Raw genomic sequence first — 57671 nt, 5'->3', positions numbered from 1 at the left:
ATCGCCAGGCACCCGGAGTTGAAGCTCACCAAGGTGATGGTGTCGGAGGCGGGCGCCTCCGTGTACTCCGCCTCGGCGTTCGCCTCGCAGGAGCTGCCGGAGCTCGACGTGTCGCTGCGCGGCGCCGTGTCGATCGCGCGGCGCCTCCAGGACCCGCTGGCCGAGCTGGTGAAGATCGACCCGAAGTCCATCGGCGTCGGGCAGTACCAGCACGATCTGTCCGAGGTGAAGCTGTCCCGCTCGCTCGACGCGGTGGTCGAGGACTGTGTGAACGGCGTCGGCGTGGACGTGAACACCGCGTCGGCCCCGCTGCTCGCCCGCGTCTCCGGCATCGGCTCGGGCCTCGCGGAGAACATCGTGGCGCACCGCGACGCCAACGGCCCGTACCGGAACCGCAAGGGCCTCAAGGACGTGGCCCGGCTCGGCCCGAAGGCGTACGAGCAGTGCGCGGGCTTCCTGCGCATCCGCGGCGGGGACGATCCGCTTGACGCCTCCGCCGTGCACCCCGAGGCGTACCCGGTGGTGCGGCGGATGGTGAAGTCGGCGGGCGGCGAGGTCGCGTCCCTGATCGGCAACACCGGCGCGCTGCGGTCCCTGCGGCCCGCGGAGTACGTGGACGACACCTTCGGTTTGCCGACGGTCACGGACATCCTGCGCGAGCTGGAGAAGCCGGGGCGCGACCCGCGGCCGGCGTTCAAGACGGCCACCTTCAAGGAGGGCGTCGAGAAGATCGCGGACCTGTCGGCGGGCATGGTGCTCGAAGGGGTCGTGACGAACGTCGCGGCGTTCGGCGCGTTCGTGGACGTCGGTGTGCACCAGGACGGTCTCGTGCACGTCTCGGCGATGTCCAAGACCTTCGTCAAGGACCCGCGGGACGTGGTGAAGCCGGGCGACATCGTGAAGGTGAAGGTCCTCGATGTCGACATCCCGCGCAAGCGGATCTCGCTGACGCTGCGGTTGGAGGACGAGGCGAACTCCGGTTCCTCCGGCGGCGGTTCGGGCGCCGACAAGGCCCAGGGCCAGCGGCGCGAGCGCGGCGGGCGGGGCGGCGGCCAGGGCGGTCGGCCTCCGCAGCAGCGGGGCGGGCGTGAGCGGCGTGGTGGCGGCGGTGGAGGTCGGCAGGCGGCACCGCCTGCCAACAGTGCGATGGCGGATGCGTTGCGGAAGGCGGGGTTGCTGGACGAGGGGCGCGGGGGTCGGCGGTAGACCGGCCGGCTTCTTTCTCCCCGCCCCGCCCCTTCCCGGCTGTGTCGATATGCGGCTGGCGCCGCGTGGCTGCGGAGCCTGCGTTCGGCTGCAGCGCCGTCGTGGCTGGTCGCGCAGTTCCCCGCGCCCTTTTCGGGGCGCGGATCCTCAGCGGACCGGAGTCACCGCCACCGCCCCCGGCGCCCGAGCCACCAGGAACGCCTGGCCCCGTACCGCGCCGGGGGCCAGGGCGATGCGGTGGCTGCCGGGCTCCAGGACGCCCTCGTAGACCTCGTGGGTGCGGGCGCGGTGGAGGCGGTCCAGGCGGTATGCGGTGAGGCGGACGCGGCAGGTCGAGGTGACCTGGACGTCCGCCTCGCCCTCGATCACCGCGAGACCGGCAAGCCGGTGCCGGGTGAACTGGCCCTCGCCCAGGGCCTGTTCGATCTGGGCGACCAGCAGCGGGACGATCGGGGCGAGCCCGTCAACGTACTCCACTCGCACGCCCGCCCGCTCGAACTCCCCGCGTGTCACGGCGCGTTGAGCCTCCGTGACGGCCCGGCCGAAGGCGACAGCGCCGTAGGTGCGCAACTCATCGGGCGGGATGTCGAACGTGCCGTCGGCGGGCAGGATCTCCGCGCCGATGCCGATGATCCGGAGCGCGGCGGCGAGCTTCGCCAGGACGGCCGCGCGGGCGCCGACCAGGAGGACGCGGCGGCGGGCGGCGGAACCGTCGGAGGTCTCCTCGGCCTCAAGCAGGCGGCGTAAGGCACCCCGGTACTCTTCCGCACGGAAGCGGAACGGGCCGATGCCGTGGTAGCCGTTGAGCCCAAGGTCGGCGTGTTCGTCGGTCTGCCAGGCGAAGTCCCGCCACACATAGGCATCGTCTTCGGAGTGTTCGATGACCGCCGTCACCGCGCCGCAGGCCAGGGCCTCGCACTCGGGGCAGCCGTAGATCACGTACCGGCCGTCGGCGAGCGGGGCGTCCGCCTCCAGGAGGAGCCGGCGCACATGGTCGATGAAGATGGCGGGCGGCACGTCCGCGGCGAGCGGGGAGACCGCGTCGAGGTCGGCCAGCTGGAACAGCAGCGGGCGGCCGTCGATGATGAAGTCCAGGAAATCCCGGTGCACTTGATAGCCACCGTCCGCGAGGACTCCCCCGGCGCGGGTCGCCGGGGCCAGGCCGAAGGACGTGTATGACGCGTATTCGGCAGACATGGGTGGAGTATTCCCGTCGGGGCACGGAAGTGAGCAAGTCGGCCGGTGCGGATTGCGGATTAGGGTCCCGGTATGAGTGCTGAAGTGATCGTGGTGGGCGGCGGGATCATCGGCCTGACGACGGCCGTGGTCCTCGCCGAGCGGGGCGAGCGGGTACGGGTCTGGGCACGGGAGACGGCCGCGGAGTGCACGTCGGCCGTGGCGGGCGGGCTGTGCTGGCCGTACCGGATCGAGCCGCGGGCCCTGGTGGAGGAGTGGTCGCTGCGCTCCCTCGATGTGTACGTGCCGCTGGCGGACGAGCCGTCGACGACCGGCGTACGGCTGGTCGCGGGCACCATGGCCGACACCAGGGCAGCGGATCTCGGGCGGTGGGCGAAGGCCGTGCCGGGCCTGCGGGAGGTCGAGGGGCGGGGGTTGCGGGCGACGGTGCCGCTGATCGACATGCCGACGCATCTGTCGTACCTGGAGGATCGGCTGGCCGCCGCGGGCGGCAGGGTCGAGCGGCGCACCGTGGCGGACCTGCGCGAGGCGACGGCCGAGGCGGCCGTGGTGGTCAACTGCACCGGGCTCGGGGCGCGTTCACTGGCGGACGACCCCGCGGTGCATCCGGTGCGCGGGCAATTGGTCGTCGTGGAGAACCCGGGGGTCGAGGAGTGGTTCGTGGCTCCGGGTGCCGCGGCGGCGGCCGAGACGACCTATCTGCTGCCGCAGCCGTACGGGCTGGTGCTCGGGGGGACGGCCGAGGAGGGCGCGTGGGGTCGTGAGCCGGATCCGGCGACGGCCGCGGCCATCGTGGCGCGCTGCGCGCGGGTCCGTCCGGAGGTCGCCGGGGCCCGTGTTCTGGCCCATCGGGTCGGGCTGCGGCCCGCGCGGGCCGTGGTGCGCCTGGAGAGCCAACGGGTAGACGGAGGTGGGGTGTTGGTGCACAACTACGGTCACGGCGGGGCGGGGGTCACGGTGGCCTGGGGGTGTGCGGAGGCTGCGGCGGGGTTGGTGGGCTGAGGTGGTCCGAGAATCGAGCCCCTCCGGTGATTACTGAGCCCCTCCGGCGATTGCTGAGCCCCTCCGGCGGCTGAGGAGCGGGCTGGGAAACCCAGCGGCGGCGCCGCCCCCGATCTGGGGGCGGCGCCGCCGAGTGTGTGCCGGGAGAGCGGGAAGCGCTACGGCTTCGCCTCCGTCTTGTCCGCCGGAGCGGACGGCGGCTCCGTGTCCGCCGGGCCGATGCGGAGCTCGAAGTCTCCGTCGTACTTCTCGTGGCCCGCGATGACCGCCATCTCGACGGCCTCCTCGCCCTTCTCGCCGCGCACGATCAGCGGGTCGCGGCGCAGGTCGCGCATCAGGGCCCAGCACATGCCGACCATGACCACGGCGAACGGGGCCGCGACGAGGATCGTGAGGTTCTTCAGGCCCGTCAGGGCGTCGTCGCCACCGCCGCCGATGAGCAGCATGATGGCCGCGACGGCACCGGTGACCACACCCCAGAAGATGACGACGAACCGGGTCGGCTCGAACGTGCCCCTCTGGGAGAGCGTGCCCATCACGATGGACGCCGCGTCGGCGCCGGAGACGAAGAAGATGGCCACCAGGATCATCACGAGCAGGCTCATGACGGTGGCGATCGGGTACTCGTTCAGGACGCCGAAGAGCTGGCCCTCGACCGTCAGGTCGGTGCTGAGGCGGCCCTGCTCGCTCAGCTGCATCGCCGTACCGCCGAAGACCGCGAACCAGATGAGGCTCACGGTGGACGGGACCAGGATGACGCCGCCGATGAACTGGCGGATGGTGCGGCCGCGGCTGATGCGGGCGATGAACATGCCGACGAAGGGCGTCCAGGAGATCCACCAGGCCCAGTAGAAGACCGTGTTGCCGCCGAGCCAGGTGGCGATGTCCACCTCACTGCCCGCATCGCTGGCCGCTTCCGTACGGCCGGCCATCATCGGCAGGTCGCCGAGGAACGAGGCGACGGAGGTGGGCACCAGGTCGAGGACCAGGACCGTCGGGCCGACCACGAAGACGAAGGCCGCGAGGACACCCGCGAGCACCATGTTGATGTTGGACAGCCACTGGATGCCCTTCTCCACACCGGACACCGCGGAGGCCACGAAGGCGATCGTGAGGACGGCGATGATGGAGACGAGGACGGCGGTGCTGACGCGGCTGGCCCAGTCGAGCTCCCGCATGCCGTTGGCGATCTGCAGGGCGCCGAGGCCGAGGGAGGCGGCGGAGCCGAAGAGCGTCGCGAAGATCGCGAGGATGTCGATGGCCCGGCCGATGCCGCCGTTGGCGTTCTTCTCACCGATCAGCGGCGTGAAGACGGCGCTGATGGTCTGCCGCCTGCGGCGCCGGAAGCAGCTGTACGCGATGGCGAGACCGGCCACCGCGTAGATCGCCCACGGGTGCAGCGTCCAGTGGAAGAGGGTCGTCGCCATCGACACCTCCATCTGCGCGCCCGAGTCGGCCGGTGAGGTGCCGGGCGGCGGCGAGGTGTAGTGCGTCAGTGGCTCGCTGACGCCGTAGAACATCAGGCCGATACCCATGCCGGCGCTGAACATCATGGCGATCCAGGACACCGTACGGAACTCCGGCCCCTCGCCCTCCGCACCGAGGGTGATCTTCCCGTACCGGCTGATGGCCAGCCAGAGCGCGAAGACCACAAAGCCCGAGGCCGCGAGCACGAAGGCCCAGCCGCCGCTGTGGATGAGCCCGTTCAGCATGCTGGTGGAGACGCTCTCCAGCGTGTCCGTGGAGACCGCGCCCCAGACGACGAACGCGAGCGTGAGAACGGCGGTGACGCCGAACACCACTCTGTCCGTCTGGGGCGGCGGCCCCTCGTGCGGACTGCCCGGGAGCTCCTCCACCGATCCACTCGGTGGGTCTCCCCGGTCAGCCGTCTTGCCGAGATCTTGTGTCACTGGCACACCCTTCGAAGTACTGAATCGAGGTATGGAAATCGAGGTATGGAATTAAGTCACCGCTACCCCTTACCACATGGGCCTGTTCTATTACCCCAATCAGCAAGTTTCGAACGGACGTGCCTCAGTGAGGTGGTACGCGGCACGCTCGTCGAGGAGCAGCGGCACGAGTGCCCGCAGTGACTGCCGTACGGGGACGAAGGCGCCCTCGTCGGTGCGCTTGACCTTGATCCCGTGCAGCCGCAGCTCGTCGCCGACGTCCGCGTACTGGTCCGCGTCGAGCAGGTAGCCGCAAGGCGGGTCCTGGAGGGTCTCGGACGGTTCGGCGGGGTCGTTGTCGGCGCCGCCGGTGTAGACGGGGCCGTGGTCGGCGAGGCCCTCGGTGCGGGCGGCGGTGGTGGCGGCGCTGATCTGGGCGGCGCGCTCGTCCGCGTACGACAGGAGGCCGTCGAGAGCGTCGAGCTGGGAGGTGACGCGGCGGCGGTTGTTGAACGCCTCGTCGGCCTGCTCCTGCTCGGTGAGGGCGTCGACGCGGCTCTCGATCAGGAGGCCGACCGCGTGCTTGATGCCGGAGGCGTTGCGCAGGATGCGCTCCTGGCCGTCGCCCGCGGTCTGCTTGATCGGCTCGCCGGTGACGGGGTCGGTCCAGATGCCGTACGTGCCGGTGGAGTGGCCGTGGCCCTCGGCGGTGGGCCTGACGTACTTTCCGGAGAGGGTCTGCGCCTCGCCGTGCACGCTGTCGGCGACGTTGAGGTTGCGCGGCCAGAGGTCGAAGAGGTCCTTGTCGTAGTAGGGCGGGGTGGCGCCGTACTCGTGCAGGTCGTAGATGACGTCGGGGCGCTCGTCGCGGATCACGGCGGCCAGGGCGCGGCCCTCGGCGGTCTTCAGGGCCATGTGGTCGCGGTTGATGTCGACGCCGTCGGAGTTGCCTCGGGTGTTTGCGGCGCGGCCGTCGGGGTTGGCGGTCGGCACGATCAGGAACGTGGTGTTCCGGCGCAGGGCGCGGGTGCGGGCATCGCCGTGGTCGGCGGCGGCCGCGAGCTCGCGGGTGGTGGTGAGACAGGCCTCGCGGCCGGAGGGCTCGTCGCCGTGCTGGCTGCAGATGAGCAGCACGGTGTTGGTGGTGCGCCGCTCGCCGCCGATACGGACGAGCTGCACGGGGCGGTTCTGCTGGGTGGTGCCGATGCGGTCGATGCTGACGTCGCGGTGGGCGCGGTCGATCGCGGTGAGGAACCTCTGCTCCTCGGGCCCGTTGGTCCAGCGGGCGCCGTCGCTCAGCTCGAATCCGGTGCGGGGCCCGTCCCCCGCCGCCCGGACGTCGGCCGCGGTCGCCGGGACGGCGAGGAGGGGCGCGGCGAGCACGGTGGCGGCGGTGAGGGCGAGGGTGCGGACGCGGGTGCGCGCGTTGGTGCGGGTGCGGGTGCGCGCGTCGGTGCGGGTGCGGGCGCTGGTGCGGGGTCTCAAGGGTGGTGCCTCCCTGCTGTGTTCGTACGGGGGTTCAGCCGGTGGACGGTCCGGGGACCCGGTCGGCGGCGGGATCGCGGTGCAGCCCTTCGTAGCGGCTCTCGCGCGGCGAGGGGTGGTCCGCCGCGCCGCGGGTCGCGGCCGCGAAGGCACGGGCGCCGCCGACCAGGGGCAGCCGCGCCTGGGTGCGCGCGAGGTCGAGGCTCAGCTTCGGGGTGGCGGCGGGCGGTTCGATGAGGCCGGCGTCGGTGCCCGCGACGATCAGGGCGAGGCGGTGGCCCTTCGGTACGACGTGGTCGCTCGCGGCGATGTCGATGCTGATGGTGTGCCGCTTGCCCGGGGTGAGCGGGCGGCCCCGCTCCGGGTCGGCGTACGTGCCGAGGTCGGCCCAGCCGCGGGCGAAGACGGTGAAGTCGACGTCGGCGGTGTCGGCCTCGGTCTCCTTGTAGCAGGGGCTGTCGCCGGGGCGTGCGGCACCCCAACAGGTGCGCTCGGCCAGGGTGTTGATGCCTTCGCCGACGGCGGTGTAGTCGGGGCCGAGGTCGACGAGGACGGCCGACAGGTGGGCGCTCGTCGCGTTCGGGGTGGCCGTGACGGTGATCCGCGAGGAGCCGGAGAGCCGCAGGTCCTTGGTGAGCGGTCCGGTGACGAAGGAGGCCTTGTCCGGTGTCGACTTGTCCACCTGCGCCGCCCAGTCCGCCTCGCCGCGCTTCGGGTCGTCCGTGAAGCTCTCCACGGCGCCGACCGGGGCACGCTTCGGACCGAGGGTGCCGACGCCGGGCTGCTCGCCCTTGCCGGGGTGCAGGCGCACGGTGCCGGTGGCGCGCGGCGGCCAGTGCCGGTCGGTCGTCCACCGGCCGGGGGCGCGCTCGATGTCGGCCATCGGCTCCTCATCGATGCCGTTGTCGTAGCCGAGGAGTTCATGGTCGAACCAGCGGTGCAGGGTGCGCACCCAGTCCTCCCGGCGGAAGTCGAAGGGGTCGACGTGGCCGGTCTGGCTCAGCCAGATCTTCCGCTCGACCCCGGCCTCGCCGAGGGCGTCCCACCACTGCCCGAAGTGCTTGGCGCGGACGTTCAGGTCCTGCATGCCGTGGACGAGGAAGACACTGGCCTTCACCCGGTCCGCGTCGGGGACGTGGTCCCGCTCCTGCCACAGGCCGGTCCAGTCGCCGCTGCGGGGCGCCCCGTCGATGAGCCGCTGCTGCACGGCACCGCAGCGGGCGCGGGCCGCCGGGCTCTCCACGTAGTCCGAGAGCCACTCGGGCCCGGAGTCGTAGAGGGGCGCGCCCTGCTGGAAGTAGTAGTCGTACCAGGAGGAGATCGCGCCGATCGGGACGATGGTCTCCAGGCCCTCGACCCCGGTGGCGGCGACGCCGTTGGCGACCGTGCCGTCGTAGCTCTTGCCGATCATGCCGGTGCGGCCGTTGGACCAGTCGGCCCGCGCGCGTTCCCCGCCGGTGCGGGTGGTGTAGCCCTTGGCGCGGCCGTTCAGCCAGTCGACGACGGCCTTGGCGGACTGCACGTCGGAGCGGCCGCCGACGTCCACGCAGCCGTCGGAGCGGCTGGTTCCGGCGAGGTCGACGGCGACGAAGGCGTAGCCGCGCGGCACGAAGTAGTTGTCGAGGTACAGCGGGAACCGGACGACGTTCCCGTGTTCGTCGTACGTCTTCTTCTGGCTCTCGTTGCCGCGCCCGCAGCACTGGTAGTACGGGCTGGCGTCCATGATCACGGGGATCTCGCGGCCCTGCCGCGCGGGTTCGCGGGGCCGGATGATGTCGGCCGCGACCCGGTCGGTCCTGCCGTCGCCGTCCCCGTCGATCCGGGTGTCGACCCAGACGGACTCGCGTACGGCGTTCTCGTACGAGTGGACGGGCTTGCTCTCCCGGGCGGCGTGGCTGTCGGCGTAGGCCGGGGAGAGCGGTGTGAGCAGCGTCGCGAGGAGTGCTCCCGCGAGCAGCAGCGCACGTATCAGGCGAAGATCCCGCACACGTATCGGCAGAGGCATGTGCGGGAACGTACCTGGGTCAACTCCCGTACAAAAGAGGTCAGTCGTGGTCTTCCTGGGGCTCGATGTCAGGAGTGCGGGACGAAGTGGCACATGTCGGCCGGATGGCAGTCATGTGACGGAAGAGGCCATGGACATGACCGGGGCGTACGGGGCTGAATAGGCTCCGGGAGACGCGGACGGTCGCACACCCATCCGGCCGCCGCGCTCAACCGACCACCCCCCACCATGACTTGGAGCTACCGTGCACCGCAGACTGATCGTCCCCGGCGCGTCCGTGGCCGCCCTGATGCTGGCGATCCCGGCGTCGGCCGCCGCCGGGGGTCCGGGGGCGTCCCCCGGAAAACACAGCGAGCCGGGCGCACCGGGCATCGGCGACCCCTACTACCCGGCGAGCGGCAACGGCGGCTACGACGTCGCGCACTACGACCTGCGGCTCAAGTACCAGCCGAAGTCGGACCTGTTGGAGGGCACGGCGACGATCCTCGCCACCACGAAGCAGGACCTGTCCCGGTTCAACCTGGACTTCGGCCTGGACGTCAGCGAGGTGCGGGTCAACGGCAAGAAGGCCCGCGTGACCTTCTCCGGCGACCAGGAGGTGGAGATCACCCCAGCCGCACCGCTGCCGAAGGGCAGTGAGATCACGGTCGTCGTGAAGTACGCGGGCAAGCCGTCCGACCTTGAGATCAACGGCTGGACGGCCTGGCACCGCACCCCCGACGGCGGCGTCGCCGCGCAGGAGCCGGACTCCGCCGTGTGGTGGTTCCCGTCCAACGACCACCCGCTGGACAAGGCCACGTACGACGTCTCGGTCCAGGTGCCGAACGGCACACAGGCGATCAGCAACGGCGTGCTGCGGTCCACCCGGCCCGTCGGCCTCGACTGGACGCGCTACAGCTGGCGTTCGGACAAGCCGCAGGCCTCGTACCTGGCGACGCTCGCGGTCGGCAAGTTCGACATCACGACGGACAAGACGGCGGGCGGACTGCCGGTCCTCAACGCGTACAGCAAGGACCTGGGCGAGCACGAGGGCGCGGCGAAGGCGAGCATCGAGCGGACCGGGGAAGTCGCGGAGTGGCTGGAGGAGGTCTTCGGCCCGTACCCGTTCAACGCGCTCGGCGGCTACGTCCCGAACGTGACGAGCGGCTACGCCCTGGAGACCCAGACCCGGCCGTTCTACAGCCCGAAGCAGTTCGCGTCCGGCTCCAACGTCTCCGTCGTCGTACACGAGTTGGCGCACCAGTGGTACGGCGACAGCGTCTCGGTCGACGGCTGGAAGGACATCTGGGTCAACGAGGGCTTCGCCCGCTACAGCCAGTGGCTCTGGTCGGAGAAGGAGGGCGAGGGCACGGCCCAGGAGCTCGCCGACTACGTGTACGCCTCGCACCCGGCCGACGACCCGTTCTGGACGGTGAAGCCGGGCGACCCGGGCCCGGAGAACCAGTTCGACATCGCGGTGTACGACCGCGGCGCGCTCGCCGTGCAGGCGCTGCGCAACGAGGTCGGCGGCAAGGCGTTCTTCGAGATCCTCAAGGGCTGGCCGACCGAGCACGCCTACGGCAACGCCAAGGTCTCCGACTTCGTGAAGTACGCGGAGAAGGTCTCCGGCAAGCCCCTCGCCGCGCTGTTCGACACCTGGCTGTACGAGCCGGGCAAGCCGTCCGCCCCGGCCGCGGCGGGGGCGGGCGTCTCGCGTGCCGCCGAGGCGGAGCAGCCGAAGTCCTGGAAGAAGATCGCCCGGACGAACACGGTCCACGAGCACTGAGGTGTCAACTCGCGCCAGGACGACGTACCTTCGGGTGCGCCGTCCTGGCGCATGTGCACGGGGAGGAACCGGCCATGGGGCGCTACAGCAGGCTGCGGGCGATCCGCGGCATGGACCCGCAGCGCGACTACGAGCGGATACACAAGCTCATCTCGCAGTACGAGTTCCCCTGGGACTACATGCAGGGCATCGGCCTCGCCTTCATCCGCGACTATGGCGTGCCCCGCATCTCCCGACTCCTCGACGCCACGGGCGAGTTCGAGCACGCGGGCCAGAAGCGGTACGACGACACGATCCTGTTCGCCCACGAGATGGCGCAGGACGGCTTCGACTCGGAGCGCGGCCGTGCCGCCGCCCGCCACCTCAACCGCGTCCACGACCGGTACAACATCCGCAACGAGGACTTCCTGTACGTCCTCGCCACCACGGTCGTCGGCCCGGCGCGCTGGATCGACCGCTTCGGCTGGCGCGGGCTGTGCGCGAACGAGACCGAGTCCCTGGCCCTGGTCGGCCACAAGATGGCGCAGTTGATGAACATCGAGGACGCCCCGTCGACGTACGCGGGCTTCGAGCGGCTCCTCGACGCGTACGAGCACCGGCACTTCGCGTACGCCCCCGCCAACCACCGTGTCGCCCGGGCCACGTTCCGCACGAGCGCGTCCTGGTACCCGCGGCCCCTGCGTCCGCTGGTCACCCGCTTCACGCTGGCCCTCCTTGACGAGCCGCTGCTGCGCGCCCTCGGCTATCCCCCGCAGCCGTGTGGGGTGCGTCGTCTCGCCGCGGGGGCGCTGCGCCTGCGGGCCCATGTCGTACGGCTGCTCCCGGCGCGGCCCGAGCGATGGCCCCGCCTGCCCAAGCCCCGCTCGTATCCCTTCGGTTACACGCTCGACGACCTCGGTCCGGGGTGGACCCATACGCGCCCGTTGCGACCGCTGCCGGACGAGAGTTGACCGGGGCTGAAGGATCAGCCCCTCCGGCGTTTGAGGAGCGGGGTCCGGGGGCCGGCCCCGAAGCGCCGCAGCCACGCGGCGCCAGCCGCATATACAGCACCGCCTCAGCCGACGCACAACTCCCCTCCAGCTCCGCGTACGCGGCCGCAAGCAGCTCCGCGCGCTCGCGCTGCGCCCCCGCACGGGCCGTGACGCTGGTACTCGTCGTATCCGGTGGCCAGCGGGGATATGTGTGATGGGCCGGCATGCGGGGTGACACGGATCCCTTGCGGCAGGGGGCGTTGGTGTGAACCGACGGCAGTGAGCAGGCCTCATGGCTGTGCCAACATCCGTGATCTTTTACCTCAGGTGCGACTCGTCCCGAACGTCATGTGAAGGAGTTGAGTCAACCGACTGCCCTTCCGGCATATGCCGAACATGAGCGCCGGCCAGAGCTAGGTTCGATGGCGTGGAACACCGATTCCATACAACGGAAACAGCTACCGGCGCGAAGGGCGGACCGAAGTGATCCCCAGTGAGTACCGAGGCAATGAGAAGCTCGATGCCGTCGCAAAGGGCGCCATCAGCCAAGGGGCCGAACTCGTGCCGTGTGACGTGCACTTACGCTTCAGCGCCAATAATCCGTACGTGGTCACCGTCAGCACATCAGCACCCGACACGGACAGCAGCAAGTGGCGCCTCTCGCGCGACCTACTGTCCGCCGGCCTGACCGGTGCGGCCGGAATCGGGGCAGTGGCAGTGGAGCCCGAAGCCTTCGACGGACTGGACTTACAGGTCCGGATCCGGGTCCGCGAGCTGGATGGCGAAACGTTGCTGCACGTTGATCACAGGGCTCTGCTCCAGTACCTCGAATACACCCATGCTCTGGTCCCGTTCGGCTCTGAGGCAATCCTGGGCGGGATCGACGATGCCCTCGACAACGCCCTCGACAGGATCCTCGACGAGGACTGACCGCCGTGACAGCCGAAGAGGCAAGGGCGATACGGCCCGGCTTGAGCCACACATGACCTCGCCGCGCCCGAACTCGGGGCGGCCCACCCGAAGTCGGGAGACTCAGGCCGTGCGCGGTCGCGATGCCCGGAGCGCGCTCAGGGCGAGCAGATGAGTCGAGGAAGGGTGAGGAAGAGTTACGAGTGGCACGGATACTGGAAGAGCGCGTGCACCAGTCGACCATGGACCACCGCCTGCTGGGCCTTGAAGATGTGCAGGCTGGTCGCGAGGCGCCGCCGCTGCCACAGGGAGGGGACGAGTGGTTCACCACCACCCCGGGAAAGGTCCTCTTCCAGTGCGAGGAGGAGGTCATCAGGCTGGAGTTGCGGCTGCAGGTCTGGGATGGCGAGGCTCCCCTCGACGGGGGCGCCTGGGACCGCGGTGGTGACTTCGTCCTGGATGCCCCGAGCGGTCACCTGGGGCAGAACCTGATCGCTGCGGGCGGCGCCGAGGCGATCGACCTCCCGTGGCCAGGCCGGTGGCGGGCGAGGGCCTCCTGGAAGCTGAGCGATGTGCCCTTCGCGTACGACGAAGAGGCCGACGACCTCGACGATGACGCGGTCAGTGAGCCGGAAGCGTGGCTTCTGGTGCAGTTCTGGCCGACCGCAGCCACCTGATGCGTAGCCCGAAGCCGTCGCCAGTGACTGATGGAGCTCTAGTAGTCGTCCCCCTCGCCATCGCCGTCGAACAGCGGAGACACGCCAGCCCCGCCGAGCGCGCCTTCGTTCTCGCCCATCGGTACCAGACCTGTCTCACCTGGCGCCCCGTCGCTCTCACTCATAGGCGCAGGGCCGCCCACGGGTGAACCGTTACCGGCTTCCATAGTGCCGACGTCCCACTCGCTGACGGGGGGTGACATCCCGGCGCCTGGGGCTCCGTCCCCGTCACCGGTCAGCGCCATGCTCCCGCCACCGGGCGAGCCGGATTCGTCACCCATGAGCGCGACGCCGCTGGTCGGCGAGCCGTGGTCATCACCCAGCGGAGCCAACCCGGCTCCAGGGGCGCCGTGCCCGTCACCCGACGGCGCGACGCCCGTGCCGTCGGCGGAGCCACCATCCACAGGCTTCAGTGCGGTTGAATAGCCGCCGCCGTAGTCATCCGCCACCGGAGCGAATGTCCCGCCGGGCGAGCCGTCGCCATCCCCGGCCACGGCCAAGCCAGTCCCCACCACGACTCCGCTCGCCGTCAGAAGGGCGACTATCGACGTACGCGCGAGCACCTTCTTGATCGCCATTTTTCCCCCTGCGTGTGTTGTTCGGGGCATCCTCACACCGCCGTGGGCAGAGCGCAGCGTTCTTCGGCAGGGACCGAAACATTCAGACATCGGGATTCTCATCCCGCTCCCAGAGTGCCGACCGGACGTGCTCGGGTAGTGCCCCGACTCGCCGGGGTTGAGCGTCAACACACGCCCTCAGCAAGCTCGTTGTAGCGACCGATCAGCGAGCGCTGGACGAGCGCCGCCGTCCTTGCGGACGGAAACGAACCGAAGAAGGCGTACCTGGGCCCGGGGAGCGGGTCCAACTTCTATGAGACGCGCGAGTGGTGGGCCTACCGAGGCCAGTTGAACAGGCCCATGGCCGCGAGGGCCCGTGCCGCGTGCTCGTGCGGGTAGCGGGGTGAGACGGAGTATCCGATCGACTGGGACCAGGTCGACTCCTTCGTGCCAGGACTTCCCCTCACCCGAGCCCTTGGCCGACTGGGAGAAGCACCTGAACGAGGTGGAGGCGCGAACTGTCCCACTGCCCGACGAGGTGACCACCCTGCTGGAGCAGATCGAGGGGCAGTTGGACCGTCTCGTGCAGGACTCCCCGGTTGCCGCCCTCAAGGCCGTGGCCGCACTGGAGCGGACGGCCAAGCGCTTCGGAAGCGGGGCCGCCGCCTACACGGACGCGGACGAGCTGTCGGACGAGACCCTCGCGACGGCTCTGGCCTGTCAGCAACAGACGCCCGAGCCCGGCTGCTTCGCTACCGACTGACCCGGTAGCCCGGCCCGTGACGTGGCGGGGCCAGCGGGGCCACCACGGCAGTCGGAATCCCGGCCGGGCAGAGTCGTGGTGCAGTCCGCGGGTGAGCCAGACGCGGGAGTTGCGCAGGGGCCTGCGGATCCGGTCCCACCAGAACAGCGCCAGCGGGCCGAGGGGCTTTCGGGTCCCCTGCCGAGGTCGAGTCGGAGCTGAAGGTCCGGTTGACCGATGGCATGCGTGCCGCCACCGGCATGGCGCTCGCCGATGCGGCATTTCACAGCACCCTCCCGTGCGGAACAACTCGCCTGCCGTTCACCAAGGCGCTGGTCACGGGCAAGCGGCCCGCGTGAGGCCGAAGTGCTTGATGCTCAAACCCGGTACCGGTGGCATCACCGACCGCGAGTCATCCCTCTGGTGACGCTGGACGCTGGTACCTGAGGGACCGCCTGGACGGGGCGCTCCGACTCGGAAGGGGGTTCCGACCCGGGGCGTGGCCTGGTACTCCACGCAGGTGATCAGTTCCGTTCGATTCCCGCACGCATGTCGAGTACTCGTTCGGCTGCCTCCACGGGGCTGGCGCAGGCGAACGCGCCCGGATGGCCTCCGGTCAGGGCAAACCGCGCCGGTTTCAGCCGAGTGGGGGGACAAGCGACGGTCCAGTGCCTCTTGTTCTGGTGGGTCGAGGGCGGCTCCAGGCCGGCCTGTACCCGAAGCTGGACAGCTGCTATCGGTCTCGTGAAGAACCCGGCCCCGGAACGGGAACGACTCTCGTATTCGGGCCGGAGACAGGAGGTCATCCTCATGTTCCTGTTCCCTTGCACGCCGACGTCGGTGGCGGAACAAGGGCGTCGGCGATTCCAGGCGGACGGGTATCTTCCCTTGCCGGGGCTGCTCACCCCGCGAGGGCTGGCCAGGCTGCTGGAAGAGGCAGCGCGGCTGGAGGCACTCGCACGTCGCCGTGACTTCGCCATGGAGTGCATGGACGGCTCACCCCGCCACATGACCACCCTCGGCGGCCACATGATCTCCAGAGATTCCGAAGCCATCCCTGCGGCTTACGCCGACCGCAGACTGCGTGCCTGGCTCAGGGCACTCACCGGAGATGAGGTGACCGACGTGGACGATCCAGTCGAGCGGCACGTACTGAACATTCTCCACCGCCAAGGCGACACCCACGGCGCCCACACAGACGACTACCCCTACGCCCTGGTCCTCTTCCTCGAAGCCCCCGAGACCCCCGCCGACGGCGGCCTCCTGGAGTACGCCGCGGGAGCTTCGTCGCTGGGCGACCTCGACACCCCCTCGGTCCGCACCGCCCACCATCGGCCCGGCGACGCGTATCTGCTGCGCAGCGACACCACCGCCCACCGCGTCAGCCGCTCACACGGCCCGGCGCACGCCGCACCGTCGTCCTGCGTGACTTCGCCGTGGCGCGCAAGTACGGCTCCCTGCGGCGCATTTCGACATGCAGATCACGTCATCGTCCAGGCTGCGTGGGGACGACCGGCTGGTCTGGAGAGGACTCGATGGAGGACGCGGGTCGCGGCGCAGGGGCAGTCGCCGGGTTGTGGCCGGTCAGGTGCCGCCGCACGGCCGTTACGCGCGCTTGTAGGTGCGCTTGGCGCTGGTCCCGCCCCCCTCCAGCGTCATCTCCAGGCCCTCGGAAGTGAACTCCCAGGTGTGTTTGAGGGTCAGCCCGTCCTTGAGTCGCAGTACTTCGACGAGGGAGCTGTCCTCGCGCGTGATGACCGTGCGTGCGTCCCGTCCGTCGAATGTCATGCCGTCGAACTCCTCGCCCAGGACGAAGTCCTGCTGCCTGGTCTTCGGGCTGCTGATCGTCTTGATGCTCCCCTGCTCCCCTGCTCGCCGCTGAGCGTCACTACGATCTTGGGATTTTGCTGGCTGCCGATCTGCCGGTTGAGGAGGCTCACCCCGATCGCCTTCATGTACTCGTCGTAGTTGTGGCTGCTGGTCAGGCTGTATGTTCCGGAAATGCGATCCGTTTCTGGCATACGACCAGCCTGGAGCCCGCAAGATGGCGCCAAGGCCGGCGACTTACCGCGTGCCGGTGTGGGGACGACCCTGTCACCTGCTCCAACCGCAAGTGCAGCCGGGCGTGTTGGCCCACTCCCGTCCCGCCGCTGAACCGTTCAGCCTGCCGGAGCGTCTTGGACTCGCGGGCGCCGGTCGCCATCACTGGCAAGGAGTAACCCCCGCACCGCCAGCGCCGATTCGGCGACTGCGCAGGCAGGTTCCTGTATCTGTCGGGATGCTCAGTCCGTGGCCGTGTAACGCAGCCGTTCAACCTCTCCGTGCTGTCACACATCCTCGACCTCTCGCCCGTTGGCGATCACCTGCACCGCACCGGCGTTGCCCAGAACGTGAGCAGCAAACCCGAGCTTCACGGGCGGTGAATTGCAGGGCGAGGCTGGGCAACGTACAAGCGTGCCTCCTATCGGGCCAGGTGGCCGCAGGCCACACCGGCGTGCAGGGCGATACCGGTGGCCATGGCGTCCTCGTCGAAGATGACGCGGTTGGAGTGGCAGTCAGGCGTTTCCTCGGGACGCTTGTGCGGCTGGCGGGCGCCGAGGAAGGCCATCGCGCCGGGGACGCGTTCGAGGACGTACGAGAAGTCCTCCGCGCCCATGGAGGGCTCCGGCAGGAGGTGTACCCGGTCCGGGCCGAGTGCGGCCGCCGCGCAGACGGTGGCCGTGGCGGTGAACTGCTCATCGTTGACGACGGGCGGATAGTTTTCGGTCAACTCGACCTCGGCAGTGGCCCTGTGGGCCGCCGCCACATGCTGCGCGACCCGGGTGACGGCATCCCGCACGGCGACGCGAGTGGCGGCGGACAGGGTGCGGAAGGTGCCTTCGATCCGTGCGGTCTCGGGAATGATGTTGGTGGTCGTGCCTGCCTGAATGCGGGCGACGGTGAGCACGGCGGGATCGAAGACATGCACGGTCCGCGTGATCATCGTCTGCAGTGCCTGCACGATCTCGCAGGCGACGGGGATCGGGTCGAGCGCGAGGTGCGGGGCGGATGCGTGGCCCGCGGCGCCACGCACCGTGATGTGCAGCAGGTCGGCGGCGGCGAAGGTGGGGCCGGGCTTGAGGTGGACCGTGCCGGATGCGAAGCGTGTGGTGATGTGCAGGGCGAACGCGGCCGAGACCGGATCACCTCCGGGCGGTCCCAGCACCCCTTCCTCGATCATGTGCAGGGCGCCGCCGCCTGCTTCTTCGGCGGGCTCGAACATGAACACCACCCGTCCCGCCAGATGTTGCCTGCGCGCGACGAGGAGGCGGGCAGCGCCGATCAGCATGGCGGTGTGCGTGTCGTGACCGCAGGCGTGCATGGCACCGGGCACTTCGGAGGCGAACTCCAGTCCGGTGTCCTCCTGTTGGGGCAAGGCGTCCATGTCGGCGCGCAGCAGTAGAGTCGGTCCGGGTGCGGCGCCGTCGAGGACGGCCGTGACGGAGCTGAGCCGTCGCCCGTCCACGGGAGTCAGTCCGATGTCGGTCAGTGCCGAGCGGACGGTGTGCTGGGTGCGGGGCAGATGCAGGCCCAGCTCGGGTTGGCGGTGCAGCCGGCGCCGGATGGCGATGACGCCGGGGAGGATGCGCCGGGCGTCGGCCGCCAGATCGCGCAGCAGGTCTGTCGCCGTCCGCCCGATGACGGTCATCGCCCGGCCGCCGTGTCGGCCAGCAGCGCCCGCACGACGTCTCCTGTGACATCGGGCAGGCCCAGTGCGATGCGTTCGTCCAGGCCACCGGGGTTGACGACGTTGCATTCGAAGACGTACGGATACGCCATGTCGATCCCTGCGAAGCGGATGCCGTACTCACGCAGCCGGGCGCCGATACGTACGCACAGTTCGTGCTCGGCCTCGGTGAGAAGGGTGTCGGCGCAGCGGGCGCGGTGGGCGGTGTTGCCGCGGTGCTCGTCCGGCGCCAGGTGGTGCACCTGCTGGGCCACCGGGACGCCTGCCGCAATGATCACGCGTTTCTCCTCGGTGTGCGCTACGAACTCCTGCAAGGCGCAGTAGCGGCCCCGGAATCCGGCCAGGTTGCCCTTGGTGAGCAGTTCGGTCACCTCCGCGTTCCCGGTCATGGACTGCAGCAGGACCCGGTTGTTGGTGGAGCCCGGCTCAAGGACGTACACGTCGGCGCCCGCGTCGTCGTCCGTCGGCTTGACCAGCCAGGTAGCGCCGGGATCCTTGGCGTGTACGGCGGCCAGTTCGGCGTAGGAGTTCGCGATGACGGTGCGCGGCAGGTGCCGCTCGTCCACCACGACCGAAAGGTTGGTCTTGTTGCCCAGCATCAGGATGCCGGTGACGTCGTTGACGAACGGGACGCGCCTGCCCAGCCGCCACAGCAGCTGCCACGCTTCCGTCTGGACGCTGGGCTGCGGGTAGTTGAGGATCCAGACGGCGTCCATGTCTGCGAGGGTGCGCGCCCGCGGCCCGCCTGGCGCCGCCGCGTACGCCTTCACCTGGGTGTCCACGCGGCATGCGGCGGTCCGCACGTCGGGGCCGTGTCCCGTCAGATGATTGACCGAACCGACCCACACCTCGTGGCCGTCCGCGGTCAGGGCATTGGCGTACAGGGCGTGGCAGGTGTCGAGCTCGGTGAGCGTGCCGATCAGCAGGGCCACCCGCACGGGCATCTCCTCGAAGGTCGGTGGAGCAGTCGCTGGACGTACCGGGCAGCCGAACCCTGCCCACCACTCTCGCCCGCCATGCGACACGGGCCCAGCCGGACACGCCCCAGCTCCCGGCGGGGACGGCGCATCGCGCTCCGCCGTGCCCGCTGAGTGGTGCCCTTCCCGCCGCGCAGGCGCTGGCGATGAAGGGGCTGAGACTCTGGTCCGCCTCTGCCTTGATTGCTCGACCGAGCGAGGTGACTGCCCGCTCCGATGGAGTGAGGACGGATGGCGTGCCGTTGGCAGTTCGCCGGGATGCACGCCTTCGGGAGCGTTCCGTTCCGGGCCGCCTCGGCTCATGCCGGGACGGCCCTCATGGCCGCTGACCGACCGGCGCGGGTCCTTCCAGGCGGTGAGCACCGGCTCGCTCAGCGCCCATTGATCGTCCGTCAAGTCGTACTGTTACGGCTTGCGTTCACTCACCCCCACCGTTCCCAGCAGGCCACCAGCTCCGGACCGGCGCGTTCCGGCTTCGCCCACACCATCAGGCGATACCAGAACCGCTCAGAGACTCACGAACCGCCCAATCAGCGCGTCGCCTTCAGCCAAGGTCGGGGCGGTTTGGGGCTCAACGCCGCACCTGCACAGTGTCGTCCGCCGTAGTGATCACCCCACTCGGTGACTGCGCACGCGCCGCAACCAGGTCAAGATCAGCGCCATGCAAGCTCCTTGATTCGCCGCGCATGTGCCGCGGCCCTGGTCCTGGCAACGACGATGCCCTGCGGCAGCAGCCCCGCCGGACGCCAACAGCGCACCATCCGAGCGCATCGGGGCACAGGCCCGCCTGCTCGGCGAGAAGATCGTCCCCATAAGCTCCCGTTCCAGAACACCACCGTCGGCGGGCTGTCCGGCATCGACCGCGATCCGTGCACGGGCGAGTACGTCATGATCAGCGACGACCGCTCGCAGTTGCAGCCCGCCCGCTTCTACACCGCCAGGATCGGTGTGGACGGCGACGGGGTGCACTCCGTCGACTTCACCGGTACGCACCCGTTCCGGCAGCCGGACGGCTCGGTCTACCCGCCTGCGAGCGCCGGCGACGGCAAGGTGGTGGACCCGGAGGAGCTGCGGGTGGACCCGCGGGGCTGCCAGTACGTGTGGGCGCAGGAGGGCGACCGCCCGAAGTCGTCGAGTGACCCGGTGATCCAGCCGTCGATCCAGTTCGCCGGCCGCACCGGTGAGTACCGCGGTCAGCATCCCCTGCCGTCCAACTACCGGATCACCACGGGCGACTGGGGCATCCGGCGGAACCAGTCCGTGGAAGCGATCACGTTCGGCGCCTGGGGCGGCCTGCTCACCAGCGCGGTGGAAGGCCCTCTGATCCAGGACGGCCCCGTACCGGATCTGGAACGCGGCGCACTGATCCGCGTCACCCAGCAGAACCGGAGCGGTCAGATGTGGGGGCAGTTCGCCTACCCCCTGGAGAAGATCTTCGCTCCCTCCGACCCCACCAGCCCCTGGGGCCCGGACACCGGCGTGCCTGCGATCCTCGCCTTCCCCGACGACCCCGACCGCTACCTCGTACTCGAACGCACCTGGGTGGCGGGCTCGGGCTACAAGATCCGCCTCTACGACGCCACCACCCGCGGCGCCACCGACGTACGGAACATGGACTCCCTGAACGGACAGCAAGTCGTACCGATGCGCAAGGAACTGGTCGCGGACTTCGACGACTTGGGCCTGTCCACGATCGACAACACCGAGGGCATGACCTGGGGCCCGACACTGCCCAACGGCGAACAAACCTTGGTCCTGGTCAGCGACGACAACTTCGTTGAAGACGCGGTCACCCAGATCGTCGCACTCGGAATCCGCTGACAACCACCAACAGCAAGCCCCGCAACGGCAGCGCCAGCCACTTGGCGCGAACCAAGAGGAACGAGAGCTGCCTGGCAGCGTCGCCTTACGCCGGACCGTGCAAGGGGCCTGTGAACCGTCGCCGGGAACGCCTCAGTTCGGTCACCGCCGTTAGAGGAAGGAGCATGGCCCAGCCCGACCGTCCCTGCTGCGCGCGGACATGGAAGCCCTGCCCCAGCAGGACGACGTGGGTCTCAGGTTCGCCTCGGTCGCGTACCCGGCGGCCACGGCCCGTGACCTACGCCTACAACGAGACCGACGTCGCCGACGAGGTCGCACCCACCGACCGGGCCGGGCTGTTCCTCACCGTCACCGCGGCCGACCAGAGCGCCGCGGGCAGCCTGCACCTCCAGCACCGTGACGGCGTCACCTTCGACGGCGCCGAGCACACCGCCGACTTCCGGGTAGTGCCCTACCACGGCACCACCTTCCCGGAAGGTGACGTACAGGCCATGGCCTTCTTCGGCCCTCAGGACAAGGACGAGGCCACACTCAAACTGACCCGTTGATCCGCTGACCAGCTGACCAGCTGACCCGCTGGTGCTCAGACCTGCACGCCGGTCCCGGGGGCCGGTCTGCGGTCTGAGCATCAGCGTGCGCGTACGTCTGATCTCGTCCTTGCCAGGGCAAGGACGAGGACGGCCGGTTCCATGCCTTGCCGTGGGTCGTCGTGGTCGCCTCCGGCGGAGGAGAGGGCGGGCATGCCCCTGTGGCTCCGGCCCCGGGCAGCCAGGCCATCGGCAGCTGAGCGAACTTGGGCGAGGCTTCCCGGTGGTGGGTGACCCTCTCGCCCTCTTCGCCCCGGGCACAGGCCACCGCTGCCCCCCCAACCGTCCAGCCCCCTGACCAGGAGGTAACCCATGTCCGACCGTGTCTACGAGAAAGCCACCGTCCCGAACGGCACCGCCACCTCGCGCTCGAAGAAGCCGAGGGAGTGCTCGAAGGTCAACTACAACATGTCCCTCACCGCTTACTACCAGGACTCCCCCGGCTATCGCGTCGTCGCCGCCCTGCACTGCGATGCCTTCTACTGGGACGCCGTGGCCTGGTACGACGACGGCCGTGACGAGCCCTTCACCGAGGAGGCCGAGTTCCGTCTCGTGATCACCGAGACCCAAAGCGCCCATAGCGGCTTCGATGAGGACCTGGTCATCGACGGGGACAGAGGTGCCGTCCCTTCGCGGGCCGACCCGTCCGAGCTTGAGGGTGGCTCGGGAGCAGGCGTTGGACAGCCAGCGCACTCCCTGTCGGAGTTCGCCGCAGGTGCGGTAGGAGCCCCAGGCGTTGACCTGCCACTACTGCTGGGCGGGGAGCGGCCCGGAGAGCTGGGAGCAGGACTTGCCGCGCCGCTTGGCTTCGGCTGTCGTACGGCGGGTTCGCGCAGCAGTTCGGCGGAGGCGATCAGGGATGCGGCGCCGCGCAGCGGCATGAGACGCGACAGCGGCATGAGACGCGACAGCGGCATTCCCGCCCCTTCTTCAACGTCAGCGGGCGTAGCGGATGTTGAGTGCGCCGACCAGCCATGAGGTGGAGGCGACCAGTACGGCGGCGAGCGCCCGCTCGGCGAGAGTGCTGGGCCAGGTACCGATCGCGTAGACGAGGACGTACGCGAGCGTGGAGAGCCAGAAGCCGATGCACCAGGGGCAGGTGACGAGCGCGTACAGTCCGCGCTCGCCCGGCGGGCGCACAGGGATACTCGCCCCGTTCCTGCTCGTTGGCGGAGCGGCCAGTAGCCTCGGGCACCATGGGCATTCAGATCGACGTAGTAGTGGCTTATCCGATCAACGATGAGATGGAAAGGGTGCTCGGGTTGGCCGAGGCGGTCGGCGAGCCCGTTACTGTGACGTTCATGTGGGAGGGGCGCGAAGAGGCGGAGCGCGCGGTGCTGGTACCCGCGGCCATGCTGGCGCTCTGGGAGCATTGGGCCCCCACCGCCTACCCGAGGAGTGGCGCTGAGGAAGAGAACCGGGCGGTGGCAGAGGAGCTGGAACTGGCTCACCCAGCGGAATTCGGCCCGTTCACGCTCTTTCGTCGTCGCGTAGGAGGGCGCACGGCGGTTGCTCGCCAAGGCGTGGTGGTCGCCGAGCTATTGGACCCCAGCGAGGCCCACTGGCTCCAGGAGAAGTCCCGCCATGTCCGCCAAGGCTTCATGGATCCGAAGCAGAAGGCGGCGTTCGAGGAGTTCCTTGCCCGGCAGGCACCCCTCGATGAGCAGTGACGCGCCGACTCATGCCCACCTCGCCGACATGCCCCGGATGCAGCGGGAACTGCGCCTGTCAGCCTGACTTCTAGTCGCGTCCGCCGCCGTACGAACGCGGCCCCATACAACGTGCGCCCGGTCCGTTCCTGCGCGCAATGTCCTCACGCGAACCCCTCGGCGCAGACACAGCCTTGACCGCTTTGGGAGGCCCCAACAACTCGTACGCCAGCAGCACCGAGGCGTCGATCCGGCCCGGTGAGAACGACGAATCCGGCTGAAACTGGCACCACTCGGTCACCAGCTCGGGCATGTGATCGGCTACGCGGATGCGGTCCTCGCGGAGCTGCCCGGCCACCGGCTCCACCCGCAGGATCTTCGAGAGCTTCGCTGAACGCATGTGAGCGAGCGGGGACATCGTCGCGTACGGGTTCCTGGGCGCGTCCGGGACGTCCTGGTGCCGTTCCTCGTACTCGCGGCGCAGCTTGTCCCAGGCGCCCTTCACCGCCAACTCCGCCTGGCCCCTGCCGAAGTTCTTCTCTACGACGATGACTTGGGCGCCGGTCTCGCCCGCGAGGGTGCACGCCGTGCGGGACCAAACGTCGGACGACATCACCGCGCTTCTGTCGTGCGTGCAGTACAGGCGCCCATCGCGGCACATGAACCCGCCGATGATCCCCGCAGCATCCCGCCCTCCCCCGGACGGGTCGACCACGACGCCGATCCGCGTCGGCGCCGGCAGCCCGGTGAGGTGGGGTCTGGTTGCGCAGCAACTCCGCGGTAACCAGGGCTCCTTCGACGGGCTGGGGGTTGCCTGTCGCGGGTGGGGATCTTCGGGTGGGAGAGCGGGTCGCCGTCCTGGCGGCCGAGGGGGCCACCGTCGGGGGTCAGGGTGAGGTCGGCGATGACGGGCATGTGGATGACGTCCCACTCCCCCGGTTCGTCGCGCAGGAGGCGTCCGGCGAGGTCGTCTTCGTGCCAGCGGGTGAGGACGAGGAGGAGCGGGCCGCCGGGTGCGAGGCGGGAGTACAGGTCGGCGCTGTAGGAGTCGGCGACGCGTTTGCGCATCGTTGGGGAGTCGGTCTCCTGCCGCATCCCACGGGCGATGATCCGGTTGTGGGGTCGGGGCTCGAACGAGGGCTGAAGCGAGTGTGCGAGCGTGACCGGGTCCGTCAGGCGCGCGAGGAACTGGGCACGCTCCAGGGCATGGGTGCGGTCACTGCGCATCGTCGTCCTCGTCATAGCCGATCGTCACCGGCGTCTCCCCTTCGTCGGCCAACATGCCGGCCAGGCGCGCGACTTCGCTGCGGAACTCCTCCTCTGTCGCCGGGACTTGGGTGACCATCACTGCGGGAGCGTCGTCGGCTCCGGCGATGGTCAGGCGGGTGCCGTCCACGGCAGGGCGCAGGACGCTGTAGAGCCTGATGAGTTCGTTCGTCGTGTACGTGCGTTCCCGCTTGAGGCCTTCGATCAGCTGACGCAGAGCCAGGCCGGTCGCGGCGACATCTACTTGGCGTGCGAGCGGCGCGCGGCGTCGAGGGTCCCGGCTTCCTGGCGGCGCTGGTCGACGTCGTACGCCTTGGCGCGGTCGTGCCAGTGCATGCGGTAGGCGAGCTGCTGCATGTAGGCAGTGGAGCGGCCCAGCTCGGCGGCGAGAGTGACTGCCAGATAGGAGCCGAGGGGGCCGATGACCACGCCGATCAGCGCCGGAAGTTGCTGGAGAAGGCCGACATCGCGGCACCGTATCGGCAACGGTCGAGCCGCGTCCCCACCGCGCCGAATCCCTCAGCTTGTCCTTTACGGCCCGCTCGAACGAAGGCGCTTGCTCCCACACTCAACCGTGTGCCGCTGTTTGTAGTCGGCCTTGTCGGACCTCGGCGGCCGCCCGCACCCGGTCTGACCGAAAGAGCGGCCTGCCGAATCCGAGCCGCGGCACCCGGATCGCTCCCAGGACGGGCTCGAACTACGACGGACAGTAGCTTCTGGCCCTGCTCGACGGCAAACCCGTCAACGGCATTGCCAGGGAGATGAGTTGCTCTTGGGCGGGTCAGCTCAGGGGCGTCTGGTGCACGTAGGACATAGCCAGGGCGGTCGCGGCCTGGTCGGTGGAGGCGTAGTCGACTCTGGCAGCCTGGTCGCCGTAACCGGGCTGCAAGGGGGGCTGGATGTACCAGTACGGCGCATTGTCGTCGCTGGTGTCGAGGATCGTGGCGATGGTGCCGGACAGGTCCCCGCCGAGGCTCGCGGAGAACGACGTCGGCGATTGATTGCCGGGAGAGGGGATCGAGTTCAGGCCGGGTCCCAGCCGCGCGACGTCGAGCTGGTGGAGGTCCGTGAGGCATTCGGCCTGAGGGGGGAGCCTGCTGGTGACCAGTCCGCCTGAGGGCATCGATGGCAGGCCTCTCCAATCGAGCACGTACGCGGTCACTGACAGCGGCATGCGGTCGCTCACATGCCGGCTGTTGATCGCGAGCAGACGGAACACCAGGCCGGGCGGTGGTGGCCGCATTCACTTCGGGCACGGTCACGCAGGTTCTGGCCGGTGCGGCACCACACGTCCCGGCGGAACCGAGCCGAGCAGCGGCGCGGGCACGTGCGTTTCGTCCTCGGCTGGCTGCTGCTGTCACGTGACGGAGTTTGGGGGTCAGCACCCCGCTCCGGAACACAGTCACGTGACGGGGTTGGGGCATCGGGCAGACCTGCACGCATCCGCTCGCGGTGCTGCTCGGCACGTACGCCCCACGCTCGTTGGGGGCCGGTCGTCTCGCAGTACAGCCACGCATCCGAGCCAGTCCGGGGTGTCGCAGACCGGATACCGGAGGTGGCAGGACTTGGGCCGGGACCCCGAGGCGGTCCACTGCACGTTCAGGACGTGCGCGGCGTGCGCGGCGTTGTACCACTTCTTGACCGTCTCGACGTTGCAGCGCAGCACCTTCGCCTGCTTCGTGAGAGACGGCGTGTATCGGGCGTCGCTCGACCCGTGGGCGTTCACGACGTCGCCGACGTAGTGCAGGAACCTATCGCGTCCGCCAGCTTCTGCCGCGAGATGCCGACTGCCCCCTCGCCATGTCCCGGCGCTCAACGGAATCGACCGTTCCGAGGTGGCGGAACGGCTTGACGCAATCGCAACAGGTCAATCCGTGATCGGCACTACCTGTAAGTAACTTCACCTGATTGGATGTGGCGCGAACCCGCACCCCCACTGACCACGGGAGTCCCCCATGCCCCATGTCCCGGCCCGCCGCGCCTGCGGTGCCGCCCTCGCGTTCGCTCTCGCGGGCGGCGCGCTCGCCGCCCAGCCGGCTGCCGCGTCCCCGGTCCAGCCGAGCTCCGCGCAGAACCTCAAGGTCCTCACGTACAACGCCTTCCTGTTCAGCAAGGCGCTGTACCCGAACTGGGGCCAGGACCACCGGGCCGCCGAGATCGTCAAGGCGCCGTTCTTCCAGGGCCAGGACGTCGTCGTGCTGCAGGAGGCCTTCGACAACTCCTCGTCGGACGCGCTGAAGCAGCAGGCCGCTGCCGCCTATCCGCACCAGACGCCGGTCGTGGGCCGCGCCAAGGACGGCTGGGACTCCACCGGTGGCAGCTACTCGGCGACCACGCCCGAGGACGGCGGTGTGACGGTGCTCAGCAAGTGGCCGGTGCTGCACAAGGAGCAGTACGTCTTCGCCGACGCCTGCGGCGCGGACTGGTACTCCAACAAGGGCTTCGCCTATGTGGTGCTGAATGTGAACGGGCAGAAGGTCCATGTGGTCGGCACCCATGTGCAGTCGACCGACCCGGGCTGCGGCGAGGGCGAGGCGGTGCGGATGCGCAGCGCCCAGTTCAAGGAGATCGACGCGTTCCTGGACGCGAAGAACATCCCCGCGTCCGAACAGGTCATGGTCGCGGGCGACCTCAACGTCGACTCGCACGGGGGTGAGTACGCCTCGATGCTGCGCGACGCGGGCCTGGACGGCGCCGAGACCCGGACCGGGCACAAGTTCTCCTTCGACACGGAGGAGAACACCATCGCCAAGGACCGCTACCCGGACGACCCGGTCGAGGACCTCGACTACGTCCTGCACCGCAGCGGCCACGCCCGGCCCGAGGGCTGGAACAACGACGTCGTCAAGGAGCAGAGCGCGCCCTGGACCGTGTCGAGCTGGGGCAAGGAGTACACGTACACGAATCTCTCGGACCACTACCCGGTGACCGCGACCGGGAAGTAGCCCCGCCTACGACGGTGGCCCCGTCCCGAGGCTTGCTCGGGACGGGGCCACCAGTACGTCCGCGGGCGCTACTTGATGCCCAGCTCGTCGTACGACTTGTCGAGCTCGTTCTGCGCGACCTTCTTCCGGACCGCGAACCAGCCGCCGACCATGGCCGCGGCGATGACCGGGATCAGGTAGAGCGTGCGGCGGCCGATCTCCGGGTCCTGCCACATCAGGACCAGTACGGAGAGCAGGAAGACGATCGTGACGATCTCCGTGACCGGGCTGCCCGGAAGCCGGAACTTCGGGCGCTCCACCAGGCCCTGCTTGGCCCGGCGGACGAACGCCAGGTGGCAGACCATGATCGTGACCCAGGTCGTGATAATGCCGATCGAGGCGACGTTGAGGACGATCTCGAAGGCCTTCTCCGGCATCAGGAAGTTGAGGCCGACGCCCGCGACGCACACCGCCGAGGTGAGCATGATGCCGCCGTACGGCACCTTGGAGCGGTTCATCCTCGCCGTGAACTTGGGCGCCGAGCCGGCCATCGCCATGGAGCGCAGGATGCGGCCGGTGGAGTAGAGGCCGGAGTTGAGCGACGACATCGCGGCCGTGAGGACCACGAGGTTCATCACGTCGCCGGCCGCCGGCACGCCGATCTTGGAGAGCACGGTGACGAAGGGGCTCTCGTCGCCCGAGTACATCGAGCCGGGCAGCAGCAGCGCGAGCAGCACGACCGAGCCGACGTAGAACAGGCCGACGCGCCACATGATCGAGTTCACCGCGCGCGGGACGATCTTCTGCGGCTCGGCGGTCTCGCCCGCCGCGACACCGACGAGCTCCAGGGACGCGTACGCGAACACCACGCCCTGCATCACGATGACGAGCGGCATGACTCCGACGGGGAACCAGCCGCCGTTCTCGGTGATCACATGCAGGCCGGGGGTCTCGCCGCCGACCGGCTGCTGCGTGACGAGGAGGAAGATGCCGATGAGCATGAACGCGACGAGTGCCGCGACCTTGATGATGGAGAACCAGAACTCCATCTCACCGAAGATCTTCACCGAGATCAGGTTCACGACCAGCACGATCGCGAGCGCGATCAGGGCGAGCACCCACTGCGGGATGTCGGTGAAGAAGCTCCAGTAGTGGGTGTAGAGCGCGATCGCCGTGATGTCGGCGATGCCGGTGGTCGACCAGTTGAGGAAGTACGCCCAGCCGGCGACGAAGGCGCCCTTCTCGCCGAGGAACTCGCGTGCGTACGACACGAAGGAACCGGAGGAGGGCCGGTAGACGACCAGCTCTCCGAGTGCGCGGACGACGAAGAAGGCGAAGACACCGCACACGAGGTACGCGAGCGCGAGGCCCGGTCCCGCCGAGTTGAGGCGTCCTCCGGCGCCGAGGAAGAGCCCGGTTCCGATCGCGCCACCGATGGCGATCATGTTGATGTGGCGCGCCTTGAGGTCCTTGCTGTAACCGGCGTCGCCCGCATCCGCGGGCGTCTGGGCGGCATCTGTGCGGGATGCGGCCGAGGCCGTCGTGACGGCGTCCTTGCTCACGGGTGGATCTGCTCTCTCGAGGGGATGTGCGTTGGTCCGTACCCCCACCTGGCCTCGACACGAGACCACCTCGACACGAACCAACGGCATACCCTCACCCGGAGCCACCCGATTATGCGGTGGCACAGATCACATCGCGTTGTATCTCACATGCTGGTCAGGGCCTTGCGCTCGGATCGTCCGGGCCCGTACGGCCTGGGAACGGCGGCCTGCGGCGAGCCTGCCCGCACTTTCACAACGATGGTGAGACAGCAATACTGTTCCATCGGACGGATCGGACAGACGCACGACCGGAGATGGAGCGCAGCCATGACGACCGAAGCGGACTCCTCCGCCCAGGAAAGCCCGGCCGGCGACGCCCCGGGCGCGCCGACGCTCACGGTCGACGAACTGGCCGCGCGCGCCGGAGTCACCGTGCGCACCATCCGCTTCTACAGCACCCGCGGGCTGCTGCCCCCGCCGGCCATAGGGCCGAGACGCGTGGGGCGGTACGGCCCCGATCATCTGTCGCGGCTCGCCCTGATCGAGGAGCTCCAGCACCACGGCCTGACCCTCGCCGCGATCGAGCGGTACCTGGAGCAGTTGCCGCCCGACATGAACGAGCACGACCTGGCGATCCACCGCGCCCTGGTCGCGAGCTGGATCCCCGACAGTGCCGCGGAGATGAGCCGCGAGCAGCTGGAGCGCCGCGCCGGGCGCGCCCTCGCCGAGGCGGACGTGGACCGGCTCGCCGCCATGGACGTGCTGGAGCGCACGGACGACCCGGACACCTTCCGTATCGACCCGGGCATGCTCCACCTCGGCCTGCGCCTGCTCGACGTGCCGATCGGGCTCGACTCGATCCTGGCCGCGCGCGGGGTGATGCTGCAGCACTCCCGCGAGGCCGCGAAGGAGCTGACGCGGCTGTTCCAGGACGAGGTGTGGGGCCCGTACAGCGAGCGGGAGCGGGACCCCGAGGCGGTGGCCGCGATGAAGACGCTCTCCGCGCACATGCAGCCGATGGTGGTGCAGGCCCTGGTGACCGCTTTTCAAAGGACCCTCAAGGAGGAGCTGCGCGCGCGGTACGCGGGCGGGTGAGGCCGGGCGGGTGCGGCCGGGGCCCGAGTTCTTGACCGGGCCCCGGGGTCCGGGGCTCAGCCGGGGAGCTTCACGTGGGCGGCCGAGGCGGTCGGGTCCGGGGCTCAGCCGGGGAGCTTCACGTGGGCGGCCGAGGCGGTCGGGCCCTGCTCCAGCTCGGCCTGGTTCATGCGCTCGACCAGCATCTTGCCGAGTTCGATCAGGGCCGTCGGGCCCGGCTTGCCGTCGTCGACGATGTCGGCACGGCTGTACGTACGGATGACGCCGACGTACTTGGCCTGGCGGACCAGGAGGGTTCGCTCCCCCATCTTGTCGCCCTTGACGGAGGTCGTCGCGGAGTGCTGCTCGCCGAAGCGGCCGTCCGGCATGGTGAGGGAGCCCTTGGCCTCGGCTCCCAGCTCCTTCTTCCAGGCGTCGTATCCGCCCTGCGCGCTGACGGGAGTGCGGTACTCCCACACCTCGAAGTTGGCGTAGTCGCCGCCGTCGTCGAACATGTCCGTGCCGAACTCGGCGATCGCGCCCGTGACGACGGCCTCGCAGCGCTTCTCGCTCGCGGGGCACTGCAGGGTGCCCTTCATCCCCTGGAGGTCGCCGTAGTGCTCGTTCTTGCGCGGCTTCTTCAGCGGCTCCGGCATGTGGCCGGGGAGTAGGGGCACCACGATCGCGGCCGGTGCCAGGTGCCGGTCGGCCTCCGGCGCGGACGAACTGGCGCTCTGCTCCGGCTGCTTCGGCTCGTCCCCGCCGCGCGTGGCTGAACCCCCGCACGCCGAGAGCGCCATGGACAGTCCGACGACCGTGATCGCGAGCGGCTTCAACCTCATCGCGGATCCTCCCCCGTTGTTCCGTTCACTGTTCTGTTCCGCAAGGCGTTCTGTTCCGCAAGGCCCTTGCGAGTACCGAGCTGTTCTACCAGGCCGACGGCCGCGCCCAGAGCTCGGGGCTCCGGGCGCGGCCGTCGACGCGTGGGCTCGCTCAGCCGTCGCTGAACTTCTCGCCCTGCTCCGCCTTCCGGACGAGCAGCGCTGGCGGCTCGAAGCGGTCGCCGTAGCGCTCGGCCAGTTCGCGGGCGCGGGCCACGAATCCGGGCAGGCCGCCCTCGTAGCCGTTGATGTACTGCAGCACGCCGCCGGTCCAGCCCGGGAAGCCGATGCCGAAGATCGAGCCGATGTTGGCGTCCGCTACCGAGGTCAGGACGCCCTCTTCGATGAGGCGCACCGTGTCCAGGGATTCGGAGAACAGCATCCGCTCCTGCATGTCGCGGAACGGGATCTCGTACCCCTCCTTCCTGAAGTGCTCGCGCAGGCCCGGCCAGAGCTTCGCGCGCTTGCCGTTCTCGTCGTAGTCGTAGAAGCCTGCGCCGCCACTGCGGCCGGGGCGTTCGAACTCGTCGACCATGCGGTCGATGACGGCCTCCGCCGGGTGCTCGGGGTAGGTGCCGCCCTCGTCCTCGATGGCCTTGCGGGTCTCGTTGCGGATCTTGCGGGGCAGGGTGAGGGTCAGCTCGTCCATGAGGGAGAGGACCTTCGCCGGGTAGCCCGCCTGGGCCGCGGCCTGCTCGACGGAGGCGGGCTCGACGCCCTCGCCGACCATCGCCACACCCTCGTTGATGAAGTGGCCGATGACGCGGGAGGTGAAGAAGCCGCGCGAGTCGTTCACGACGATCGGGGTCTTCTTGATCTGCCGGACCAGGTCGAAGGCGCGGGCCAGGGCCTCGTCACCGGTGCGCTCGCCCTTGATGATCTCGACGAGCGGCATCTTGTCGACGGGCGAGAAGAAGTGCAGGCCGATGAAGTCGGACTGCCGCTCGACGCCTTCGGCGAGGACGGTGATCGGCAGGGTGGAGGTGTTGGAGCAGAGCAGCGCGTCCGGCTCCACAACGCCCTCGATCTCCTGGAACACCTTGTGCTTGAGCGCCGGGTCCTCGAAGACCGCCTCGATCACAGCGTCGCAGCCCGCGAGGTCCTGCGGGTCGGCGGTCGGGGTGATCCGGGCGAGCAGGGCGTCCGCCTTCTCCCGCGTCGTACGACCGCGGCTCACCGCCTTCTCGCAGAGCTTGACGGAGTAGTTCTTGCCCTGGTCGGCGGAGTCCTGCGAGACGTCCTTCAGGACGACGTCGATGCCCGCGAGCGCGCAGGAGTACGCGATACCTGCGCCCATCATGCCCGCGCCGAGCACGGCGACCTTGCGGACCGGCTTCGGCTCGATGCCCCCCGGGCGGTTGGCGCCGGAGTTGACGGCCTGGAGGTCGAAGAAGAACGCCTGGATCATGTTCTTCGAGATCTGGCCCGCGGCCAGCTCGGTGAAGTAGCGGGCCTCGATGGTCTGCGCGGTGTCGAAGTCGACCTGCGAGCCCTCGACGGCCGCCGCGAGGATGTTGCGCTGCGCCGGGTAGTCGGCGCCGCCGGTCTGCTTCTTGAGGTTGGCCGGGAACGCGGGCAGGTTCGCCGCGAACTTCGGGTTGGCCGGCGTACCGCCCGGGATCTTGTAGCCGGGCTTGTCCCAGGGCTGGGCGGACTCCGGGTTGGCGTCGATGAAGGCGCGCGCCTTGGCGGTCAACTCGTCCCGGTCGGCGGCGAGTTCGTGGATCAGGCCGTTGTCGAGGGCGCGCTGCGGGTTGTACTGGTTGCCCTGGAGCAGCACCTTCAGGAGCGCGTCGGCGATGCCGAGGAGGCGTACGGTGCGGACGACGCCGCCGCCTCCGGGGAGCAGGCCGAGCGTGGCCTCGGGCAGGCCGATCTTCGTGCCGGAGCTGTCGAGGGCGACGCGGTGGTGGCAGGCCAGGGCGATCTCGTAACCGCCGCCCAGGGCCGCGCCGTTGATGGCGGCGACGACGGGCTTGCCGAGGGTCTCGATCCTGCGCAGGTCACGCTTGATGCCCTGCCCGGCCTCGAAGGCGAGGTGGGCGGTCTCGGGGGTGACGGCGATCAGGTCCCGCAGGTCGCCACCGGCGAAGAAGGTCTTCTTGGCCGAGGTGAAGATGATGCCGCGGATGGTGTCCTTCTCGGCCTCGAGGCGGTCGGCCGTCGCCGCGAGGGAGTCCTTGAACGCCTGGTTCATGGTGTTCGCGGACTGGTTGGGGTCGTCCAGGACGAGCGTGACGATGCCGGTGTCGTCCTGCTCCCAGCGGATGGTGTTGTTCTGGGTCATGGGTGCTGTCTCCGTAAGGTCTGTTGCGGCTACTGGGGAGGGTGGCTCGGTCTCGTGGCCGACTGCGGGTCCGTCGTGGTTGCTCGCGCAGTTCCCTGCGCCCCTGGAAAGCAGCGGCTGCGCCGCGCTTTCCCCTGAGATGCCGCACGAAGTGCGCATCTCAGGGGCGCGGGGAACTGCGCGACCAGCCTCCACAGGCCCGCACTCGGCGACGAACCAGCGACCCTTGCGGCGCTAGATCCGCTCGACGATCGTCGCGATGCCCATACCGCCGCCCACGCACAGTGTCGCAAGGCCGTACCGGAGGTCCCGCCGCTCCAACTCGTCCACCAACGTGCCCAGAATCATCGCGCCCGTCGCGCCCAGTGGATGCCCGAGAGCGATCGCGCCGCCGTTGACGTTGACCTTCTCCAGGTCGAGCCCCATGTCCTTGACGAAGCGCAGCACCACCGCCGCGAAGGCCTCGTTGATCTCGACCAGGTCGATGTCGTCGATCGTCAGGCCGGCCTTCGCGAGGGCCTTGCGGGTCGCGGGCGCCGGACCCGTCAGCATGATCGTCGGCTCGGAGCCGGACACCGCGGCGGACACGATCCGCGCGCGCGGCCTCAGCCCGTACCGCTCCCCCACCTCGCGCGTGCCGATCGCGACCAGGGACGCGCCGTCGACGATGCCGGAGGAGTTGCCCGCGTGGTGGACGTGGTCGATCTGCTCCACCCAGTGGTACTTCTGCAGCGCCACCGCGTCGAAGCCGCCGAGGTCGCCGATGTCCTTGAAGGAGGGCTTCAGCTTGGCGAGGGAGTCGGCGGTGGTGCCGGGGCGCGGGAACTCGTCCACGTCGAGGACGGTCAGGCCGTTGCGGTCCTTGACCGGGACGACGGAGCGCTCGAAGCGGCCGTCCTTGATGGCCTCGGCGGCGCGCTCCTGGGACAGCGCCGCGTACTCGTCGACGTCGCGCCGTGAGAAGCCCTCGATCGTGGCGATCAGGTCGGCGCCGATGCCCTGCGGGACGAAGCCGGTCTCGAAGTTGGTCATCGGGTCGGCGAACCAGGCGCCGCCGTCCGAGGCCATCGGCACGCGCGACATCGACTCGACGCCGCCCGCGAGGACCAGGTCCTCCCAGCCCGAACGGACCTTCATCGCGGCCAGGTTGACGGCCTCCAGGCCGGAGGCACAGAAGCGGTTCTCCTGGACACCGGCGACCGTGTCGGGCAGCCCGGCCGCGATGGCGGCGATGCGGGCGATGTCGGAGCCCTGGTCGCCGACGGGGCCGACGACACCGAGCACGATGTCGTCGATGGCCGCCGGGTCCAGGTCCGGGAACCGCTCCCGGATCTCGTGGATCAGGCCGACCACCAGGTCGATGGGCTTGGTGCCGTGCAGGGCCCCGTTGGCCTTGCCGCGCCCGCGCGGGGTGCGGATCGCGTCGTACACGTACGCTTCGGTGCTCAAGGTCTCAAGCCTTTCGTGGTGCGGGAGGTGAGGGTGGCTCTGCGAAGTGAGGGTGGCTCTGCGAAGAACGAGGGCTACGGCAGCAGCGAACGGCCGATGATCTCCTTCATGATCTCGGTCGTGCCGCCGTAGATGGTCTGGATGCGGCCGTCGGTGAAGGCCTTCGCGACGCGGTACTCGGTCATGTAGCCGTAGCCGCCGTGGAGTTGGAGGCAGCGGTCGGCGACGCGCTTCTGCAGCTCGGTGGCCCACCACTTGGCCATGGACGCGTGCACGGCGTCCAGTTCGCCCTTGTCGTGGTCCTCGATGCAGCGGTCCAGGAACGTCCGCGTGACCGCGCACTCGGTGGCCATCTCGGCTATCTCGAAGCGGATGTGCTGGAACTTGGCGATGGAGCGGCCGAAGGCCTCGCGCTCCTTCACGTAACTCATCGTGATCTCGAGCAGGTGCTCGGCGGCGGCGATCGCGGCGACGGCGATGCCCATCCGCTCCTGCGCGAGGTTGGTCATCAGGTGGATGAACGCGCCGTTCAGCTCGCCGAGCAGGTTCTCCTTGGGGACGCGGACGTCGTTGAAGAACAACTCGGCGGTGTCCTGGGACTTCTGGCCGATCTTGTCGAGGTTGCGGCCCCGCTCGAAGCCCTCCGTGCCGCGCTCGACGACCAGCAGCGACAGTCCGTGCGCCCCGCCCTCGGGGGTGGTCTTCGCGACGACGATCACGAGGTCGGCGAGGATGCCGTTGGAGATGAACGTCTTGGAGCCGTTGAGGAGCCAGTGGTCGCCCTTGTCCTCGGCGGTGGTGCGGATGCCCTGGAGGTCGGAGCCCGCGCCGGGTTCCGTCATGGCGATGGCGGTGATCAGCGAGCCGTCGCAGAACCCCGGCAGCCAGCGCCGCTTCTGCTCGTCGGTGGCGAGCGAGGTCAGATACGGGCCGATGATGTCGTTGTGCAGCCCGACGGCGAGCCCGGCGGCTCCCGCGCGGGTGAACTCCTCGGCAAGCACGGCGGAGTAGCGGAAGTCCTCGTTCCCGCCGCCGCCGAACTCCTCGGGCACGGCGAGGCCGAGCAGCCCCTGCCGCCCTGCGGCGAGCCACGCCTCGCGGGAGACGATGCCGTCCTTCTCCCACTGCTCGTAGTGCGGGGTGACCTCCTTGGCGAGGAAGGTGCGCACGGTCTCGCGGAACGCCTCGTGATCGGCGTCGTACAGCTTGCGCTGCATGCCCGAGGGCGTCTGTGGCGTCATGCTGGGGGCCTCCTGGAGGCGGCTTCGACGGTGGGTGGGTACGGGCGCTGCTCAGTCGGTGCCGGTGGTCAGGCCCGGCACGTCCCAGTCGCGGGCCACCTCAGCCGTGTCCGCTCCGGGCTGTGCGGGGCCGCGGTGGACCCCGCCCGGGGTGGCGGAGAAGCGGGGCGCGGGCGCCGGCTGGGTGATGCCGCTGTGCTCGACGAAGGTGGCGCGGGCGGCGAGATGCGGATGCGCGGGCGCCTCGCGCAGCGACAGGACGGGGGCCACACAGGCGTCCGAGCCCTCGAAGACCGCCGTCCACTCCGCGCGCGTACGGGTCTTGAACGCGGCGGCGATCGTGTCCCTCAGCTCGCCCCAGGCGCCGATGTCCTTACGGGCCGGTGCCGCCTCGGCGATGCCTAGGAGCCGCACGAACTCGTCGTAGAACTGCTGCTCCAGGGCGCCGACGGCCATGTAACCGCCGTCCGCCGTCTCGTAGTTGCCGTAGAACGGGCAGCCGCCGTCGAGGAGGTTGGCGCCGCGGCGGTCCTGCCAGCCGCCGGCGGCCAGCATGCCGTGGATCATCGCGGCGAGGTGCGCGGCGCCGTCCACGATCGCGGCGTCCACGACCTGGCCCTCGCCGCTGCTGCGCGCGTGCTGCAGAGCGGCGAGCACACCCACCACGAGGTAGAGCGAGCCGCCCGCGTAGTCCCCGACGAGGTTGGCCGGGATCGCGGGGGCCTCGTCCGGGCGGCCGATCAGGCCGAGGGTGCCGGTGATCGCGATGTACCCGATGTCGTGTCCCGCGCGCTGGGCGAGCGGGCCGTCCTGGCCCCAGCCGGTCATCCGTCCGTACACGAGCCGGGAGTTGCGGGCCCGGCACTCCTCGGGGCCGACGCCGAGGCGCTCGGCCACGCCCGGCCGGTACCCCTCGATCAGGATGTCGGCCCGCTCCACCAGGTCGAGCACCTGGGCGGGGCCCTCGGGCGACTTGAGGTCGACGAGGACCGAGCGTTTGTTGCGGTTGGTGATGTCGTACTCCGGGTTGATCGCGAGTCCGGCGCCGCCGGGGCGGTCCACCCGGACCACGTCGGCGCCGAGGTCGGCCAGGAGCATCGCCGCGAACGGGCCCGGCCCGATACCGGCGAGCTCGACCACGCGGACCCCGCTCAGCGGACCCTTTCGACCCTGTGCCGTCCCTGCCATCGAGCCCCCAGACACTGTGACACCACTGATGTAACACCAGTGATGCTATGAACAGGCTTCACTCCGCACAAGGGTTGGCGAGCAAGCGCTTAGAAAATCGACACCTCTCCGCCCGGCGGCCGCCCTTCGGGCCCCTCAGCCGCGGGCGTCCAGCTCCGCGATCCACTTCTTCGTGGCGATCGCGCGGTAGCTCTCCTCCACCCAGTCGCAGAGCAGCTCGGCATTCGGGGCTCCCTGCTCCTCCAGGGGGACGCTCACCCAGCCCGCCTTCCCCAGTCCGTACCCCGCGGGCTCCGCTCCCGGGCACGTCAGGGCGTGCGCGTGCGCGTCCTCGTCCTTCAGCTTCACCGTGATGCCCAGCGGCCAACTGCCGTCCTCCACGCCGAGGAAGACGAAGACCTTGCGGTTCACCTTCGCCACCGACTCGCCCCAGGGGAACTCCTCGACGGCTCCCGGCAGCTCAAGGGCGTAGGACCGCACGCGCTGCCACTTCCGCCGGACGGCCTGCGGTGCCTTACGCGGCGGATTGTTCGGTTCGACCATGCCTGGCTCCGGGGTGCTCGGACGACCACTTCACGCCCACGCTAGCCTCGGCCACCGACAACGGCGCGGGCACGACCGAGGGGTGTCATGAGCACAGGCAACGAGCAGGACGACAGGACCGCAGCGCCCGGCGAGCACCACACGGACCGCGCGGAGCGCCCGTACGACATCGTGCTGTTCGGCGCGACGGGGTTCGTGGGCGTACTGATAGCCGAGTACCTCGCGACGCACGGGCCCAAGGGGCTGCGCTGGGCGCTCGCCGGGCGCAGCACCGCCAAGCTGGAGCAGCTGCGCGAGCGGCTCGCCGGGATCGACGCGGACCTCGCCGAGCTGCCGCTGCTGCGGGCCGACGCCGACGACTCGGCCTCGCTCCGCGAGATCGTGCGCCACGCGCGCGTGGTGGCCACCACGGTCGGGCCGTACATCATGTACGGGCAGGAGCTCGTCGCGGCCTGCGCCGACGCGGGCACCGACTATGTGGACCTCACGGGCGAGCCGGAGTTCATCGACCTCACCTACGTGCGGCACGACGCACGCGCGCGTGAGACCGGGGCGCGCCTCGTGCACGCCTGCGGCTTCGACTCCGTACCGCACGATCTGGGCGCCCTCTTCACCGTGCAGCAGCTGCCCGAGGGGGTACCGCTGCGGGTGGACGGCTTCGTGCGCACCAACGCCACGTTCTCCGGCGGAACGCTGGCCTCCGCGCTCACCGCGTTCTCCCGTGGTCGGCAGATGGCGGCGGCCGCGCGGGACCGCCGCCGGCACGAGCCGCGCCTGACCGGCCGCCGCGTGGACGCGCCCCTGAGCGCGCCCCGGTACGCGAAGGAACTCGACGCCTGGGCGCTGCCGTTGCCGACGGTCGACCCGCAGATCGTGCAGCGCTCGGCGCGCGCCCTGGAACGGTACGGGCCCGACTTCCGGTACCGGCACTACGCCGCCGTGAAGCACCTTCCGGTGGCGCTCGGCGGGGTCGCCGCGCTGGGCGCCGTGGCCGGTGCGGCCCAACTGCCCGCCGCGCGGCGCTGGTTGTCGGACCGGGTCAAGCCGGGCGAGGGGCCGAGCGAGGAGCGGCGCGCGAAGAGCTGGTTCTCGGTGCGGTTCGTGGGCGACGGCGGTGGGCGGCGCGTCTACACGGAGGTCTCCGGCGGGGACCCGGGCTACGGCGACACGGCGAAGATGTTCGCCGAGTCCGCGCTCTGCCTCGCCTTCGACGAGCTCCCCTCGACATCGGGCCAGGTCACCACTGCCGTGGCGATGGGGGACGCGTTGCGGGAGCGGTTGCAGGGGGCGGGGATCAGGTTCCGGGTGGCGCGCGGGGGGTGAGTCCGGTTCCGGGCCACACGGGCTGGCTTTGATCCCCTCCCCGCCCCTTCCCGAAAGCCTGCGGCGCTTCGGAGGCTCCGCCCCCGGACCCCCGCTCCTCAATCGCCGGAGGGGCTCAAAATTGAGCCACTCCGGCGATTGAGGAGGCCCGTCTGGCAAGACTTTCGGGAAGGGGCGGGGAGGGGAAAGGCAGGCCTCAGCCCGCAGCCTCCCGCAGCGCCCGCCTGCACAAGGCATCGGCGAGCCGCGTCGACTCCGGCAAGCGATACCGCGGCGCGAGCTGAAGGACGTGCGCGACCGCCGTCCCCAGCGCCACCCGGTGGCCGACCGAGACGAACACCGGCTTCACCCCGTCCCGCGTCCGCACGGCACACCCCACCTCCTCGCCGCCCGCCTCCACGTCGACGAGCGGCGAGGTGCTGCCACGCCGGGCGCCCGGCTCCTCGTACGTGAACGTGAACGGGTTCTTGGCGACGCCGATCGTCGGCAGGCCGGTGAGCACGCCCAGGTGGCTGGCGAGGCCGAAGCGCCGCGGGTGGGCGCGCCCGTACCCGTCGCAGACGACCAGGCCCGGCGCGGCGGTCAGGCCCTCCAACGCGGCAAGGACGGCCGGGAGTTCGCGGAAGGCGAGCAGCCCCGGCACGTACGGGAAGCTGACCCTGCCCACCGCGGTCGCCTCCTCGACGACCTCCAGGCTCGCCCCGTCGAGGACGACCGCGGCCGCGACGACCACGTCCCGCTCGTCGTCGTACGCCACATCCACCCCGGTGACCGTGCCGGTACCGGGTGCCGGTCCGGGTTCGCTCAGCTCGACTCGGGTGCGCAACTCGTCCTGGACGGCGCGTGCCTGCGCTTCGGTGGTGGGCCAGTCGGCGGGGATGCGTACGGTCGTCATGGTGCTGCGAGCGTACGCGGACCGGGTTCCCGTGTGCTCCGGGCCTGTCGCGGACCTGTTTCGGGGGCCTGCTTCGGGGGCTTGTCGGGGGCTTGTTTCGGGGGCCTGTTTCGGGGGCTTGTCGGGGGCTTGTTTCGGGGGCCTGTTTCGGGCCTGCCCGAAAGTCCGTCCCTCCGGCTCCCCGCGCTCCTACCATCGCGCCATGCAGACGCCGAAATCCTCACGAACCGTCAGAACCCGGCTCCTGACCGGCAGGTCGAGGCTCCTTGCCGTCGCCGCCGCGCTCGTCACAGCGCTCACCGCGCCCGCCCTGGCCCCCGGGGTCGCGGGAGCGCAGGTCGCAGCCGAGGCCCGGCCCAACACCGACCCCGGCTTCCTCCAGGTGTACGACGCCAACGTGGAGAACCTGCCCACCTCGGACGAGCAGCCGCCCGCCGAGTGCGCGGGCGACTGGCACGACCTCATGTACTACATGCGTACGCGGGAGCTGAAGCCCGACCTCTACCTGGTGCAGCAGCTCAACAACCGGGCCCAGCTGGACCTGCTGCTGCAGCGGATGGAGGAGCACTTCGGGGAGAAGTTCGCCGGGGTGCTCGCGGAGAACGACCCCGAGCCGACCACCGGCGGCGACTGCAACGCCTTCAAGAAGCGGCAGACCAACGCGGTGATCTGGCGCACCGACCGGTTCTCCCTGGTCAAGTCCCAGTCGCCGGACAACCGTTGGCAGGCGCAGAACCACGTCGACGGGGCGTGTGTGAACAACGACCAGCCCCGGACGAAGGGCGTCAAGGCGCTGCTGCGGGACCGCGTCTCGGGCCGTACGGTCACGGCCGCCTCCTTCCACTGGCCGACGATGGCCCACGGCGGCGAGGAGTGTGCCGACGAGAACGCCGTGGAGCTGTCGAACGAGCTGACCGAGGACGGCTACGACAGCCACCCGCAGTACGGCGCGACGGACCTCTACATCGCGGGCGGCGACACCAACGCCCACGACCGCGAGGGCACCGGCTGGCGCGAGTGGTATGCGATGGCCAACGGCGACCTGGCCGGCAGCACCCTCGGCTTCCGCGACGCGGTGTACGCCGACTGCGAGACCACCGCGGACCCGGCCGCCTGCCGCAAGGACCGCTGGACGCTGCTCACCCGGTCCCACCGCCGCGTCGACTACCTCCTCGCCCGGGGCCCCGGCGACACCCTGCCCCGTACGACGGACGCCGTGGTGCCCACGTTCGACGAGGGCGACCTGGCCGACGAGGCGCTCTCCGACGACGGGGACAACCGCGACCTGGACTACTCCGACCACCGGGCGGTGGGGGCGCGGGTCCATTACTGACGGCGGGCGGCGCCCGGATAGTCTCGCCGTCATGTTCGTACTGGAGTTGACCTACACCGCCCCGATCGAGTCCGTGGAGCCCCACCTGGACGCCCACGTCGAATGGCTCGACCGGCACTTCGCCGACGGCACGTTCCTCGCGTCCGGGCGGAAGAACCCGCGGGACGGCGGCGTGATCATCGCCGTCGGCGAGGACCGGGCCGCCGTCGAGAAGATCGCCGCCGCCGACCCGTTCAGCACGGCCGGGGTCTGCGAGTACCGCGTGACCGAGTTCATCGCGACCAAGACGGCACCCGAACTCGCCGCGCACAAGCAGCAGCTGCCCTCCAGACGCAACAGCGCTACGCGCGCGGGCTCTCCAGGCGGGGAATGAGCCCCTGCACACCCAAGCCCAAGGAGCCGCGGCCCGGCGCGCAGTCGACCACGGTGAGCCAGCCGCGGCCCGCGTCCGCGGTGACGTCGACGCGGGCCGCGCCGACCGCGAGCACCGTGCTGCGGCTGTACGACACCAAGCGTGGCGGGCGTCCGGCTGCGCCCGCCACGCCCGTGCGCGGCACCGTGCCGTTCGAGTCGGCCGCCCACCCCGCAGCCACGCCCCCCGTACGTCCCTGGCCGTTCAGAGCCCCGCCCGGGGCGCCGGTGCCGAACGTCGGTCGGTGACGCACGTCACCAGGAGTCGTGTGCACGGATTTCGTCGTTCCACCGTCTTCCCCAGTGCCCGGGTCCATCCCGCCCGGCAGTCGTCGAGGGAGCAGGCGTTGTCCACCGTCATCGAGCAAGCCGTAGAGGCCCGCCTCATCGCGTCCGTGCCGCGCATGCCAAGCATCCCGGCGACCCTGCGGTACGACGTGCGCGATCCGTACGCCGTGCGCATGGCGTTCCCCGCGCCCGCCACCCTGGAGGGCATCGACGTGTCCTGGACGTTCGCCCGCGAGCTGCTCGCGGCCGGAGTGGACCAGGCCGCGGGCGACGGGGACGTGCGGGTGCGGCCGTACGGCTACGACCGGACCGTCCTGGAGTTCCACGCGCCCGAGGGCACGGCGATCGTGCATGTGCGCACCGGCGAACTCCGCCGCTTCCTCCGGCGGGCAGGCGCCGTCGTACCGGCGGGGCGCGAGCATCTGCACCTGGACGTGGACGGCGACCTGGCCGAGCTGCTGCGCGACGCCTGCTGATCCGGACGGCGCCGAAAAGGCGTTGACGCCCGAACCACTGCCCCCTTACGCTGTACGAGCCTTGTTGTCGTCGATCGGAGTAGGACGTTGCTCGTCTGAGGTCCTGGGACACCGCGTAGCACAGTGATTCCTCCTGTGTACGCCTGGTGCGACCTCCGACGGTGAGCCGTCCCCCGCGCAGCAGGGTTTTTCTGTTTCCTGTTTCCTGTTTCCTGCTGCCGCCCCGCCAGGGGCCGCCCCTGTCGGGCTCCCCCGTCGCACCCCCCCCGTGTCCCCACGCGCTGCCCTGTCACTTCAAGCGCGCCGGAGGCCGCCCACCATGTCTACCCACCCCACATCCATCGCCTGCACCTCGCTCCGCTTCAACTGGGCCGACGGCACCGAGGTCTTCGAAGACCTCCAGGTCGCCTTCGGCCCCGGACGCACCGGCCTCATCGGGGTCAACGGGTCAGGAAAATCAACCCTGTTGAAGCTGATCGCGGGAGAGCTCACCCCGGCCGACGGCACCGTCCGCGTCAGCGGCGAAGTCGGCTACCTGCCGCAGAACGTCACCCTCGACACCGGCCTGCGGGTCGACGCCGTGCTCGGCATCGCCGCGACACGCGCCGCCCTGCACGCCATCGAGGCGGGCGACGCGGCCGAGGAGCACTTCACCGCCGTCGGCGACGACTGGGACGTCGAGGAGCGCGCGATCGCCACGCTCGACCAGCTCGGGCTCGGCCACATCGGCCTCGACCGCACCATCGGCGAGGTGTCCGGCGGCGAGTCCGTGCTGCTCAGGCTGGCCGCGCTGCTCCTTCGCCGGCCGGACGTACTGCTGCTCGACGAGCCGACGAACAACCTCGACCTGTTCGCCCGGCAGCGGCTCTACGCCGCCGTCCAGGCCTGGTCGGGCGTGCTCGTCGTGGTCAGCCACGACCGTGAACTCCTCGATCTGGTCGACCAGATCGCCGACCTCAGAGGAGGTGAAGTCACCTGGTACGGCGGCAACTTCAGCGCCTACGAGGAGGCCCTCGCGGTCGAGCAGGAGGCGGCGGAGCGCATGGTGCGCGTCGCCGAGAGCGACCTGAAGCGGCAGAAGCGGGAACTCTCCGACGCCCATATGAAGTTGGCCCGCCGGGTCCGGTACGGCAACAAGATGTACGCGCAGAAGCGCGAGCCGAAGATCGTGATGAACGCGCGCAAGCGGGAGGCCCAGGTCTCCGCGGGCAAGCACCGCATCATGCACGAGGAGAAGCTCAGCGAGGCCAAGGAACGGCTCGACGAGGCCGTGGAGGCGGTGCGGGACGACGACGAGATCCGCGTCGACCTGCCCTTCACCGCGGTGCCGCCGGGACGCCAGGTCCTCACGCTGCGCGGGCTGACGCTCCGTTACGGGGCCGAGGTCAAGGGCGAGTTCGACCTGCGCGGGCCCGAGCGGATCGCGCTCGTCGGCCGCAACGGCGCAGGCAAGACCACGCTCCTGCGCACCGTCGCCGGACAGCTCGACCCGGTCGGGGGCGAGGTGGAGACGCACGTCCCGCTGCGGTTCCTGCCGCAGCGGCTCGACGTCCTGGACGACACGCTGAGCGTCGCCGAGAACGTCGCGCGGGCCGCCCCCGACGCCACCAACAACCGGATCCGGGCGCGCCTCGCCCGCTTCCTGTTCAAGGGCGCGAAGGCCGACCAGGAGGCGGGCACGCTCTCCGGCGGTGAGCGGTTCCGCGCGGCCCTCGCGGCGCTGCTCCTCGCCGAGCCCGCGCCGCAGCTGCTGATGCTGGACGAGCCGACGAACAACCTCGACATGGCCAGCGTCCGGCAGCTCACCTCCGCCCTGGAGTCGTACGAGGGCGCGCTGATCGTGGCCGCCCACGACCTGGCATTCCTGGAGTCGATCGGGGTCACCCGCTGGCTGCTGCTCGACGGCGAGCTGCGCAACACGACCGAGGAGGAGGTGCGGGAGCTGATGGCGGCACGGTGAGTCACCGCGCGGCTCCGGTGAGAATCCAGACAGAAGCTGTCGGGTATGGCTCGTAGCGTCAGGGGCATGCCCTACATGCCCGAGCACATCGTGATCACCGGAGCCCGCGAGAACAACCTCAAGGACGTCGATCTGCGCATCCCGAAAGGCCTGCTCACGGTCTTCACCGGGGTGTCCGGATCGGGGAAGTCGTCGATCGTCTTCGACACCATCGCCGTCGAGTCGCAGCGCCAGCTCAACGAGACCTTCACGTGGTTCGTCCGCAACCGGCTGCCCAAGTACGAGCGGCCGCACGCGGACGGCCTGGAGGATCTCGCGCCCGCGATCGTCGTCGACCAGAAGCCGATCGGCGGCCACTCCCGGTCCACCGTCGGCACCATGACGGACGTGTACTCGGTGGTCAGGGTGCTGTTCTCGCGGTACGGGACGCCGAGCGCGGGCCCGGCGACGGCGTACTCCTTCAACGACCCGTCCGGGATGTGCCCCGAGTGCGACGGCCTGGGCCGCACGGTCCGGCCCGACTACGGGCGCATCCTGGACGAGTCGAAGTCCCTCGCGGACGGCGCGGTCCTCTTCCCGCCGTTCCGCGTGGGCACCTTCCACGGGCAGACGTACGTGAACAGCCAGGATCTCGACGCGCACAAGCCCGTGGGTGAATTCAACGCCGAGGAGCGGGAGTTCCTCCTGCGCGGGCGCGGCGGGCGGGTATGGGTGAAGGGCTCCACCTTCGAGGTCGAGAACGACTACGAGGGGCTCGCGGACAGGTTCGAGCGGCTCTACCTGAAGCGGGATCTGTCGGCGCTCAGCCAGAAGACCCGCGACCTGGTGCAGGACTTCCTCAGCGAGGGCGTCTGCCCGCACTGTTCGGGGGCGCGCCTCAACGAGGCCGCGCTGGCCTCCCGGATCGACGGCCTGAACATCGCCGACGTCGCCGCGATGGAGGTCGGCGACCTGATCCCGGTGCTGGCCCGGATCGACGACCCGGTGGCCGGTCCCATCGCCGGGGCCGCCGTCACCGCCCTGGAACGCATCGAGGCGATCGGGCTCGGCTACCTCAGCTTGGACAGGCCGACGCCCACGCTCTCCGGCGGCGAGGGCCAACGCCTCAAGATGGTCCGGCATTTGGGGTCGAGCCTCACGGGCATGACGTACATCTTCGACGAGCCGAGCGTCGGCCTGCACCCGCGCGACGTGGGCCGCCTGAACGACCTGCTGCTAAGGCTGCGCGACAAGGGCAACACGGTCCTGGTCGTCGAGCACGACCCGGACGTCATCGCCGTCGCCGACCACGTGGTCGACATGGGTCCCGGCGCGGGCACGGGCGGCGGGCAGGTCGTGTACGAGGGGACGGTGGCCGGCCTTCGCGACTCCGGGACGCTCACCGGCCGCTGTCTGCACCGCCACCCGGACGTCAAGAAGAACCCTCGCAGACCGACCGGTCGGCTCTGGGTCAGGGACGCCTCGTTGCACAACCTGGACGACGTGACGGTGGCCTTCCCGGCCGGGGTGCTCACGGCGGTCACGGGGGTCGCGGGGTCCGGGAAGTCGAGCCTGGTGTCGGGGGCGTTCACGGCGGCGTATCCGGAGGCGGTGGTCGTGGACCAGTCGTCCATCGGGATCTCGGCGCGGTCCACCCCGGCCACGTACCTCGGGATCATGGACACCGTACGCAAGCTGTTCGCGCGCGAGACGGGCAGCGAGCCGGGGCTCTTCAGCTTCAACTCCCGGGGCGCCTGCGAGAGTTGCCAGGGGCGCGGAGTGATCTACAGCGATCTGGCGTTCATGGACCCGGTGACGACGACGTGTGAGGCGTGCGAGGGCCGGCGGTTCAAGGACGAGGTGCGGCGGCTGACGCTGGCCGGACGGTCCGTGGTGGACGTCCTGGAGATGACGGCGGACGACGCGCTCGACTTCTTCGCGCCCTTCGACGGCGGCACCGACAAGGGCGTGAGCCGCCGCCTGCGCGCCCTGCGCGACGTCGGCCTCACGTATCTCACCCTGGGCCAGCCCCTGGGCACGCTCTCCGGCGGCGAGCGGCAGCGCATCAAGCTGGCCACCCAGCTGCACCGCACGGGCGCGGTGTACGTCCTGGACGAGCCGACGACCGGGCTGCACATGGCGGACGTGGACGGCCTGGTCGCGCTGCTCGACCGGCTGGTCGACGACGGCAACACGGTCCTGGTGGTCGAGCACAACCTGGACGTGGTGCGGCGCGCCGACTGGGTCGTCGACCTCGGCCCGGACGGCGGCAAGCACGGCGGCCGCGTCGTCTTCGAGGGCACACCGGCCCAACTCCTGCGCGCGGAGGGCTCGTTCACGGCAGAGCATCTGCGCCGCGAGGTGCGCGCCTGAGATGAGCCCGGAGGGCGAATCCAGGGGCGCGGGGCTGTGACATTTGCGGCTCCGCCGCGGGGCGCGACCAGCCCCCACTGAGCCGCACCCGGCAGCGAAGCCACAAGCAGGCAGACGCGTCTGCCGGGCTCGCGCCATCGGCCGCAACCGCCGGTCGTGGGCTGGTCACGCAGTTCCCCGCGCCCCTGGCGGGGCACTCCACGCCGGGGAGGGCACGAGGCACCGGAACAGGGGTTCCGGTATGCCCCGCGACCTTGCATCATGGCGCCACAACCGAACCACCAGCAAGGAGTCACCCCCGTGCCAAGCAAGAAGGCCCTGATCCGCCGCCCCGGCCCGCGTCTGGCCGAGGGCCTCGTCACGCACGTGGAGCGCACCCCGGTCGACGTACCGCTGGCGCTCGCGCAGTGGGAGGCGTACGGGGAGGCGCTGCGGGCGCACGGCTGGGAGACGGTCGAGGTGGACCCGGCGGACGACTGCCCGGACGCGGTCTTCGTCGAGGACTCCGTGGTGATGTTCCGCAACGTCGCCCTGATCGCCCGCCCCGGCGCCGAGTCACGGCGTCCCGAGACGGCCGCCGTCGAGCAGGCCGTGACCGGGCTGGGCGCCTCCGTGAACCGGGTGCGGGAGCCCGGCGCGCTGGACGGCGGGGACGTCCTGAAGATCGGCGACACCCTCTACGTGGGGCGGGGCGGCCGCACGAACGCCGCCGGGGTGCGGCAGTTGCGGGCGGCGTTCGAGCCGCTCGGGGCGCGGGTCGTCGCGGTGCCGGTCTCGTCCGCGCTGCACCTGAAGTCGGCGGTCACGGCGCTGCCGGACGGCACGGTGATCGGGCATCCGTCCCTTGTGGACACCCCGTCGCTGTTCGGGTCCTTCCTGCCGGTGCCGGAGGAGTCGGGCGCCCATGTGGTGCTGCTCGGCGGCGACAGGCTCCTGATGGCGGCGAGCGCCCCGAAGTCGGCGGAACTGCTCGCGGACCTCGGCTACACGCCCGTACTGGTCGACATCAGCGAGTTCGAGAAGCTCGAGGGCTGCGTGACATGCCTCTCGGTCCGACTGCGCAATCTGTACGGATAGCCACAAATTCTCTGTTCAGATACGGGACATAGGGGCTATATCAGTCACGCGCCCACCCTGGTGGGGCTGGCCCTTTACCTGCCTCTTAACCTACGGTTTCGTAACCTACGGTCTCGTAGGCTACGTCCCCGTAGGTAAGCCGCAGCAAGAGCACAGCACCTCCGTCCCCGCAGGAGCCCCCGTGACGATCGCCTCTCCCCACCTCGGCAGCCCGGACACCTGGACCGATGCCCGGCTGCTTTACGCCCTCGAAGAGGTCGTGGAGACGGAGCTGAACCGCCACCTCAAGGTCGCCAAGGACTGGATGCCGCACGACTACGTGCCGTGGGGCGACGGGCGCAACTTCCCGGAGTTCTTCGAAGACGGCGAGGAGTGGGAGCCCGGCCAGTCCAAGGTCACCGACATCGGCAAGACCGCCCTCGTGGTCAATCTCCTCACCGAGGACAACCTGCCCAGCTACCACCACGAGATCGCGAGCCTCTTCGGCCGCGACGGCGCGTGGGGCACCTGGGTGCACCGCTGGACGGCCGAGGAGGGCAGGCACGGCATCGTCATGCGCGACTACCTGCTCGCCTCGCGCGCCGTCGACCCGGTCAAGCTGGAGCAGTTCCGGATGGCCCACATGAGCGAGGGCTTCGAGTCCGACAACCGGCACTCGATGCTGCACTCCGTCGCGTACGTCGCGTTCCAGGAGCTGGCCACCCGCATCTCGCACCGCAACACCGGACACCAGTCGGGCGACCCGATCTGCGACCGGATGCTGGCGCGCATCGCGACCGACGAGAACCTGCACATGGTCTTCTACCGGAACCTGCTGAAGTCGGCCTTCGAGATCGCCCCCGATCTGACCATGCAGGCCGTGCGCGACGTCGTCGTCAACTTCCGCATGCCCGGCCACGGCATGCCCGGCTTCGAGCGGGCCGCGGCGCAGATGGCGATCGGCGAGATCTACAACATGCGCATCCACCACGACGACGTGCTGCAGCCGGTGCTCCGCCACCTGAAGGTCCTGGAGATCGACGGGCTCGGCCCCGAGGGCGTGAAGGCGCAGGAGGAGCTCGGCCTGTACATGGGCGGGCTCGACGCCGAGGCGGCCAAGTTCGACGAGAAGCTGGCGGCGCGCAAGGCGCGTATCGCGGCACGCGGACGCTGACCGGCCCGAGAGACCGTCGGGACTCACCCACGCGCTGAGGGCTGTCCGCCCGCCGATTCGGCGGGCGGACAGCCCTCAGTCGTTTCGCGGTGCACCGCCGTACGGGGCCGGGCTCAGGCGCGGTCGGCCGACTTGCGGGCCGGGCCCTTTCTGAGGCGGTCGCGCTCCTTCTCGGACAGGCCGCCCCAGACACCGAACCGTTCGTCGTTGGCGAGGGCGTACTCGAGACAGGCGGCGCGCCCCTCGCAGGCCAGGCAGATCTGCTTGGCCTCGCGCACGGAGCTGCCCGGCTCGGGGAAGAAGAACGCCGACCCGGTCTGGGCGCACAGCGCGAGATCGAGCCAGCTGGGACGGTCGTCGGACACCCCGGCGTACGGGGTCTGAGTGGTGGACTTGCCGATCATGAGCGCCATCGTGCCGGGCGCGGCGAAACAAACGATCAATGAACGATCAACGAGGCGTTCATCCAGCCGTTCACGCCTGCGGCGGGCCTGTGCAGGATGCCGTGGGGTTCTTCCGGGCGGAAGGCGGCGCGCCGGTGTTCATTTCCCCTCCCCGCCCCTTCCCGAAAGTCCTGCGGACAGCTTCGGGGGCCAGCCCCCGGACCCCCGCTCCTCAAACGCCGGAGGGGCTGGATTAAGTCCCGGAGGGGCGGGCTCTTAAGGGGCGCGGGGAACTGCGCGACCAGCCACGACGGTGCGCAAGCCGAATGACAGCCTCGTCAGAGGAGCCGGGGGCCCGGGGGCGCAGCCCCCGTGACGGGGCCCGAGTCGACCCGCACCCCACCGACCCCCTACTCCCCCACCCGCACAGCAGACCGCATCACCGCAAACCTCGCACCGAACGGATCGGCCAGCTTGGCGATGCGGCCCACGTCCTGCACGTCCGTCGGTTCCACCCCCACCGAGCCGCCGAGCTCCCCGGCCTTCGCGGCGGCCGCGTCGCAGTCGTCGACCTCGAAGTACAGCAGCCAGTGCGAGGGCTCCTCGGCCTCCAGCGCGTCGACCTCCTTGGGCACCACGCCGCCGAACATCGCGTCCGGGTCCGTGCCCTCCGGATACAGCGTGGTGTACGAACCGCCCGGGAACTGCATCTCGTACGTCTGCAGGCCGATCGCCGTGCTGTAGAACGCGGAGGCCGCGGCGACGTCCGAGGTGTACAGCTCGGCCCAGCAGAGCGAGCCCGGACGCTGCACGGCCTCGAAGCCGGGCATCGTGCCGGCCTGCCAGACGCTGAACCCCGCGCCCGTCGGATCCGTGCACACCGCCATCCGTCCCAGGTCGCCGACGTCCATCGGCTCCAGGACGACCGTGCCTCCGGCCCGCTCGACCGCCTTCGCGGTGGCCTCGGCGTCCGGCGTGCGGAAATAGAGCGACCAGGAGGGCGGGGCCTCCGCCTCCGGGAGCTGCATGCCGCCTGCCACGGACTGTCCGCCGCTGCGGTACGTCACGTAACCGCCGAACTTCTCGCTGTCACCCTCGGACGTCCAGCCGAGGACGCCGCCGTAGAAGCCGTTGGCCCGCTCGATGTCCGGGGTGCCGAGGTCCGCCCAGGTCAGTGAGCCGGTGACGAAGCGGGTGGTGAGCATGATGAGCGCTCCTTGAGGGTCCCGTCTGTGCTGCCTCTTCGAGTCTGGCACCCGGCACTGACAATCGCGCCCCGAAGCGAGACCACACCCCTCGGCGTCGCGCGTGCCCCCCTCGGCGTCGTGCGTGCCCCCCCTCGGCGTCGCGCATGCCCCGCCGACCCTCCCCGGCCCACCGACTTATGAAGGAACCTTCCCGAAGAGAGCGCTCTCAGCCACAACTCTTGACGCCTGTACGGGACTTGGCCAAGGTGGTCGGCACGCGGACGCCCCCATCCCCGCGTTCCCCCACACCCCAGGAGACTCCGTGATATCGCGCCGAGTGTTCTTGACCGCCACCGCGGGTGCCGCCACCGCGCTGACCTACCCCATCTGGGGAAGCGCTCTCAGCCCCAGCGCCAAGGCCGCACCGGATACCTGTGAACTCGCCCTGGAGAACAAGTCGTTGACGGGGACGGTGCACGCGTACGTCACCGGGCACGAGCAGGGCACCGACCGCTGGGTGCTGCTGCGGCCGGACGGCAGCGTGTACCGGCCAGAGTCGCCCGCCCAGCCGCAGACCCCGCTGCCCGTCGACTGCGCCATCCCGCTGGGAGGCCCCGGCGAGGCCCCGGTCGTACTGACGCTTCCTCAGATGTTCGGCGCCCGGGTGTACTTCGTACGCGACGACAAGCTGGACTTCTTCCTCAACCCCGGCCCCTCCCTCGTAGAGCCCGCGTTCGCGACGAAGGAGGACCCCAACTACGGGCGGACCTGGTCGTTCTGCGAGTTCACGTTCAACCCGCAGCAGCTGTACGCCAACATCAGCTATGTCGACCTCGTGACCGCGCTGCCGATCGGGCTGAAGCTGGTGGGCGACGGTACGCACGACGTGGCGCCGCTGCCCGACGGGGCCGTGCAGAAGATCGCGGACGACCTGGCGGCGCAGACCGCGAAGGACGGGCAGCCGTGGGACCAGCTGGTGATCAGGGGCGGGGACGGGAAGGTGCTGCGGGTGATCTCGCCGCAGAACCTGATGGCCCCCTGGTTCGACCGGCCGGACGAGATGCCCTTCCGCGACCTGTGGAACGGCTACATCGACCAGGTCTGGGACAAGTACCGCTCCGAGGACCTGCGCATCGACCTGCAGGGCGGCCGCGGTGTGCAGGCCGGCCGGGTCAGCGGGGACACGCTGACCTTCGACGGCGGGCACAGTTTCGCCAAGCCGACCTCGAAGGACGTCTTCACCTGCAACCACGGCCCGTTCACCAACAACCCGGACGACCCGGACGACAAGAAGGGCCTGATCGCCCGGCTCGCGGCGGGCTTCAACCGGAGCATCATGCTCAGCCACCCCGAGCAGCCGAACGGCACCACGGCGGCGGACTACTACAAGGACGCGACGACCAACCACTGGGCGCGGGTCGTCCACGCCAACTCGCCGATCGGGTACGCCTTCCCGTACGACGACGTACGTCCCGACGGCGAGCCGGACGTGTCGGGCGCGGCCCACGACGGGAACCCGCGGCGCTTCACGGTGTCGGTCGGCTCCTGACCGGGTGAGCGGGGCTGGCGCTCAGGCCGAGGCCCGCCGCACCAGTGCCGTCGGCGTGATCACCGAGGCCGGGGCGGTGTCCAGGGAATCCGCCTGGTCACCGCCCCGTTCCAGCGCGCGCAGCAGCAGCCGGGCCATCAGGCGGCCCATCTCCTCGATGTCCTGGCGCACGGTGGTGAGCGGCGGGTTTGTCTGCTCCGCGACGGGCTCCATGTCGTCGAAGCCGACGACCGCCACGTCCTCGGGCACGCGCCGCCCGTGCTCGTGCAGCACCCTGAGCGCCCCGGCCGCCGTCAGGTCGTTGGCGGCGAACACCGCGTCCAGGTCCGGGTTGTGGGCCAGGAGTTCTCGCATCGCGCGCTCGCCGCCTGCCGGGGTGAAGTCGCCGCGTGCGACCAGCGCCGGGTCGGCCTCCGGCAGGACGTCGCGGTAGCCGTCGAGGCGGTCCACGGCCGAGGTCTGGTCGAGCGGTCCCGCGATGTGCGCTATCCGCTCCCGCCCCAGGGACCGCAGATGCCGTACGGCCTCACGGGCGCCGCCGCGGTTGTCGCAGTCGACGTACGGGGTGCGCCGGCCGCCGCGGTCCGGGCGGCCGCCGAACACCGTGGGCAGGGCGGACCCCCGGATGATGTCCGGGAGTTCGTCGTCGAGGTGCACGGAGAACACCAGCGCCCCGTCGACGTGGCCGCCCGCGAGATAGCGGCCCACACGCGCGTAGTCGTCCTTGCCCTCGACGAGCAGCAGCACCAACTGCGAGTCCTGGGCGGTGAGTTCCTTGCTGATGCCGCGCAACTGCTGGGCGAAGAAGGGGTCGGTGAAGACGCGCGTCTCGGGTTCGGCGATGACCACGGCGACCGCGTCGTGGCGCCGGGTGACGAGGGAGCGGGCGGCCTGGTTGGGCACGTAACCCAGTTCGTCGACCGCGCGGAGGACCTTCTCGGCGAGTGAACTGCGCACGCCCGCACCGCCGTTGACGACGCGGGACACGGTGGCGCGGGAGACGCCCGCGTGGGCGGCGACGGCTTCCAGGGTGGGACGCGGGTCGGGCACGTTCGGGGTCACTCCTCGGGCCGGAGGGGGTACGGCGATCCGGCCAGGATATCCACCGGCGGTCGGCCGACCCGCAGGGTCGGCCGGGGCTGGATTGGTTCCCCTACCCGCCCCTTCCCGAAAGCCTGCGGCGCTGTCGGTCGGCTTTCCCGCCGTCGTGGCTGGGCGCGCAGTTCCCCGCGCCCCTTTCGGGGCCCCTAGTGCCCCCCGTGCCCCCCACCATGCCCCGGCACCGTCCCGTCCGGCTTCGCCACCAGGAACATGCCCGCCATCCCCATGTCGGAGTGGCTCTGCACATGGCAGTGGTACATCCACGCGCCCGCGCCGACGCCCTCGCCCGCGACGACCTGGTAGCCGAAGGAGTCGGCGGGGCCGGTGATCTTGTTGTCGATGACCTGGCTGGGGTCGTCGGGGCCGGTGAGGATGCCCGTGCGGTTGTCCGCCCAGCGGTGACCGTGCATGTGCCAGGTGTGGTAGTACTCGCCGTGCGTGATCATCAGGATCTCGACGCGGTCGCCCATCGTGGCCTTGAGGTCGGGCCCCTTGGGGAGGTTGTTGATGGTCATGTCGTTGAAGACGATCGTGTACGTCTTGTCCGGCAGGACATCGCCCTCGCGCCGCACGATCAGCCCGCCGTAGAGGCCCTTGCGCAGTCCGCCGGTGCCGTGGTCGGTGCCGACGACGTGGTCGTGGTAGTGCCAGTAGCCCGCGCTGCCCGCCCGCCAGGTGCCGTCCTTGCGGCGGCCCGGGGCGTGCGTGCGCCAGGTGTACGTACGGGACTTGCCGGGCTCGACATGGCTGTTGTTGTGCCGGGTGCCGTCGCTGCCGATCTCGTAGTCCACGCCGTGCGGGTGCAGGCTGACGTCGACGTCGGTGAGGTTCTCCACCTCGATGTGCAGGGTGTCGCCCTCGACCATCTCCAGGAGCGGTCCGGGGATCGAGGCCTTGCCCTTCTCCAGGCCGTAGCCCATCTGTCCGTCGGCGAGGTTCTCGACGTACAGCTTGATGTGCCGGGTCTCGCCCTTCGCCACGGCCTGTTTCGTGCCGGTGGCCCGTTCCGCCGCCTGGGACGCGGAGCCGGGAAGCGCCCCCGACATCGATGTCAGGCCTGCGGCGACCGCGGCCCCTCCGGCGAAGAGGCGCCGGTTGAATCCGCGTCTTCCCAGTTGTCCGCCCAGTGCTTCCCTCATCGCCGAACTCCCCGGGGACGTAACGAGATTGGCGGGTTCCAGGGTTGATTCCCTGGCCCATCGGACGGCCCACACCGTAGCTTCGGGATCTCCGTTTATCCACACTCAGGACAAAGTTTGTGCAATCGCGGTCATAGCTCTTGGCGGACCACGGAAAGAGGTCTAGCTTCCATGGCGCTGTTGCTGTGACCGAAAAGGGGTGGGTGACCACATGCGGAGCGCACCGCGTCAACAACCCGGGGATTCCCACGGGTTGACCCGACGCAGACACAGATCTCGCAGGCTCTGGGCGACCGGAACCGCGGTGGGAGCCCTCACCGCGGGCCTCCTCGCCTCCGGGCCCGCCACCGCGCGGCCGTATCCGGGGCCCGGCGATACGGCCGCGACAACGATGTCGCTGCCGTCGCCGCCGGGCGGGAGCAAAGTGCGGGTGCTGCTCTTCCACGGTTCGGCGAGCGAGGAGACACCGCTGGTCAACGCCGGGATCGAGGCCATCGAGAAGATCGGCCAGTCCGGCCCCGTCGCCCAGCGTTTCAGCGTCACCGCCACCGACGACGGCTCGGTGTTCACCGACGAGCGCCGGCTCGGCCGGTTCAACGCGGTGGTGTTCCTGACCGGCGGCGGCGATGTCCTGGAGCCCGAGCAGGAGTTGGGCCTGGAGGCGTACATGGAGGCCGGCGGCGGCTTCCTCGGCATCCATGACGCGGCCCGCGCCGAGCCGTACTCGGACTGGTTCACCGGTCTGGTCGGCGCCCGCCCCGCGAAGGGCAGCGGCGCCACCGCGCAGCGCGCGACCGTCGAGGTGGGCGACCGGCAGCACCCGGCCACCAAGGAACTCCCGCTGGAGTGGAAGCGCCCCGACAAATGGCTCAACTGGGAGAAGAACCCCTCCGGCGACGTGCACACGGTGGCCCGCGTGCGCGAGGCGACGTACAAGCCGGGTGAGGGCGCCAACGGCCCCGACCACCCGGTGAGTTGGTGCCGCGACTACGACGGCGGGCGGTCCTTCTACACCGGCATGGGCGGCACCGTCGACTCCTACTCCGAGGCGGACTTCCGCACCCATCTGCGGGGCGCCCTGCTGTGGACGACCCGGCTGGTGCGGGCCGACTGCAAGGCCGCGATCAACAGCAACTACAAGGCGGAGCGGGTCACGCAGCCCAACCAGCCGGGGCAGAACGACCAGATCGGTGAGCCGCACGGCCTGGTGACGGCGCAGGACGGGCGGGTGTTCTACATCGGCCGCGGCGGCGCCGACTCCTCGCAGCCCGTGGTGACCGACTGGAACAACCCGGACATCGGCAAGGGCAAGGGCGAGATCCACATCTACGACCCGAAGACCAAGAAGGTCCAACTGGCCGGTGCGCTCACGGTGTTCGGCAACAAGGGCGGCGGCGACGAGCTCGTCAAGAACGAGGAGGGGCTGCTCGGCATCGAGCTCGACCCGAAGTTCGCGGACAACGGCTGGGTGTACCTGCACTACACGCCGCACTCCGAGATCAACCGCGAGACGCACATGGCCGAGCGCCGCGTCTCCCGCTTCACGCTCGACCAGGCGACGGACAAGCTGGACCTGGGCAGCGAGAAGGTGCTGCTCAAGTGGCCGGTGCAGATCCACAGTTGCTGCCACGCGGGCGGCGGCATGGCCTGGGACTCGAAGGACAACCTCTACATCGCGACGGGCGACAACAACTCCAGCCGCTTCAGCGACGGTTACTCCGGCAACAACCCGGAGCCGAACTTCAAGGGCGTCTCGTTCGCGGACGCGCGCCGCACGGCGGGCAACACCAACAACCTCAACGGCAAGATCCTGCGCATCCACCCGGAGCCGGACGGCACGTACACGCTGCCGGAGGGCAACCTCTTCACCGGCGAGGAGGAGGACGAGGGCGGCGGCAAGACGCGCGGCGAGATCTATGTGATGGGCGTGCGCAATCCGGCGCGCATCTCGATCGACAAGGAGACGGACACGCTGTACGCGGGCTGGGTCGGCCCCGACGCCGGTGAGCCGTCGACCACCTGGGGCCCGGCGAAGTACGACACGTTCGCCGCGATCACGGGCCCGGGCAACCACGGCTGGCCGTACTGCATGGGCAACAAGCAGCCGTACCGGGACCGCAACATGCCGGACCCGACGAAGCCGCTCGGCTGGTACGACTGCGACGCCCCGAAGAACGAGTCGCCGAACAACGACGGCCTGGTGAACGTGCCGCCGGTGACGTCCAACACCATCTGGTACTCCCCCGCGGGCGGCGGCCCGGACTTCCCGCGCGACGAGAACGGCGTGCCCTCGTACAAGCCCGAGGAGCAGACGTTCCGCCTGCCGTGGCTGAAGGGCGGCGGGCAGGCCGCGATGAACGGGCCGCTGTACCGGTACGACAAGGACAGCGAGAGCGACGTCAAGTGGCCGGCGTACTGGGACGGCAAGTGGTTCGTCGGTGACTTCTACGACCAGGACCAGCCGCGGCACGCGGTGCTCAACGACCCGAAGACGGTCGGCAAGGGCGGGGTCCCGGTGCACGCCGAGTCGCTGAAGAAGATCGTGCCGATCGGCAACGACGGCATCAAGAACCTCATGGACTGGAAGTTCGCGCCGGACGGTTCGCTGTACGTCCTGGACTACGGCCGCGGCTTCTTCACCTCGGACGCCAAGTCGGCGCTGTGGCGCGTCACTTACGAGGGCGGCGCGGCCACGCCGAGCGCCGACCAGCTGGCCAGGAAGGGCTGACCGGTGAGACACAGACGGAGATTCCTACGGGTTCTGCTCGCCGCGCTCCTGATGGTGCTCGGCCTGACCGCCCCGGCGGCGTACGGCCAGCCGGACCCGGGCACGCGGCCGGTGCAGGACGAGGGCGCGGCCGTGAACCAGGTGCTGACCTGGACGGCCGGTGACCCGATCGACAAGTACCTGTCGGCGCCGACCACGGCGGTGGCGGGCAAGACCACGATCGTCTTCGAGAACAGCGCGGCGACCGGCAACACCACGGGCATGCCGCACACGTTGACGTTCGACGTCTCGGACCCGGAGTACAACAACGACGTTCCGCTGAACATCCTGGCCAACCCCTCCGACGCGGAGGGCGGCAAGCACACCGCCGAGGTGACGCTGACGCCGGGCCGGTACCTGTACCACTGCACGATCCCCGGGCACGGCTCGATGCAGGGCATCCTGACGGTGACCGAGGGCGGCGGCGAGGACACCACCGCCCCGGAGACGTCGGCGAAGGTCGACGGCACGCAGAACGCGGACGGCGCGTACGTCGGGCAGGCCGCGGTGACGGTGTCGGCGGCGGACGAGAGCGGCGGTTCCGGCGTGGAGAAGGTCGAGTACGCGGTCGGGGACTCCGGTGCCTGGCAGCCGTACACGAATCCGGTGGTGGTCGACCAGGTCGGCAGCCACAAGATCCGCTACCGGGCCACGGACAAGGCGGGCAACGTCGCC

The 57671-nt window shown here is 70.1% G+C and carries 51 protein-coding genes and 1 pseudogene (2 of these 52 cut by a window edge); 25 read left to right on the top strand and 27 right to left on the bottom strand.

Annotated elements, in window-relative coordinates; all coding sequences use genetic code 11:
* Positions 1–1206, top strand: the 3' end of a protein-coding gene (locus QIT00_RS19360; RefSeq protein WP_408909804.1) for a Tex family protein. 1251 nt of this gene lie to the left of the window's left edge; 1206 of the gene's 2457 nt are visible here — the last part of the coding sequence; the start codon falls outside the window, past its left edge; its stop codon occupies positions 1204–1206.
* Between the two features lie 147 nt (positions 1207–1353).
* On the opposite strand, the gene QIT00_RS19355 is transcribed toward QIT00_RS19360, so the two are convergent.
* A complete protein-coding gene (locus QIT00_RS19355; protein ID WP_282536556.1) occupies positions 1354–2403 on the bottom strand; it encodes an oxidoreductase in 1050 nt (349 codons plus the stop codon).
* Positions 2404–2475: 72 nt separating this feature from the next.
* Between QIT00_RS19355 and QIT00_RS19350 the strand changes: the two genes are divergently transcribed.
* Positions 2476–3405 (top strand): FAD-dependent oxidoreductase, encoded by a 930-nt coding sequence (locus QIT00_RS19350; protein WP_282536555.1) that lies wholly within the window; start codon positions 2476–2478, stop codon positions 3403–3405.
* 158 nt (positions 3406–3563) lie between these two features.
* On the opposite strand, the gene QIT00_RS19345 is transcribed toward QIT00_RS19350, so the two are convergent.
* The 3 genes from QIT00_RS19345 to QIT00_RS19335 form a co-directional block, all read right to left on the bottom strand.
* Positions 3564–5315, bottom strand: coding sequence for a BCCT family transporter (locus tag QIT00_RS19345; protein WP_408909803.1), 1752 nt, complete (start codon positions 5313–5315; stop codon positions 3564–3566).
* A gap of 99 nt (positions 5316–5414) precedes the next feature.
* Positions 5415–6677: a M14 family metallopeptidase gene (locus tag QIT00_RS19340; RefSeq protein ID WP_282536606.1), complete on the bottom strand. Its 1263-nt coding sequence runs from the start codon at positions 6675–6677 to the stop codon at positions 5415–5417.
* Between the two features lie 136 nt (positions 6678–6813).
* A complete protein-coding gene (locus QIT00_RS19335; protein WP_282536553.1) occupies positions 6814–8784 on the bottom strand; it encodes a Xaa-Pro dipeptidyl-peptidase in 1971 nt (656 codons plus the stop codon).
* A gap of 244 nt (positions 8785–9028) precedes the next feature.
* Here QIT00_RS19335 and QIT00_RS19330 point away from each other — a divergent pair, with 244 nt between their 5' ends.
* The 4 genes from QIT00_RS19330 to QIT00_RS19315 all read left to right on the top strand — a co-directional run bounded on the left by QIT00_RS19330 (position 9029) and on the right by QIT00_RS19315 (position 13106).
* On the top strand, positions 9029–10549 hold the full coding sequence (locus QIT00_RS19330) for a M1 family metallopeptidase (protein ID WP_282536552.1): 1521 nt from the start codon (positions 9029–9031) through the stop codon (positions 10547–10549).
* 74 nt (positions 10550–10623) lie between these two features.
* Positions 10624–11499 (top strand): oxygenase MpaB family protein, encoded by an 876-nt coding sequence (locus QIT00_RS19325; protein ID WP_282536551.1) that lies wholly within the window; start codon positions 10624–10626, stop codon positions 11497–11499.
* 504 nt (positions 11500–12003) lie between these two features.
* Entirely contained in the window at positions 12004–12450 is a 447-nt protein-coding gene (locus QIT00_RS19320) for an SsgA family sporulation/cell division regulator (RefSeq protein WP_282536550.1), read from the top strand.
* Between the two features lie 206 nt (positions 12451–12656).
* Positions 12657–13106, top strand: a complete 450-nt coding sequence (locus QIT00_RS19315; RefSeq protein ID WP_282536549.1) for a hypothetical protein — start codon at positions 12657–12659, stop codon at positions 13104–13106.
* Positions 13107–13144: 38 nt separating this feature from the next.
* Here the strand turns inward: QIT00_RS19315 and QIT00_RS19310 are convergent, their stop codons facing one another.
* Positions 13145–13723, bottom strand: a complete 579-nt coding sequence (locus QIT00_RS19310) for a hypothetical protein (RefSeq protein ID WP_282536548.1) — start codon at positions 13721–13723, stop codon at positions 13145–13147.
* A gap of 454 nt (positions 13724–14177) precedes the next feature.
* Here QIT00_RS19310 and QIT00_RS19305 point away from each other — a divergent pair, with 454 nt between their 5' ends.
* Both QIT00_RS19305 and QIT00_RS39150 read left to right on the top strand, forming a co-directional pair.
* Entirely contained in the window at positions 14178–14465 is a 288-nt protein-coding gene (locus tag QIT00_RS19305; protein WP_282536547.1) for a hypothetical protein, read from the top strand.
* Positions 14466–14993: 528 nt separating this feature from the next.
* A pseudogene (locus QIT00_RS39150) lies at positions 14994–15770 on the top strand (HalD/BesD family halogenase); the annotation flags it as partial.
* A 279-nt stretch (positions 15771–16049) separates the two neighbouring features.
* Here QIT00_RS39150 and QIT00_RS19295 read toward each other — a convergent pair.
* The 3 genes from QIT00_RS19295 to QIT00_RS19285 form a co-directional block, all read right to left on the bottom strand.
* Positions 16050–16232, bottom strand: coding sequence for a lipocalin/fatty acid-binding family protein (locus QIT00_RS19295; protein WP_282536545.1), 183 nt, complete (start codon positions 16230–16232; stop codon positions 16050–16052).
* Positions 16233–16905: 673 nt separating this feature from the next.
* Complete coding sequence (locus QIT00_RS19290) at positions 16906–18132, bottom strand: M20 metallopeptidase family protein (protein WP_282536544.1); 1227 nt, start codon at positions 18130–18132, stop codon at positions 16906–16908.
* Positions 18129–19115: an ATP-grasp domain-containing protein gene (locus QIT00_RS19285; protein ID WP_282536543.1), complete on the bottom strand. Its 987-nt coding sequence runs from the start codon at positions 19113–19115 to the stop codon at positions 18129–18131. The genes QIT00_RS19290 and QIT00_RS19285 overlap by 4 nt, the downstream gene beginning before the upstream one ends.
* A 921-nt stretch (positions 19116–20036) precedes the next feature.
* On the opposite strand from QIT00_RS19285, the gene QIT00_RS19280 reads away from it, so the two are divergent.
* The 3 genes from QIT00_RS19280 to QIT00_RS19270 all read left to right on the top strand — a co-directional run bounded on the left by QIT00_RS19280 (position 20037) and on the right by QIT00_RS19270 (position 22534).
* Positions 20037–20969, top strand: a complete 933-nt coding sequence (locus tag QIT00_RS19280; protein WP_282536542.1) for an esterase-like activity of phytase family protein — start codon at positions 20037–20039, stop codon at positions 20967–20969.
* 272 nt (positions 20970–21241) lie between these two features.
* Entirely contained in the window at positions 21242–21517 is a 276-nt protein-coding gene (locus tag QIT00_RS19275) for a hypothetical protein (protein WP_282536541.1), read from the top strand.
* A gap of 351 nt (positions 21518–21868) precedes the next feature.
* A complete protein-coding gene (locus tag QIT00_RS19270) occupies positions 21869–22534 on the top strand; it encodes a hypothetical protein (RefSeq protein WP_282536540.1) in 666 nt (221 codons plus the stop codon).
* Here the strand turns inward: QIT00_RS19270 and QIT00_RS19265 are convergent.
* Entirely contained in the window at positions 22493–22696 is a 204-nt protein-coding gene (locus QIT00_RS19265; protein ID WP_282536539.1) for a DUF1360 domain-containing protein, read from the bottom strand. The genes QIT00_RS19270 and QIT00_RS19265 overlap by 42 nt on opposite strands.
* 56 nt (positions 22697–22752) lie before the next feature.
* Between QIT00_RS19265 and QIT00_RS19260 the strand changes: the two genes are divergently transcribed.
* Complete coding sequence (locus QIT00_RS19260; protein WP_282536538.1) at positions 22753–23226, top strand: hypothetical protein; 474 nt, start codon at positions 22753–22755, stop codon at positions 23224–23226.
* A gap of 70 nt (positions 23227–23296) precedes the next feature.
* Here QIT00_RS19260 and QIT00_RS19255 read toward each other — a convergent pair whose 3' ends face one another.
* From QIT00_RS19255 to QIT00_RS19235, 5 genes are all read right to left on the bottom strand, one after another.
* Complete coding sequence (locus tag QIT00_RS19255; protein WP_282536537.1) at positions 23297–23818, bottom strand: hypothetical protein; 522 nt, start codon at positions 23816–23818, stop codon at positions 23297–23299.
* Entirely contained in the window at positions 23818–24432 is a 615-nt protein-coding gene (locus QIT00_RS19250) for a hypothetical protein (RefSeq protein WP_282536536.1), read from the bottom strand. Before QIT00_RS19250 ends, QIT00_RS19255 begins: the two co-directional genes overlap by 1 nt.
* A complete protein-coding gene (locus QIT00_RS19245) occupies positions 24422–24601 on the bottom strand; it encodes a hypothetical protein (protein ID WP_282536535.1) in 180 nt (59 codons plus the stop codon). Before QIT00_RS19245 ends, QIT00_RS19250 begins: the two co-directional genes overlap by 11 nt.
* A gap of 110 nt (positions 24602–24711) precedes the next feature.
* Positions 24712–24957, bottom strand: a complete 246-nt coding sequence (locus QIT00_RS19240) for a hypothetical protein (protein ID WP_282536534.1) — start codon at positions 24955–24957, stop codon at positions 24712–24714.
* Between the two features lie 295 nt (positions 24958–25252).
* Entirely contained in the window at positions 25253–25690 is a 438-nt protein-coding gene (locus tag QIT00_RS19235; RefSeq protein WP_282536533.1) for a hypothetical protein, read from the bottom strand.
* Between the two features lie 736 nt (positions 25691–26426).
* Here QIT00_RS19235 and sph point away from each other — a divergent pair.
* Positions 26427–27416 (top strand): sphingomyelin phosphodiesterase, encoded by a 990-nt coding sequence (gene sph, locus QIT00_RS19230; RefSeq protein ID WP_282536532.1) that lies wholly within the window; start codon positions 26427–26429, stop codon positions 27414–27416.
* A 68-nt stretch (positions 27417–27484) separates the two neighbouring features.
* Here sph and QIT00_RS19225 read toward each other — a convergent pair whose 3' ends face one another.
* The gene (locus QIT00_RS19225; protein ID WP_282536531.1) at positions 27485–28957 is read right to left on the bottom strand and encodes an amino acid permease; all 1473 of its coding nucleotides are present in this window, start codon (positions 28955–28957) and stop codon (positions 27485–27487) included.
* 309 nt (positions 28958–29266) lie between these two features.
* Here QIT00_RS19225 and QIT00_RS19220 point away from each other — a divergent pair, with 309 nt between their 5' ends.
* Entirely contained in the window at positions 29267–30034 is a 768-nt protein-coding gene (locus QIT00_RS19220; RefSeq protein WP_282536530.1) for a MerR family transcriptional regulator, read from the top strand.
* Between the two features lie 104 nt (positions 30035–30138).
* Here QIT00_RS19220 and QIT00_RS19215 read toward each other — a convergent pair whose 3' ends face one another.
* The 6 genes from QIT00_RS19215 to QIT00_RS19190 all read right to left on the bottom strand — a co-directional run bounded on the left by QIT00_RS19215 (position 30139) and on the right by QIT00_RS19190 (position 37602).
* Complete coding sequence (locus tag QIT00_RS19215) at positions 30139–30855, bottom strand: hypothetical protein (RefSeq protein WP_282536529.1); 717 nt, start codon at positions 30853–30855, stop codon at positions 30139–30141.
* A gap of 151 nt (positions 30856–31006) precedes the next feature.
* Complete coding sequence (locus tag QIT00_RS19210; RefSeq protein ID WP_282536528.1) at positions 31007–33181, bottom strand: 3-hydroxyacyl-CoA dehydrogenase NAD-binding domain-containing protein; 2175 nt, start codon at positions 33179–33181, stop codon at positions 31007–31009.
* Positions 33182–33415: 234 nt separating this feature from the next.
* A complete protein-coding gene (locus QIT00_RS19205; protein WP_282536527.1) occupies positions 33416–34630 on the bottom strand; it encodes an acetyl-CoA C-acetyltransferase in 1215 nt (404 codons plus the stop codon).
* Between the two features lie 74 nt (positions 34631–34704).
* Positions 34705–35847, bottom strand: a complete 1143-nt coding sequence (locus QIT00_RS19200; protein WP_282536605.1) for an acyl-CoA dehydrogenase family protein — start codon at positions 35845–35847, stop codon at positions 34705–34707.
* A gap of 75 nt (positions 35848–35922) precedes the next feature.
* Positions 35923–37059: a CaiB/BaiF CoA transferase family protein gene (locus tag QIT00_RS19195; RefSeq protein ID WP_282536526.1), complete on the bottom strand. Its 1137-nt coding sequence runs from the start codon at positions 37057–37059 to the stop codon at positions 35923–35925.
* Between the two features lie 135 nt (positions 37060–37194).
* On the bottom strand, positions 37195–37602 hold the full coding sequence (locus tag QIT00_RS19190; RefSeq protein ID WP_282536525.1) for an MmcQ/YjbR family DNA-binding protein: 408 nt from the start codon (positions 37600–37602) through the stop codon (positions 37195–37197).
* 87 nt (positions 37603–37689) lie between these two features.
* Between QIT00_RS19190 and QIT00_RS19185 the strand changes: the two genes are divergently transcribed.
* Positions 37690–38925 (top strand): saccharopine dehydrogenase family protein, encoded by a 1236-nt coding sequence (locus QIT00_RS19185; protein ID WP_282536524.1) that lies wholly within the window; start codon positions 37690–37692, stop codon positions 38923–38925.
* 196 nt (positions 38926–39121) lie between these two features.
* Here the strand turns inward: QIT00_RS19185 and QIT00_RS19180 are convergent, their stop codons facing one another.
* A complete protein-coding gene (locus QIT00_RS19180) occupies positions 39122–39820 on the bottom strand; it encodes an endonuclease V (protein WP_282536523.1) in 699 nt (232 codons plus the stop codon).
* 202 nt (positions 39821–40022) lie between these two features.
* Between QIT00_RS19180 and QIT00_RS19175 the strand changes: the two genes are divergently transcribed.
* Positions 40023–41153 carry a hypothetical protein gene (locus QIT00_RS19175; protein WP_282536522.1) on the top strand — a complete coding sequence of 377 codons (1131 nt, stop codon included), beginning with the start codon at positions 40023–40025 and terminating at the stop codon, positions 41151–41153.
* 31 nt (positions 41154–41184) lie between these two features.
* The gene (locus QIT00_RS19170; protein WP_282536521.1) at positions 41185–41526 is read left to right on the top strand and encodes a YciI family protein; all 342 of its coding nucleotides are present in this window, start codon (positions 41185–41187) and stop codon (positions 41524–41526) included.
* Here QIT00_RS19170 and QIT00_RS19165 read toward each other — a convergent pair.
* Positions 41495–41746, bottom strand: coding sequence for a hypothetical protein (locus QIT00_RS19165; RefSeq protein WP_282536520.1), 252 nt, complete (start codon positions 41744–41746; stop codon positions 41495–41497). The genes QIT00_RS19170 and QIT00_RS19165 overlap by 32 nt on opposite strands.
* A gap of 165 nt (positions 41747–41911) precedes the next feature.
* Between QIT00_RS19165 and ssgD the strand changes: the two genes are divergently transcribed.
* From ssgD to QIT00_RS19140, 5 genes are all read left to right on the top strand, one after another.
* On the top strand, positions 41912–42328 hold the full coding sequence (ssgD, locus tag QIT00_RS19160) for a spore wall synthesis regulator SsgD (protein WP_282536519.1): 417 nt from the start codon (positions 41912–41914) through the stop codon (positions 42326–42328).
* A gap of 319 nt (positions 42329–42647) precedes the next feature.
* The gene (locus tag QIT00_RS19155; protein WP_282536518.1) at positions 42648–44288 is read left to right on the top strand and encodes an ABC-F family ATP-binding cassette domain-containing protein; all 1641 of its coding nucleotides are present in this window, start codon (positions 42648–42650) and stop codon (positions 44286–44288) included.
* A 75-nt stretch (positions 44289–44363) separates the two neighbouring features.
* Entirely contained in the window at positions 44364–46640 is a 2277-nt protein-coding gene (locus tag QIT00_RS19150) for an excinuclease ABC subunit UvrA (protein WP_282536604.1), read from the top strand.
* Positions 46641–46940: 300 nt separating this feature from the next.
* A complete protein-coding gene (gene ddaH / locus QIT00_RS19145; protein WP_282536517.1) occupies positions 46941–47717 on the top strand; it encodes a dimethylargininase in 777 nt (258 codons plus the stop codon).
* A 181-nt stretch (positions 47718–47898) separates the two neighbouring features.
* Positions 47899–48870, top strand: coding sequence for an acyl-ACP desaturase (locus QIT00_RS19140; protein WP_282536516.1), 972 nt, complete (start codon positions 47899–47901; stop codon positions 48868–48870).
* A 113-nt stretch (positions 48871–48983) separates the two neighbouring features.
* On the opposite strand, the gene QIT00_RS19135 is transcribed toward QIT00_RS19140, so the two are convergent.
* Both QIT00_RS19135 and QIT00_RS19130 read right to left on the bottom strand, forming a co-directional pair.
* Positions 48984–49274, bottom strand: a complete 291-nt coding sequence (locus QIT00_RS19135; protein WP_282536515.1) for a WhiB family transcriptional regulator — start codon at positions 49272–49274, stop codon at positions 48984–48986.
* Positions 49275–49663: 389 nt separating this feature from the next.
* The gene (locus QIT00_RS19130) at positions 49664–50458 is read right to left on the bottom strand and encodes a VOC family protein (RefSeq protein WP_282536514.1); all 795 of its coding nucleotides are present in this window, start codon (positions 50456–50458) and stop codon (positions 49664–49666) included.
* A 304-nt stretch (positions 50459–50762) separates the two neighbouring features.
* Between QIT00_RS19130 and QIT00_RS19125 the strand changes: the two genes are divergently transcribed.
* Entirely contained in the window at positions 50763–51989 is a 1227-nt protein-coding gene (locus tag QIT00_RS19125) for a glycoside hydrolase family 64 protein (protein WP_282536513.1), read from the top strand.
* A 21-nt stretch (positions 51990–52010) separates the two neighbouring features.
* On the opposite strand, the gene QIT00_RS19120 is transcribed toward QIT00_RS19125, so the two are convergent.
* A complete protein-coding gene (locus tag QIT00_RS19120; protein ID WP_282536512.1) occupies positions 52011–53039 on the bottom strand; it encodes a LacI family DNA-binding transcriptional regulator in 1029 nt (342 codons plus the stop codon).
* Between the two features lie 197 nt (positions 53040–53236).
* The gene (locus QIT00_RS19115; RefSeq protein ID WP_282536511.1) at positions 53237–54229 is read right to left on the bottom strand and encodes a multicopper oxidase domain-containing protein; all 993 of its coding nucleotides are present in this window, start codon (positions 54227–54229) and stop codon (positions 53237–53239) included.
* 211 nt (positions 54230–54440) lie between these two features.
* Between QIT00_RS19115 and QIT00_RS19110 the strand changes: the two genes are divergently transcribed.
* Positions 54441–56957 (top strand): ThuA domain-containing protein, encoded by a 2517-nt coding sequence (locus QIT00_RS19110; RefSeq protein ID WP_282536510.1) that lies wholly within the window; start codon positions 54441–54443, stop codon positions 56955–56957.
* A gap of 51 nt (positions 56958–57008) precedes the next feature.
* On the top strand, positions 57009–57671 hold the beginning of the coding sequence (locus tag QIT00_RS19105) for an OmpL47-type beta-barrel domain-containing protein (RefSeq protein ID WP_282536603.1). The gene runs 1515 nt beyond the window's last position; the window shows 663 of its 2178 coding nt (coding positions 1–663); its start codon is at positions 57009–57011; the stop codon falls past the right edge of the window.

Source organism: Streptomyces luteolus, assembly GCF_029968015.1.
Taxonomy (GTDB): domain Bacteria; phylum Actinomycetota; class Actinomycetes; order Streptomycetales; family Streptomycetaceae; genus Streptomyces; species Streptomyces luteolus.
The sequence above is the reverse complement of the archived record's forward strand: the minus strand, read 5'-3'. Positions and strand labels throughout refer to the sequence as shown.

What these genes read in the sequence shown, in the direction of transcription:
- QIT00_RS19355 (WP_282536556.1), bottom strand. Translation starts at nt 2,403, where the DNA reads ATGTCTGCCGAATACGCGTCATACACGTCCTTCGGCCTGGCCCCGGCG.
- QIT00_RS19350 (WP_282536555.1), top strand. Translation starts at nt 2,476, where the DNA reads ATGAGTGCTGAAGTGATCGTGGTGGGCGGCGGGATCATCGGCCTGACG.
- QIT00_RS19335 (WP_282536553.1), bottom strand. Translation starts at nt 8,784, where the DNA reads ATGCCTCTGCCGATACGTGTGCGGGATCTTCGCCTGATACGTGCGCTG.
- QIT00_RS19325 (WP_282536551.1), top strand. Translation starts at nt 10,624, where the DNA reads ATGGGGCGCTACAGCAGGCTGCGGGCGATCCGCGGCATGGACCCGCAG.
- QIT00_RS19310 (WP_282536548.1), bottom strand. Translation starts at nt 13,723, where the DNA reads ATGGCGATCAAGAAGGTGCTCGCGCGTACGTCGATAGTCGCCCTTCTG.
- QIT00_RS19295 (WP_282536545.1), bottom strand. Translation starts at nt 16,232, where the DNA reads ATGACATTCGACGGACGGGACGCACGCACGGTCATCACGCGCGAGGAC.
- QIT00_RS19290 (WP_282536544.1), bottom strand. Translation starts at nt 18,132, where the DNA reads ATGACCGTCATCGGGCGGACGGCGACAGACCTGCTGCGCGATCTGGCG.
- QIT00_RS19285 (WP_282536543.1), bottom strand. Translation starts at nt 19,115, where the DNA reads ATGCCCGTGCGGGTGGCCCTGCTGATCGGCACGCTCACCGAGCTCGAC.
- QIT00_RS19280 (WP_282536542.1), top strand. Translation starts at nt 20,037, where the DNA reads ATGATCAGCGACGACCGCTCGCAGTTGCAGCCCGCCCGCTTCTACACC.
- QIT00_RS19270 (WP_282536540.1), top strand. Translation starts at nt 21,869, where the DNA reads ATGTCCGACCGTGTCTACGAGAAAGCCACCGTCCCGAACGGCACCGCC.
- QIT00_RS19260 (WP_282536538.1), top strand. Translation starts at nt 22,753, where the DNA reads ATGGGCATTCAGATCGACGTAGTAGTGGCTTATCCGATCAACGATGAG.
- QIT00_RS19255 (WP_282536537.1), bottom strand. Translation starts at nt 23,818, where the DNA reads ATGTCGTCCGACGTTTGGTCCCGCACGGCGTGCACCCTCGCGGGCGAG.
- QIT00_RS19250 (WP_282536536.1), bottom strand. Translation starts at nt 24,432, where the DNA reads ATGCGCAGTGACCGCACCCATGCCCTGGAGCGTGCCCAGTTCCTCGCG.
- sph (WP_282536532.1), top strand. Translation starts at nt 26,427, where the DNA reads ATGCCCCATGTCCCGGCCCGCCGCGCCTGCGGTGCCGCCCTCGCGTTC.
- QIT00_RS19220 (WP_282536530.1), top strand. Translation starts at nt 29,267, where the DNA reads ATGACGACCGAAGCGGACTCCTCCGCCCAGGAAAGCCCGGCCGGCGAC.
- QIT00_RS19215 (WP_282536529.1), bottom strand. Translation starts at nt 30,855, where the DNA reads ATGAGGTTGAAGCCGCTCGCGATCACGGTCGTCGGACTGTCCATGGCG.
- QIT00_RS19210 (WP_282536528.1), bottom strand. Translation starts at nt 33,181, where the DNA reads ATGACCCAGAACAACACCATCCGCTGGGAGCAGGACGACACCGGCATC.
- QIT00_RS19200 (WP_282536605.1), bottom strand. Translation starts at nt 35,847, where the DNA reads ATGCAGCGCAAGCTGTACGACGCCGATCACGAGGCGTTCCGCGAGACC.
- QIT00_RS19195 (WP_282536526.1), bottom strand. Translation starts at nt 37,059, where the DNA reads ATGGCAGGGACGGCACAGGGTCGAAAGGGTCCGCTGAGCGGGGTCCGC.
- QIT00_RS19190 (WP_282536525.1), bottom strand. Translation starts at nt 37,602, where the DNA reads ATGGTCGAACCGAACAATCCGCCGCGTAAGGCACCGCAGGCCGTCCGG.
- QIT00_RS19185 (WP_282536524.1), top strand. Translation starts at nt 37,690, where the DNA reads ATGAGCACAGGCAACGAGCAGGACGACAGGACCGCAGCGCCCGGCGAG.
- QIT00_RS19180 (WP_282536523.1), bottom strand. Translation starts at nt 39,820, where the DNA reads ATGACGACCGTACGCATCCCCGCCGACTGGCCCACCACCGAAGCGCAG.
- QIT00_RS19175 (WP_282536522.1), top strand. Translation starts at nt 40,023, where the DNA reads ATGCAGACGCCGAAATCCTCACGAACCGTCAGAACCCGGCTCCTGACC.
- QIT00_RS19170 (WP_282536521.1), top strand. Translation starts at nt 41,185, where the DNA reads ATGTTCGTACTGGAGTTGACCTACACCGCCCCGATCGAGTCCGTGGAG.
- QIT00_RS19155 (WP_282536518.1), top strand. Translation starts at nt 42,648, where the DNA reads ATGTCTACCCACCCCACATCCATCGCCTGCACCTCGCTCCGCTTCAAC.
- QIT00_RS19150 (WP_282536604.1), top strand. Translation starts at nt 44,364, where the DNA reads ATGCCCGAGCACATCGTGATCACCGGAGCCCGCGAGAACAACCTCAAG.
- QIT00_RS19135 (WP_282536515.1), bottom strand. Translation starts at nt 49,274, where the DNA reads ATGATCGGCAAGTCCACCACTCAGACCCCGTACGCCGGGGTGTCCGAC.
- QIT00_RS19130 (WP_282536514.1), bottom strand. Translation starts at nt 50,458, where the DNA reads ATGCTCACCACCCGCTTCGTCACCGGCTCACTGACCTGGGCGGACCTC.
- QIT00_RS19115 (WP_282536511.1), bottom strand. Translation starts at nt 54,229, where the DNA reads ATGAGGGAAGCACTGGGCGGACAACTGGGAAGACGCGGATTCAACCGG.
- QIT00_RS19110 (WP_282536510.1), top strand. Translation starts at nt 54,441, where the DNA reads ATGCGGAGCGCACCGCGTCAACAACCCGGGGATTCCCACGGGTTGACC.